The organism is Sulfitobacter sp. G21635-S1, assembly GCF_027213915.1.
Taxonomy (GTDB): Bacteria; Pseudomonadota; Alphaproteobacteria; order Rhodobacterales; family Rhodobacteraceae; genus Sulfitobacter.
On sequence record NZ_JAPWGV010000017.1, the window covers coordinates 1 to 56,001 of the forward strand.

At 64.2% G+C, this 56,001-nt stretch carries 52 protein-coding genes, 1 tRNA gene and 1 other RNA gene (1 of these 54 only partly in view); 22 read left to right on the forward strand and 32 right to left on the reverse strand.

Going from position 1 to position 56,001, the window contains the following annotated elements:
• The first annotated feature begins 485 nt into the window (after positions 1-485).
• Positions 486-2,531, forward strand: coding sequence for an NADH:flavin oxidoreductase (locus O4H53_RS16165; RefSeq protein WP_269365396.1), 2,046 nt, complete (start codon positions 486-488; stop codon positions 2,529-2,531).
• Positions 2,532-2,549: 18 nt separating this feature from the next.
• On the opposite strand, the gene O4H53_RS16170 is transcribed toward O4H53_RS16165, so the two are convergent.
• A complete protein-coding gene (locus tag O4H53_RS16170) occupies positions 2,550-3,215 on the reverse strand; it encodes a hypothetical protein (protein ID WP_269365398.1) in 666 nt (221 codons plus the stop codon).
• Between the two features lie 107 nt (positions 3,216-3,322).
• Here O4H53_RS16170 and O4H53_RS16175 point away from each other — a divergent pair, with 107 nt between their 5' ends.
• From O4H53_RS16175 to O4H53_RS16185, 3 genes are all read left to right on the forward strand, one after another.
• Positions 3,323-4,327: a hypothetical protein gene (locus O4H53_RS16175; protein ID WP_269365399.1), complete on the forward strand. Its 1,005-nt coding sequence runs from the start codon at positions 3,323-3,325 to the stop codon at positions 4,325-4,327.
• Positions 4,328-4,540: 213 nt separating this feature from the next.
• The gene (locus O4H53_RS16180; RefSeq protein ID WP_269365401.1) at positions 4,541-5,833 is read left to right on the forward strand and encodes an O-acetylhomoserine aminocarboxypropyltransferase/cysteine synthase family protein; all 1,293 of its coding nucleotides are present in this window, start codon (positions 4,541-4,543) and stop codon (positions 5,831-5,833) included.
• 155 nt (positions 5,834-5,988) lie between these two features.
• Positions 5,989-8,877 (forward strand): hypothetical protein, encoded by a 2,889-nt coding sequence (locus O4H53_RS16185; RefSeq protein ID WP_269365403.1) that lies wholly within the window; start codon positions 5,989-5,991, stop codon positions 8,875-8,877.
• A gap of 63 nt (positions 8,878-8,940) precedes the next feature.
• Here the strand turns inward: O4H53_RS16185 and hppD are convergent, their stop codons facing one another.
• Entirely contained in the window at positions 8,941-10,035 is a 1,095-nt protein-coding gene (gene hppD / locus O4H53_RS16190) for a 4-hydroxyphenylpyruvate dioxygenase (protein WP_269365404.1), read from the reverse strand.
• Positions 10,036-10,179: 144 nt separating this feature from the next.
• Between hppD and O4H53_RS16195 the strand changes: the two genes are divergently transcribed.
• Together O4H53_RS16195 and O4H53_RS16200 are read left to right on the forward strand one after the other, a co-directional pair.
• Positions 10,180-10,635, forward strand: a complete 456-nt coding sequence (locus tag O4H53_RS16195) for an Lrp/AsnC family transcriptional regulator (RefSeq protein ID WP_114273478.1) — start codon at positions 10,180-10,182, stop codon at positions 10,633-10,635.
• Positions 10,636-10,655: 20 nt separating this feature from the next.
• Entirely contained in the window at positions 10,656-12,572 is a 1,917-nt protein-coding gene (locus O4H53_RS16200) for a cation:proton antiporter domain-containing protein (RefSeq protein WP_269365406.1), read from the forward strand.
• A gap of 619 nt (positions 12,573-13,191) precedes the next feature.
• Here the strand turns inward: O4H53_RS16200 and cobT are convergent.
• Entirely contained in the window at positions 13,192-14,205 is a 1,014-nt protein-coding gene (cobT, locus tag O4H53_RS16205; RefSeq protein WP_269365408.1) for a nicotinate-nucleotide--dimethylbenzimidazole phosphoribosyltransferase, read from the reverse strand.
• Positions 14,206-14,285: 80 nt separating this feature from the next.
• Here cobT and cobS point away from each other — a divergent pair, with 80 nt between their 5' ends.
• A complete protein-coding gene (gene cobS / locus O4H53_RS16210) occupies positions 14,286-15,071 on the forward strand; it encodes an adenosylcobinamide-GDP ribazoletransferase (protein WP_269365410.1) in 786 nt (261 codons plus the stop codon).
• A gap of 57 nt (positions 15,072-15,128) precedes the next feature.
• On the opposite strand, the gene O4H53_RS16215 is transcribed toward cobS, so the two are convergent.
• From O4H53_RS16215 to O4H53_RS16235, 5 genes are all read right to left on the reverse strand, one after another.
• Positions 15,129-15,641 (reverse strand): CarD family transcriptional regulator, encoded by a 513-nt coding sequence (locus O4H53_RS16215; RefSeq protein ID WP_067289183.1) that lies wholly within the window; start codon positions 15,639-15,641, stop codon positions 15,129-15,131.
• 318 nt (positions 15,642-15,959) lie between these two features.
• Complete coding sequence (gene fdxA / locus O4H53_RS16220) at positions 15,960-16,298, reverse strand: ferredoxin FdxA (protein WP_269365413.1); 339 nt, start codon at positions 16,296-16,298, stop codon at positions 15,960-15,962.
• Between the two features lie 52 nt (positions 16,299-16,350).
• Positions 16,351-16,737 (reverse strand): RNA-binding S4 domain-containing protein, encoded by a 387-nt coding sequence (locus O4H53_RS16225; protein ID WP_269365415.1) that lies wholly within the window; start codon positions 16,735-16,737, stop codon positions 16,351-16,353.
• Positions 16,738-19,659 (reverse strand): helicase-related protein, encoded by a 2,922-nt coding sequence (locus O4H53_RS16230; protein ID WP_269365418.1) that lies wholly within the window; start codon positions 19,657-19,659, stop codon positions 16,738-16,740.
• 13 nt (positions 19,660-19,672) lie between these two features.
• On the reverse strand, positions 19,673-20,161 hold the full coding sequence (locus O4H53_RS16235) for a tetratricopeptide repeat protein (RefSeq protein ID WP_269365420.1): 489 nt from the start codon (positions 20,159-20,161) through the stop codon (positions 19,673-19,675).
• 143 nt (positions 20,162-20,304) lie between these two features.
• On the opposite strand from O4H53_RS16235, the gene O4H53_RS16240 reads away from it, so the two are divergent.
• From O4H53_RS16240 to O4H53_RS16260, 5 genes are all read left to right on the forward strand, one after another.
• The gene (locus O4H53_RS16240) at positions 20,305-20,595 is read left to right on the forward strand and encodes an SCP2 sterol-binding domain-containing protein (protein WP_269365422.1); all 291 of its coding nucleotides are present in this window, start codon (positions 20,305-20,307) and stop codon (positions 20,593-20,595) included.
• Positions 20,595-21,542 carry an alpha/beta fold hydrolase gene (locus O4H53_RS16245; RefSeq protein WP_269365423.1) on the forward strand — a complete coding sequence of 316 codons (948 nt, stop codon included), beginning with the start codon at positions 20,595-20,597 and terminating at the stop codon, positions 21,540-21,542. Before O4H53_RS16240 ends, O4H53_RS16245 begins: the two co-directional genes overlap by 1 nt.
• A 28-nt stretch (positions 21,543-21,570) precedes the next feature.
• Positions 21,571-22,584: a ligase-associated DNA damage response exonuclease gene (locus O4H53_RS16250; RefSeq protein WP_269365424.1), complete on the forward strand. Its 1,014-nt coding sequence runs from the start codon at positions 21,571-21,573 to the stop codon at positions 22,582-22,584.
• On the forward strand, positions 22,581-24,179 hold the full coding sequence (locus tag O4H53_RS16255; protein ID WP_269365425.1) for an ATP-dependent DNA ligase: 1,599 nt from the start codon (positions 22,581-22,583) through the stop codon (positions 24,177-24,179). Before O4H53_RS16250 ends, O4H53_RS16255 begins: the two co-directional genes overlap by 4 nt.
• Before the next feature lie 224 nt (positions 24,180-24,403).
• Positions 24,404-26,224, forward strand: coding sequence for a M3 family oligoendopeptidase (locus O4H53_RS16260; protein WP_269365427.1), 1,821 nt, complete (start codon positions 24,404-24,406; stop codon positions 26,222-26,224).
• Positions 26,225-26,487: 263 nt separating this feature from the next.
• On the opposite strand, the gene O4H53_RS16265 is transcribed toward O4H53_RS16260, so the two are convergent.
• Positions 26,488-26,757 carry a DksA/TraR family C4-type zinc finger protein gene (locus tag O4H53_RS16265; protein ID WP_269365429.1) on the reverse strand — a complete coding sequence of 90 codons (270 nt, stop codon included), beginning with the start codon at positions 26,755-26,757 and terminating at the stop codon, positions 26,488-26,490.
• Between the two features lie 109 nt (positions 26,758-26,866).
• On the opposite strand from O4H53_RS16265, the gene O4H53_RS16270 reads away from it, so the two are divergent.
• On the forward strand, positions 26,867-28,042 hold the full coding sequence (locus tag O4H53_RS16270; RefSeq protein WP_269365431.1) for a dipeptidase: 1,176 nt from the start codon (positions 26,867-26,869) through the stop codon (positions 28,040-28,042).
• Here O4H53_RS16270 and O4H53_RS16275 read toward each other — a convergent pair whose 3' ends face one another.
• The 3 genes from O4H53_RS16275 to O4H53_RS16285 form a co-directional block, all read right to left on the reverse strand.
• Positions 28,043-29,011: a Gfo/Idh/MocA family protein gene (locus tag O4H53_RS16275; protein ID WP_269365433.1), complete on the reverse strand. Its 969-nt coding sequence runs from the start codon at positions 29,009-29,011 to the stop codon at positions 28,043-28,045.
• Positions 29,012-29,128: 117 nt separating this feature from the next.
• Positions 29,129-30,025 (reverse strand): RNA polymerase sigma factor RpoH, encoded by an 897-nt coding sequence (gene rpoH / locus O4H53_RS16280; protein WP_269365434.1) that lies wholly within the window; start codon positions 30,023-30,025, stop codon positions 29,129-29,131.
• A 197-nt stretch (positions 30,026-30,222) separates the two neighbouring features.
• Positions 30,223-31,254, reverse strand: coding sequence for an RluA family pseudouridine synthase (locus tag O4H53_RS16285; protein ID WP_269365436.1), 1,032 nt, complete (start codon positions 31,252-31,254; stop codon positions 30,223-30,225).
• On the opposite strand from O4H53_RS16285, the gene O4H53_RS16290 reads away from it, so the two are divergent.
• A complete protein-coding gene (locus tag O4H53_RS16290; protein ID WP_269365438.1) occupies positions 31,253-31,555 on the forward strand; it encodes a DUF6476 family protein in 303 nt (100 codons plus the stop codon). The two genes, O4H53_RS16285 and O4H53_RS16290, sit on opposite strands and share 2 nt — an antisense overlap.
• A gap of 124 nt (positions 31,556-31,679) precedes the next feature.
• On the opposite strand, the gene O4H53_RS16295 is transcribed toward O4H53_RS16290, so the two are convergent.
• Both O4H53_RS16295 and O4H53_RS16300 read right to left on the reverse strand, forming a co-directional pair.
• Positions 31,680-31,756: transfer RNA gene (locus O4H53_RS16295), tRNA-His, on the reverse strand.
• A 68-nt stretch (positions 31,757-31,824) separates the two neighbouring features.
• Positions 31,825-32,307 carry a GNAT family N-acetyltransferase gene (locus tag O4H53_RS16300; protein WP_269365440.1) on the reverse strand — a complete coding sequence of 161 codons (483 nt, stop codon included), beginning with the start codon at positions 32,305-32,307 and terminating at the stop codon, positions 31,825-31,827.
• 81 nt (positions 32,308-32,388) lie between these two features.
• On the opposite strand from O4H53_RS16300, the gene O4H53_RS16305 reads away from it, so the two are divergent.
• Entirely contained in the window at positions 32,389-32,586 is a 198-nt protein-coding gene (locus O4H53_RS16305; protein WP_269365442.1) for a DUF6324 family protein, read from the forward strand.
• 17 nt (positions 32,587-32,603) lie between these two features.
• On the opposite strand, the gene O4H53_RS16310 is transcribed toward O4H53_RS16305, so the two are convergent.
• The gene (locus O4H53_RS16310; RefSeq protein WP_269365444.1) at positions 32,604-33,074 is read right to left on the reverse strand and encodes an MmcB family DNA repair protein; all 471 of its coding nucleotides are present in this window, start codon (positions 33,072-33,074) and stop codon (positions 32,604-32,606) included.
• A gap of 115 nt (positions 33,075-33,189) precedes the next feature.
• Here O4H53_RS16310 and O4H53_RS16315 point away from each other — a divergent pair, with 115 nt between their 5' ends.
• From O4H53_RS16315 to ssrS, 3 genes are all read left to right on the forward strand, one after another.
• Positions 33,190-34,497, forward strand: coding sequence for a hypothetical protein (locus O4H53_RS16315; RefSeq protein ID WP_269365445.1), 1,308 nt, complete (start codon positions 33,190-33,192; stop codon positions 34,495-34,497).
• Positions 34,494-35,249, forward strand: coding sequence for a hypothetical protein (locus tag O4H53_RS16320; protein ID WP_269365447.1), 756 nt, complete (start codon positions 34,494-34,496; stop codon positions 35,247-35,249). The genes O4H53_RS16315 and O4H53_RS16320 overlap by 4 nt, the downstream gene beginning before the upstream one ends.
• A 50-nt stretch (positions 35,250-35,299) precedes the next feature.
• A non-coding RNA gene (gene ssrS, locus O4H53_RS27195) (6S RNA) lies at positions 35,300-35,453 on the forward strand.
• A gap of 41 nt (positions 35,454-35,494) precedes the next feature.
• Here ssrS and O4H53_RS16325 read toward each other — a convergent pair.
• The 6 genes from O4H53_RS16325 to O4H53_RS16350 all read right to left on the reverse strand — a co-directional run bounded on the left by O4H53_RS16325 (position 35,495) and on the right by O4H53_RS16350 (position 39,217).
• Positions 35,495-35,632 carry a hypothetical protein gene (locus O4H53_RS16325; RefSeq protein ID WP_269365448.1) on the reverse strand — a complete coding sequence of 46 codons (138 nt, stop codon included), beginning with the start codon at positions 35,630-35,632 and terminating at the stop codon, positions 35,495-35,497.
• A 113-nt stretch (positions 35,633-35,745) separates the two neighbouring features.
• Positions 35,746-36,219 carry a transcription antitermination factor NusB gene (nusB, locus tag O4H53_RS16330; RefSeq protein ID WP_269365450.1) on the reverse strand — a complete coding sequence of 158 codons (474 nt, stop codon included), beginning with the start codon at positions 36,217-36,219 and terminating at the stop codon, positions 35,746-35,748.
• Positions 36,216-36,767 (reverse strand): 6,7-dimethyl-8-ribityllumazine synthase, encoded by a 552-nt coding sequence (locus O4H53_RS16335; protein ID WP_269365452.1) that lies wholly within the window; start codon positions 36,765-36,767, stop codon positions 36,216-36,218. The genes nusB and O4H53_RS16335 overlap by 4 nt, the downstream gene beginning before the upstream one ends.
• A gap of 3 nt (positions 36,768-36,770) precedes the next feature.
• Positions 36,771-37,895, reverse strand: coding sequence for a 3,4-dihydroxy-2-butanone-4-phosphate synthase (gene ribB, locus O4H53_RS16340; protein ID WP_269365454.1), 1,125 nt, complete (start codon positions 37,893-37,895; stop codon positions 36,771-36,773).
• Positions 37,896-38,060: 165 nt separating this feature from the next.
• Entirely contained in the window at positions 38,061-38,591 is a 531-nt protein-coding gene (locus O4H53_RS16345; RefSeq protein ID WP_240312943.1) for a hypothetical protein, read from the reverse strand.
• Positions 38,592-38,623: 32 nt separating this feature from the next.
• Entirely contained in the window at positions 38,624-39,217 is a 594-nt protein-coding gene (locus O4H53_RS16350; protein WP_269365457.1) for a riboflavin synthase, read from the reverse strand.
• A gap of 130 nt (positions 39,218-39,347) precedes the next feature.
• Between O4H53_RS16350 and O4H53_RS16355 the strand changes: the two genes are divergently transcribed.
• From O4H53_RS16355 to O4H53_RS16365, 3 genes are all read left to right on the forward strand, one after another.
• Positions 39,348-40,640 carry a capsule biosynthesis protein gene (locus O4H53_RS16355; protein ID WP_269365459.1) on the forward strand — a complete coding sequence of 431 codons (1,293 nt, stop codon included), beginning with the start codon at positions 39,348-39,350 and terminating at the stop codon, positions 40,638-40,640.
• Positions 40,641-40,755: 115 nt separating this feature from the next.
• Positions 40,756-41,886 carry a polysaccharide biosynthesis/export family protein gene (locus O4H53_RS16360; protein ID WP_269365461.1) on the forward strand — a complete coding sequence of 377 codons (1,131 nt, stop codon included), beginning with the start codon at positions 40,756-40,758 and terminating at the stop codon, positions 41,884-41,886.
• Between the two features lie 5 nt (positions 41,887-41,891).
• Entirely contained in the window at positions 41,892-43,934 is a 2,043-nt protein-coding gene (locus O4H53_RS16365; RefSeq protein WP_269365462.1) for a capsular polysaccharide biosynthesis protein, read from the forward strand.
• Between the two features lie 50 nt (positions 43,935-43,984).
• Here the strand turns inward: O4H53_RS16365 and ribD are convergent, their stop codons facing one another.
• The 6 genes from ribD to O4H53_RS16395 all read right to left on the reverse strand — a co-directional run bounded on the left by ribD (position 43,985) and on the right by O4H53_RS16395 (position 47,726).
• Complete coding sequence (ribD, locus tag O4H53_RS16370; RefSeq protein ID WP_269365582.1) at positions 43,985-45,055, reverse strand: bifunctional diaminohydroxyphosphoribosylaminopyrimidine deaminase/5-amino-6-(5-phosphoribosylamino)uracil reductase RibD; 1,071 nt, start codon at positions 45,053-45,055, stop codon at positions 43,985-43,987.
• 29 nt (positions 45,056-45,084) lie between these two features.
• Positions 45,085-45,552, reverse strand: a complete 468-nt coding sequence (gene nrdR / locus O4H53_RS16375) for a transcriptional regulator NrdR (RefSeq protein WP_067289253.1) — start codon at positions 45,550-45,552, stop codon at positions 45,085-45,087.
• A gap of 235 nt (positions 45,553-45,787) precedes the next feature.
• On the reverse strand, positions 45,788-46,210 hold the full coding sequence (locus tag O4H53_RS16380) for a secondary thiamine-phosphate synthase enzyme YjbQ (protein WP_269365584.1): 423 nt from the start codon (positions 46,208-46,210) through the stop codon (positions 45,788-45,790).
• 62 nt (positions 46,211-46,272) lie between these two features.
• The gene (locus tag O4H53_RS16385; RefSeq protein WP_269365463.1) at positions 46,273-46,719 is read right to left on the reverse strand and encodes a hypothetical protein; all 447 of its coding nucleotides are present in this window, start codon (positions 46,717-46,719) and stop codon (positions 46,273-46,275) included.
• Between the two features lie 138 nt (positions 46,720-46,857).
• Positions 46,858-47,313 (reverse strand): thiol-disulfide oxidoreductase DCC family protein, encoded by a 456-nt coding sequence (locus O4H53_RS16390; protein ID WP_269365465.1) that lies wholly within the window; start codon positions 47,311-47,313, stop codon positions 46,858-46,860.
• Complete coding sequence (locus O4H53_RS16395) at positions 47,310-47,726, reverse strand: winged helix-turn-helix transcriptional regulator (protein ID WP_269365467.1); 417 nt, start codon at positions 47,724-47,726, stop codon at positions 47,310-47,312. The genes O4H53_RS16390 and O4H53_RS16395 overlap by 4 nt, the downstream gene beginning before the upstream one ends.
• A 77-nt stretch (positions 47,727-47,803) precedes the next feature.
• Here O4H53_RS16395 and O4H53_RS16400 point away from each other — a divergent pair, with 77 nt between their 5' ends.
• Positions 47,804-48,673 (forward strand): SDR family oxidoreductase, encoded by an 870-nt coding sequence (locus O4H53_RS16400; RefSeq protein WP_269365469.1) that lies wholly within the window; start codon positions 47,804-47,806, stop codon positions 48,671-48,673.
• Positions 48,674-48,754: 81 nt separating this feature from the next.
• On the opposite strand, the gene rpoD is transcribed toward O4H53_RS16400, so the two are convergent.
• From rpoD to O4H53_RS16425, 5 genes are all read right to left on the reverse strand, one after another.
• On the reverse strand, positions 48,755-50,737 hold the full coding sequence (gene rpoD / locus O4H53_RS16405) for an RNA polymerase sigma factor RpoD (RefSeq protein WP_269365470.1): 1,983 nt from the start codon (positions 50,735-50,737) through the stop codon (positions 48,755-48,757).
• A gap of 128 nt (positions 50,738-50,865) precedes the next feature.
• Complete coding sequence (dnaG, locus tag O4H53_RS16410) at positions 50,866-52,836, reverse strand: DNA primase (RefSeq protein WP_269365472.1); 1,971 nt, start codon at positions 52,834-52,836, stop codon at positions 50,866-50,868.
• Between the two features lie 102 nt (positions 52,837-52,938).
• Positions 52,939-53,241, reverse strand: a complete 303-nt coding sequence (locus O4H53_RS16415; RefSeq protein ID WP_269365474.1) for a hypothetical protein — start codon at positions 53,239-53,241, stop codon at positions 52,939-52,941.
• A 31-nt stretch (positions 53,242-53,272) separates the two neighbouring features.
• Positions 53,273-53,815: a sarcosine oxidase subunit gamma gene (locus O4H53_RS16420; RefSeq protein ID WP_269365476.1), complete on the reverse strand. Its 543-nt coding sequence runs from the start codon at positions 53,813-53,815 to the stop codon at positions 53,273-53,275.
• A protein-coding gene (locus O4H53_RS16425; RefSeq protein WP_269365477.1) for a sarcosine oxidase subunit alpha family protein crosses the window boundary here: on the reverse strand, positions 53,808-56,001 show its 3' portion. The gene runs 740 nt beyond the window's last position; the window shows 2,194 of its 2,934 coding nt (coding positions 741-2,934); its start codon lies beyond the right edge, outside the window — the gene reads right to left on this strand; its stop codon occupies positions 53,808-53,810. The genes O4H53_RS16420 and O4H53_RS16425 overlap by 8 nt, the downstream gene beginning before the upstream one ends.

Below are 56,001 nucleotides of genomic sequence, written 5' to 3' on the forward strand. Positions count from 1 at the left end.
ATGAGGCGTCAGCCGGGCCAGCGCCTGCCCGGGGTGGGCGATGCTGACCTTGGTTCATGCCACTTTATTTCTCAACCATGTTGAATCTCATCGAGGGAACAACTAGCCTCACCAAATCGCCTACCCGAGGGGCGGGCAGGCGATGGCCCGGCGCCTTCGGCTTGTTCCGGGCCTGGGTGCCAGTGATCGACGGCAGCAATGTCCCTCACACCGGTCCCTGACCCAGACCACGCCGATGGTCCGGCTTGGCTCAGAAACGCCTGACGTTCGGGCCAAAATTGCATGACGCGGCTCGTCGACAGGATTCAGGAAATCCGGGTGCATCACGTCAATGCTGCGCGACGTTCCACACCCCGGGGTGACATGAGCAGACATGACCGCCCCGATTTGTCGGCTTTCGCATATCAATGCCGCTTTGCAGATTGACAGCGGGCAGCGCCGTCATTGACCTTTGCCGAAAATCCCTGCCCCGGAAGGCCTGCCCGATGTCCACAGATCCCCTGCTGCAACCCTTCCAGCTCAAGCACCTGACCCTGAAGAACCGGATCATGACCACCGCCCATGAACCGGCCTATGCGCAGGACGGCATGCCCCGGGACCGCTACATCGCCTATCATGAGGAACGGGCAAAGGCGGGCGTGGCAATGGCGATGACCGCCGGTTCGGCCTCCGTCGCGCGCGACAGCCCGCCGGTGTTCAACAACATCCTCGCCTACCGGGACGAGGTTGTTCCTCATACCCGCGACCTGACCGACGCCCTGCACGCCCATGGCTGTGCCGTCATGATCCAGCTCACCCACCTCGGCCGGCGCACCGTCTGGAACAAGGGTGACTGGCTGCCTTCGGTCTCCTCCACCCGCCACCGGGAGGCCGCGCACCGCGCCTTTCCCAAGCTGGTCGAGGATTGGGACATCGAACGCATCATCAACGACTTTGCCGATGCCGCCGAAAGGATGCAGGCGGGCGGCATGGACGGGATCGAACTGGAGGTCTACGGCCACCTGCTCGATCAGTTCTGGTCGCCGCTGACCAACCAGCTGACCGGACCCTATGGCGCCGATACCCTGGAAAACCGCATGCGCTTTCCCATGGATGTGCTGAGCGCCGTGCGCAAACGGGTGGGCAGGGATTTCATCGTCGGCTTCCGCTATACCGCCGATGAGGCACAAAAGGGCGGCATCGACGAAGCGGAAGGGGTCGAGATCACCAAAAGGCTTTGCGCGGACGGCCAGCTTGATTTCCTCAATGTGATCCGGGGGCGGGTCCACAGTGACCCGGCGATGGTCAATGTCATCCCGGTGCAGGGCATGCAATCTGCCCCGCATCTGGATTTCGCAGGCCGCATCAAGCAGATCGCCGACCTGCCGGTGTTCCACGCCGCCAAGATCCCGGACGTGGCGACAGCCCGCCACGCGGTGCGGGCCGGGCTGCTCGACATGGTCGGCATGACCCGCGCGCATATGGCCGACCCCCATATCGTGCAGAAGATCGTGGAAGGGCGCGAAGACGATATCCGCCCCTGTGTCGGGGCCACCTATTGTCTCGACCGCATCTATCAGGCGGGCGAGGCATTGTGCATCCACAATGCCGCCACCGGGCGCGAGCTGACCATGCCGCACCGCATCCCCCCCGCCAGCGCGCGCCGCAAGATCGTGATCGTGGGCGCAGGCCCCGCCGGGCTGGAGGCCGCGCGCGTCGCCGCCGAACGGGGCCATGATGTGACCGTCTTCGAAGCCGCCGCCCTCCCCGGCGGCCAGATCCGACTGACCGCGCAAAGCCCGCGCCGCCGCGACATGATCGGCATCATCGACTGGCGCATGGCCCAATGCATGGCGCGCGACGTCACATTCCACTTCGACACCTGGGCCGAGGCGGCAGATGTCCTGGCGCTGAACCCAGATGTGGTGATCGTCGCCACCGGCGGCCTGCCCAATACGGAGCTTTACGAAACACAAGGCGACCTGCCGGAGGTCGTCACCGCCTGGGACCTGATCGCAGGCGACGTGAAACCGGCGGGCCATGTGCTGATCTACGACGAGAGCGGGGACCACCCGGCCCTGCAGGCCGCCGAAATCGCCGCCATCGCCGGATCGAAGGTTGAGGTGATGACACCCGACCGCACCTTCTCCCCCGAGGTGATGGGGATGACGCTGACGCCCTATCTGAAGAACCTGTCGGACAAGGACGTGACCTTTACCGTCACCCGCCGCCTGCTGGATGTCATCCGCGACGGCAACCGCCTGACCGCGACCATCGGCACCGACTACAGCGATCACAGCTATCAGGCGAGCTATGATCAGGTGGTGGTCAACTATGGCACCCGCCCGCTGGACGATCTCTATTTCGACCTGCGCGCGGCCTCTCGCAATGGCGGCGAAGTCGACCACAACGCATTGATTGCAGGCCGGCCGCAGCAGATCACCCGCAATCCCGACGGCACATTCCAGCTGTTCCGGATCGGCGATGCCGTGTCATCGCGCAACACCCATGCGGCGATCTATGACGCGCTCAGGCTGATGAAGGATATCTGACCGCGCCATCACACAGGATCACGGGATCAGCACGGCGCTGCGGTCGAAACTGGCCATATCCATGCTCAGATCGTCATAGACGATCTGGATCGTGATGCTTTCAACCGCCCCTTCGCGCAAGGACAGATAGGGCAGCCCATCCTCTTCCAGGATCGCATTGGGTGTCGCATATTCCAGGTGACAGGGCGGCAAGGGCCAGTTCTGCATCGCCTCACCGTTCACGGAAATCGCAATGGCGGACAGGCCGCAGCGCCAGCTCCACAGATGGGTGATGTAAAGCAGGTCCTTGCCGCCGTATTGGCGCACAGCCACCCAATTGCCCTTTGTCGCGTTCAGGATCGGCTTGATTTCACCCGCGGTGGTGAACTTGCCGCTGGGGGTCTGCGGCTCTGCCACAAGGCCCGCGGGCACAACCGCCATGTTGAACGGGATCTGCGCGGGTGCCGGGGCTGCGGCAACAGGCGCCGTGGCAGGCGCAGGCGTGGCAGGCACCCCTTCCAGCAGGGTCCCCTGCCCGATCACGACCGATCCCTGCCCGACCGATACGCTGGCAGGTGGCGCAGCCGGTGCCACGGGGGCCGCGGGGGCCGCCGCCTCGGCCACTGCCGTTTCCCTGGGCATGGGTGCGGCCTCCCCGGCCCCATGCGCACCTGCCGCCAAAATGGCAAAAAAGAAATCCAACATCACTTCAATCCCTCACTCCCGGCCCAAATGCCGCCTTTTGCGAAATTGCATATGCCCCTATAGTCACCCCAAGAAAAAACAGGGCAGGTCACAGGGGCAATCAAAGTATGGCACGCAAACCCGTGCAATCGCAAACCTACAACATTGCGGTTGTGGGACAGGCCGGACGGCTGTCCTACGAGGCGCTGATCCTTGCCGCCTCCCTGCGCGAGATGAGCCCGGATTTCAAAGGCCGCCTGCTGGTGATGGAACCGCAACCCGGCCCGCTGTGGAAATCGGACCCCCGGATTCAGACCGCCGACATCCGCGCCGCCCTGACCGACCTCGGGGCCGAGATCATTCCCTTCGACAGCCGGTATTTCGGCAGCAGCTACCCCTATGGCAACAAGATCGAGATGCTCGGCGCCCTGCCAAAGGGTGAACCCTTTGTGTTTTTCGACACCGACACGCTGATCACCGGCGCGCTTTCGGATGTGCCTTTCGATTTTGACCGCCCCGGCGCCTCCCTGCGCCGCGAAGGCACCTGGCCGATTCCGCAGCTCTACGGGCCAGGCTACGCGGGGCTGTGGAAAAGCCTCTATGACAAGTTCGATCTGGATTTCGACAGCAGCCTCGACCTGACCCAGCCCGATGAATACTGGCAGCGCTATCTCTACTTCAACGCCGGGTTCTTCTATTACCGCTGCCCCCATGTCTTCGGCGAAAAGTTCCTGGAATACGCCCTGGCGATCCGCGACAACCCGCCGGTCGAACTCTGCGCGCAAAGCTTCGATCCCTGGCTTGACCAGATCGCCCTGCCGCTGGTCATCCATGCCCTGGGCGGCGGCAAGGACAGCCTGCCGCCGGGCCTGCTGGACGGCAGCATCACCTGCCACTACCGCCTGCTGCCCCTGCTCTACGCCCGCGAAAGCGACCATGCGATCCAGGTGCTGGAACGCGTCACCGCCCCCAACAGGCTCAAGAAGGTGCTCAAGGGCTCCGAAGCGGTCAAACGCATGGTCTACCAAAGCCGCGGCCACAAGGTCCGCGCGCTTTTCGATCAGAACGACCTGCCGCGCAAGGAACAGGCGCTCCGCAACCGGATCAAGAAAAACGGCTTCTGGATTCGCTGATCCGCTTCATTGTTCCCAAAATACACGGCACGCCGTCCCGCATCCGCGCAACGCCGGCGCGATGGGCTCAGGCCCGCCACGGGCACCTGTAATCGCATGCGGCGCAGCCGCGCCTTTTGGTCACGCCTGCGCACCGCCGTCCCCCGCGCCGCTCTCTTGTGTGGCACAGGCCAATCGCTTACCCATGTGGCAAACACCCTTGGGAGAGAGACCATGACCGACGGACCCACCTACGGCTTCGACACGCTGCAAATCCACGCGGGGGCCCGCCCGGACCCGGCCACCGGGGCGCGCCAGACGCCGATCTACCAGACCACCGCCTATGTGTTCCGCGACACCGACCACGCGGCGGCGCTGTTCAACCTGCAGGAAGTGGGCTTCATCTATTCGCGCCTGACCAACCCCACCGTCGCTGTCCTGCAGGAACGCATCGCCACCCTCGAAGGCGGCGTCGGCGCGGTCTGCTGCTCTTCGGGCCATGCGGCCCAGATCATGGCGATCTTCCCGCTGATGGGGCCGGGCAAGAACATCATCGCCTCCACCCGGCTTTACGGCGGCACCGTCACCCAGTTCAGCCAGACCATCAAACGCTTTGGCTGGTCCTGCAAATTCGTCGATTTCGATGACCTCGACGCGGTCCGCGCGGCGGTGGACGACGACACCCGCGCTATCTTTGGCGAGGCCATCGCGAACCCCGGCGGCTATATCATGGACGTCCGTGCCATTGCCGACATCGCGGATGAGGCCGGCGTGCCGCTGATCATCGACAATACCTCCGCCACGCCCTACCTCTGCCGACCCATCGAACATGGCGCGACACTGGTGGTGCATTCGACCACGAAGTATCTCACCGGCAACGGCACCGTCACCGGGGGCTGCGTGGTGGATTCAGGGAAATTCGACTGGTCCGCGAATGACAAGTTCCCCTCGCTCAGCCAGCCCGAACCCGCCTACCACGGTCTGAAATTCCACGAGACCTTCGGCGCGCTGGCCTATACTTTCCACGGCATTGCCATCGGGCTGCGCGACCTGGGCATGACGATGAACCCCCAGGCGGCACATTACACCCTGATGGGGATCGAAACCCTGTCCCTGCGCATGGACCGCCATGTAGCCAACGCCAGGAAGATCGCGGAATGGCTGGAAAAGGACGACCGGATCGACGCGGTGACCTATGCCGGCCTGAAATCCTCCCCCTATTACGAACGCGGGACCAAGCTCTGCCCGAAAGGCGCGGGCGCGCTTTTCACCATCGCGGTCAAGGGCGGCTACGAGGCCTGTGTGAAACTGGTCGAAGCGCTTGAGATCTTCAGCCATGTCGCCAACCTGGGCGATACAAGATCGCTGGTGATCCACTCGGCCTCGACCACGCACCGCCAGCTCAGCACCGAACAGCAGGTTGCCGCCGGTGCGGGCCCCAATGTGGTGCGGATCTCCGTCGGCACCGAGGACCCGGACGACCTGATTGCGGACCTTGATCAGGCGCTCAGCAAGGCGGCAGGCTGACCTGGGCGGCAGGGGCCTGAACCGGGCCCCTGCCCCCTGCCCGACACTCCCGTTGCCGGGAGTGTGGCTTTTCTTGCGCGGGACCCTGCGCTAACCTACGCTGCACCGGGAAGGTGCCCTGTAAAGCGCAGAACCACTGTGTTAAAGTTGTGACGATGAAGCCAGATTTTGCCCTTTCGCTGTCTTTTGAAGGAATTCGGCTGCTGCATCGCGCGGCCGGAGGCTGGCGTATTGTCGGCGAGGTGGCGCTGACCGCCGATGACCTGAACGCAGATCTCGCCGTCCTGCGGAAATCCGCCACCGCGCTGGAACCGGCTGGCCTGCGCAGCAAGCTGCTGCTGCCGGACGCTCAGATCAAGTATCTGACCATCGACACCCCCGGCATGTCCGAAGCGGACCGCCGCGAAGCCGCCCGCGCGGCGCTGGACGGGGCCACCCCCTATGCGGTCTCGGAACTTGCCTTTGACATCAGCCTCGACGGGCCGCGCACCCATGTGGCCGCCGTGGCCCGCGAAACCCTGGCAGAGGCTGAGGCCTTCGCCGTGGAACATCGTTTTCACCCGGTCAGCTTTGCCGCCGTACCGGGCAACAGCCCCTACCTGGGGGAACCTTTCTTTGGCCAGACAGAGGCGGCCTCGGAACTGCTGGAGGACGGCGAAACCGTGGAGGCCGATGGCATCGCCGTCGTCGTGATCGGAAATGTCACCGTGCCGGACGGCCCGGTCGCGGCCGGACCTGCGCCTGCCGCACCGGATGCCGCCGTTCAGAAACCCGACAGGGCGGCGCCGCCTGCCGCCTCCACAGCTGCGCCCGATGACACGGCAGAGGCGCCGACAGCCCCGCCGGCCCGGAAGACGCCCGAACCTTCAGAAGCCCCCCGCACCGCCCCGTCAGAGGCAGAAGCTGAACCGGTTGAGGCCACATCCTCCGAGACGCCAAAGCCTGAGGCAACTGCCGCTGAACAGCCTGCCGCACCGGACGCACCCGCCGCACCGGACGCACCCGCCGCACCGCGTGGCGACGCGACGGCCACATCCCGGAGCGCCCCGCCGCCGCCGCCATCGGAACCCGAAGCAGCAAGACCTGCAGCGGAGAAGGGTGAGGACCGCGCCGTCAAACTGCCCCCGGCCCCGGCACCAACACCTGCCGTGCCGGCCCCGCCGATCGGGGCCGCACCGGTGGTTGTCACGCCGGAGCCCGAAACAGCCAGGATTGCCCCCGCAGAAGACAAGCCGGATGCCGCCGCCTCTGACAGCCCTGCCGATCCGGCCGACGCCAGGGCAGCGCAGGATGTGCCTGTCATACCCTCCCTGCGGGCCGCGCGGGCGGAAAAGGCGACACCTGTTGCCCCCCTGCCGCCGCTGCGTGCGGAACCTGCCGGATTCGCCAGTCGGCGCGGCGGATCGGCGGCGCCCACGCTTGAAGGTGCGCGGCGCGAACCATCGCTCGGCGCGCCCACCGCCCTGCCCACCGGCGAGGATGCGGTGCTCCGGCCGGACAGTTCTTCCTTTGACACACCTGTCCCGAGGCCGGAAGTTACCGCGCCCGCCGCTGCCCCCGTGCCCGCACGCGGTGGTTTCCTGAGCCGCAGGCGCAAAGGGGCATCCGCGCCCGAAAGGCGCATCCCGGCCAGTCCGGCCCCGCAACCCGGCGGCGCAGCAGTATCCGAAGCGGAGCGGATGACCGTTTTTGGTGCCCGCAGGACCGAAGTTGGCGGCAAGCCCCGTTTCCTCGGGCTGATCCTGACGGCGGTGCTGCTGGTGTTCCTGGCCGGTGTCGCGGCCTGGGCCTCGGTCTTCCTTGACGAGGGCATGAGCCTGTCGCGGCTGTTCGGTCCGCGCCCCACGCCGGAAGTGGCCGCGGCCCCGGACACGCCGCTGCCCGAGCAACCCGCGCCCGAAACCAACGACCCGGTGCAGACCGCCGCACTGGACAGCGGCTTGACCGAGGAAGACGGTGCCGTGCTCGACGCCCTGCGCGAGCCCCTGCCCCCGGTCGAACTGGACCTCAGCGAGGCCGAGCTTGAAGCAAAATACGCGGCCACCGGGATCTGGCCCCGCGCCCCCATCGTGCCGCCGGATCCGGCAGGCGAAATCGCAATCGAAGATCTTTACCTGACCAGCATCGACCCGGTCAGCACCGCTGCGGATGCAATTGCCCTGCCCGCGCTGGACAGCCTGCTGACCGACACTGCCCTGGGCGAGGTCGCGAACCCTGCCGCTGCAGGGACCCGCTTTGCCATCGGCGCAAATGGCCTGGTGATTCCGACGTCGGCAGGAACGGTAAACCCCGAGGGCGTCACCATCTATCTGGGCAGACCCGATGTCCTGCCCCCCGATACCATCATGGCCCGCTATCAGCCCCAGACCGCGGAAACCGCAGAGGATGTGCCGGAGCTGAACGTGCTGGCCGCCTTCCGGCCCAGGACCCGGCCCGGCGGGCTGATCGAGAATGCGGAACGTGCGCAGTTCGACGGGTTGACCATTGACGAGCTGAGCCAGTACCGCCCCGCATTGCGTCCGCAATCGGTGCAGGAACAGGCGGCAGAGGCCGCCGCACCGGCGATTGCCCCCGCCGATACCACAGAAGCGGTGGCGCTGGCGCTGGAGACACCCGCACAGCCGACCGCTTTTGAGAACCCGACGAAATTTGCCGTTGCCGCATCGGCCCGGCCCGATACGCGGCCCCGCAACTTTGACCGTATCGTCAAACGTGCCGAACGCACGGCGCCGGCAGAGGAAACCCGCGTCGCCAGTGCAGGCAGCGTGGCACCGCGCACGGTCTCCCCCAGCATTCCGTCAAAGACTTCGGTTGCGAAACAGGCGACGGTCAAGAACGCCATCAACCTGCGCAAGGTCAATCTGATCGGTGTCTACGGGAAGCCCTCGAACCGCCGCGCGCTGGTCCGTCTGGGCAACGGGCGGTACAAGAAAGTTGTCGTGGGCGACCGGATCGACGGTGGCCGCGTCTCTGCCATCGGGGATGCCGAACTGCGCTATACCAAGGGTGGCCGGTCTGTCGTGCTGACCATGCCAAGAGGCTGAGAAGCTGAAAGGGGCAGCGCCCGCAGGCCCGCCCCCTCTGCTCATCATTCCGGATTGCGCCGCTCAGGAGGCTTTCAGTTCGCCGCTGTCGAGCTGTTCCTGCTCGATGCTTTCGAACAGCGCCTTGAAGTTGCCTTCCCCAAATCCGTCATCGCCCTTGCGTTCGATGAATTCGAAAAAGATCGGGCCGATCACGGTTTTCGAGAAGATCTGCAACAGGATGCGGGTTTCGCCGCCATCCACCACGCCTTCGCCGTCGATCAGGATGCCGTGTTTCTGCATCCGCTCCAGCGGTTCCTCGTGGCCGGTCACGCGGTCCTTGCTCATCTTGTAATAGGTCTCGGGCGGGCCGGGCATGAACTGCACGCCCTTCTCCGCGATGGCGTCGGTCGCATCGTAGATGTTGCGCGCGCCAACGGCGATGTGCTGAATGCCTTCGCCCTTGTATTTCTTGAGATAGGCCACGATCTGGCCTTTCTCATCGCGGTCCTCGTTGATCGGGATGCGAATCCGGCCACAGGGCGATGTCAGCGCGCGGCTGGTCAGCCCGGTGAACTTGCCCTCGATGTCGAAAAAGCGGATTTCGCGGAAGTTGAACAGATCGCCGTAGAACTTGAACCAGACGTCCATGTTGCCCTTGAACACATTGTGGGTCAGGTGATCGAGATAATAGAACCCGACACCTTCGGGCTTGGACGTGGCAATCCAGTCGTATTCCCAGTTGTAGGGCGAGGTGTCGTAGTATTGATCCACAAAGTAGAGCAGCGAGCCGCCGATCCCCATGATTGCGGGCACATCCAGCACCTTGCCGTCGCCGGTATATTCCTCGGCCCCATTGGCGAGCGCATGCGCAAGCGCCCGTTTGGCATCGACCACACGCCAGCCCATTGACGGGGCGCAGGGGCCGTGTTCGGCCACGAACCGGGCGGCAAAACTGTCGGGATCGGCGTTCAGCACATAGGTGATGTCACCCTGCTGCCAAAGCTCGATCTTCCTGGTCTTGTGGTTGGCCACATGGGTATAGCCCATGCGGGCAAAGAGATCGCGCAGTTCCTGCGGATTCTCCGATGCGAATTCGACAAATTCGAAACCGTCGGTGCCTGCGGGGTTCTCGGCGGTGATTCTGGATTTCGGTGCGTCGTGCGGGAAAGGTCCCATGAGAAGCCTCCTCAACAAATGTGGAACTGTTGGGCTCAGGATAAGTTCCGATGCCTGCCAATGCTGCGCATAATTGGGGAAGGTTCTGGTAATTTACACATAAATACCGCATGATACCTGTATTCCACGCGGGAAATGCGCATCATGTTGGATGATATCGACACAAGACTGCTCGCCGCCCTGCAGCGCGACGCCCATCTGACGGCGCAAGAGCTGGGCGAGACGCTGAACCTGTCGCCCTCGCAGGCAGGCAGGCGGCGGCAGCGGCTGGAAAGCGAAGGCTATATTCAGGGCTACACCGCCCGGCTGGATCCCGTTCGCCTGGGCCTGAACGTGCAGGGGTTTGTCCAGGTCCACCTGGGCACCCATGGTCCCGACCATTCACGCAGTTTTGCGCGACTAATGGCCAGCCGTGCCGAGATTGTGAGCGTCTGGACCATGACGGGGGATGCGGATTACCTGCTGCGTGTCTATTGTGAGGACTTACCCAGCCTGAACCGGCTGATTCACGAGGTCTTGCTGCCGCATCCGGCTGTATCCAGGGTGCACAGCCAGATCGTGATGGACCAGCTCAAACGCGATGGGCCTCTGCCCACCTGAACCCTTTTGAAAGGACCCACATGGAAGGCTTCCTGTTCCAGGCCTCGATCTATCTTGCAGCTGCGGTGATCGCGGTGCCCATCGCCGCCCGTCTGGGGCTGGGGTCGGTGCTGGGGTATCTGGCGGCAGGCATCCTGATTGGCCCGGTGCTGGGCCTTGTCGGGTCCGAGACCAAGGATCTGCAGCATTTCGCGGAATTCGGCGTGGTCATGATGCTGTTCCTCATCGGGCTGGAGCTGGAGCCGCGCGCCCTGTGGGACATGCGGCACAGGTTGCTGGGGCTGGGCGGGCTTCAGATCATCCTGACCTCGGCGGCCCTGATGGGGGTCGCGATGTCATATGGCCAGCCCTGGAACGTGTCGCTGGCAGTGGGGCTGACGCTGGCACTGTCGTCGACCGCCATCGTGTTGCAGACCCTGTCCGAGAAGAACCTGATGCAGACCGGCGGCGGGCGCAGCGTCTTTTCGGTGCTGCTGACCCAGGATATCGCGGTGATCCCGATCCTGGCGCTGCTGCCCCTGCTGGCCAGCGGCAGCATCGGTGGCATCCTGCCGGACGGGTCGATATCGCTTAACCCCGAGCAGGTGGATGCGGCCCATGGCGCCGAAGCGGGCGATCACGGCCCAGCCGCTGCAACGGCGGCCTTCGATTTTGTCCAGGGCCTGCCGGGCTGGGGCATCACGCTGGTCACCATCGGCGCGGTCCTGTCGATCATCATTGTCGGCGTGTTCTTTACCCGCCCTGTCTTTCGCTTCATCCATTCCGCCAACCTGCGCGAGATGTATACCGCGCTGGCCCTGCTGATCGTTGTCGGCATTTCCTTTCTGATGATGCTGGTGGGCCTCTCCCCCGCCCTTGGCGCCTTTCTGGCGGGTGTGGTTCTGGCCTCGTCCGAGTTCCGCCACGAGCTGGAGACCGACCTTGAACCCTTCAAGGGCCTGTTGCTGGGCCTGTTCTTTGTCACCGTGGGGGCCGGGATCAATTTTGAACTGCTGTTCAGCAAGCCGATCCTGCTGGTGGGGATGGCGGTGCTGGTGATCGTGGTCAAGGGGCTGATCCTGGGCGTGCTGGGGCGGATCTTCCGGCTCAGGGGACGGGACCAGTGGCTCTTTGCCCTCAGCCTCGCGCAGGCGGGGGAATTCGGCTTTGTGCTGGTCAGCTTTTCGGTCGCCACCGGCGTCATGCCGGGCGCGATTGCAGAGACCCTGCTGCTGGTGATCGCGCTGTCGATGCTGATCACGCCGCTGCTGTTCATCCTCTATGACCGGATCAGCCGGCGGATGGACGTCAAACACGGGCCCCTGACCCCCGATGAGATCGACGAATCCGGGCCGGTGATCATTGCGGGCATCGGACGCTTCGGCCAGATCGTAAACCGGCTGGTGCAGGCCAGCGGATTCCAGACCGTGGTACTGGACCACAACCCCGATACGATCGCGGTGATGCGCCGCTTCGGGTTCAAGGCCTTTCTGGGGGACCCCACCCGCCCCGATATCCTGCGCAAGGCGGGTCTGCGCGAGGCCAGCGTGCTTGTGGTCGCGCTGGACGACCAGAAATCGGCCTTGCAGCTGATCGCCTATGCCCGCAAGGAACGGCCCGATCTGCATATCGTCGCCCGTGCCCATGACCGCACCGACGTCTACCGCCAGTATCAGGCCGGGGCGGATGACATCGTGCGCGAGATGTTCGACAGCTCGCTGCGGGCCGGCCGCTATGTGCTGGAAAACCTCGGCCTGTCGGAATACGAGGCCGCCGAGGCGCAGCGCATGTTCTATGCCCATGACCGCAAGTCGGTGCGCGAACTGGCCGCGCTCTGGCGTCCGGACATCGACCCCTCGCAGAACAAGGCCTATGTGGCCCGCGCGAAGGAGCTGCAGAAGGACCTCGAAACCGCCTTTCTCAACCGCGTCGACCACGAAGAGAAGAAGCGCGCTTAAAAAGCGATCCGGGATATACTTGGATCACTTGTTCGCTGCCTCTCCCTTCGGTCGAATGCGAAAAGTGATGTGCGGTGTTGCAGGTTTGTCCCGATACGCTGTGGGTGTAAGCAAACCGGGCGTTGTGTCACATCCCTGGGCCAGAGCGCGGCGCTACGTCCGATGGTCGAGGCGGGGCCAAGCGGTCTTCGTGAGAATGCAGCGAAGGTCGGGATTGAGCCGCCTCCACCGCCGACATCAAGCACAAGCCGGGCCGTCGCCTGCCCGGGGTGGGCGATCCTGACGTCTGTCCATGCCACTTGATTTCTCAACCGTGGTGATACCTCTCAGAGTATCACCCAGTCTCACCAAATCGCCTACCCGTCATGCCAAAGGCATGCCGACGATCAACGGCGCACCTTCGGTGCGACGGGCGGGCAGGCGATGGCCCGGCGCCTGCGGCTTGTTCCGGGCTTTGGTTCCCTGTGATCAAGCGGCAGTTTTGTCCAGCACAGCAGACCCTCGCGCACCCCGCGTCGAAAGGCCGGTTTGGGTCAGAATTGCCTGGCACTTCATTCTAAAGCAGCGTCAGGTGAGTCTGGTCTTTCCGAAAGGGCCATCGGCGCAGGTTCCCCCCGGTTCAGCCGTCGCTGACACCTGCCTGAGCAAAGGTTGCCATCCCGCCATGGCAGGCCAGCGCCGCTTTCAGCACGGAAATCGCAAGCGTCCCGCCGGAGGCTTCGCCCAGCCGCAGGCCCAGCTGTAGCAGCGGCTCCTTGTTCAGCGCCTGCAACAGACGCGCGTGACCGCCTTCGGCACTCAGATGGCCTGCAACGGCGTGATCCAGCGCTCCAGCCCGGGTATGTTCCAGACACAGCGCCGCCGCACAGCAGATGAAACCGTCCAGGATCACCGGAATGCGCAGGCTGCGCGCCCGCGCCATCGCGCCGGCCATCCCGGCCAGCTCGCGCCCGCCCAGCCGGCGCAGGGTCTCCAACCCGTCACCCTGCCCGCCATGCAGCGCCACGCCCGCGCGCACCACTTCCGTCTTGACCGCCAGCGCCGCATCACCGACCCCGGTGCCGCGCCCGGTCCACTCCGCCGCATCGCCGCCCAGCAGCGCGAGGGCAAGTGCGGCCGCACTTGTGGTATTGGCAATGCCCATCTCGCCCACCACCAGCAGATCGGCGGTGACATCCACCGCATTCCAGCCTGCGGCAAGCGCCGCGACCAGTTCGGCCTCCGTCATCGCAGGACCTGCGGTGAAATCCGCCGTGGGCCGGTCGAGGTCCAGCGGCACCACCGTCATCGAGGCCCCCGCCACCCGCGCCAGCTGGTTGACCGCCGCGCCGCCCGCCTGAAAGTTCAGCACCATCTGGCCGGTCACTTCCGCCGGAAAGGCCGACACCCCGCGCGCCGCGACCCCGTGATTGCCCGCAAAGACAATGACCTGGGGCGCTGCAATCTCGGCCCTGTCGCCGCCGCGCCAGCCGCGATACCACAGGGCCAGATCCTCAAGACGGCCCAGCGATCCCGGCGGCTTGGTCAGCTGTCCGTTGTGATCCGCCGCTGCCGCAAGGGCCACCTGGTCAACGCCCTCAGGCGCGGCCAGAAGGTCGCGGAACGCAGAGAGACTTGCAAAAGGCTGGGTCATGGGCATGCTCGGCTTGAATGATGAATTGCCCCTGTCTATCGACAGCGCCTGAGCGCGGAAAGGGCACAAGGGGCGGAATTTTGGATAGAAGCGACATTCCCGGAGGGCGGCAGGCGTTTCAGCCCCATGACCTTGTCATCGCGCTGGGGCTGCTGACCCGCCTGCCCCTGCCTGCGCAGGCCTTTGCCGCATCGGGCAGCCGCCCGCCCGCACAGGCCGCCTGGGCCTATCCGCTGGTCGGTCTGGTGGTTGCTGTCGCGGCTGTACTTGTGGCCTGGCTGCTGGGTGGTCTTGGCCTGCCTGCCCCGGTGCAGGCGATGTTCGTGATCGCCGTCACCGTGGTGCTGACCGGCGCCATGCACGAAGATGGGCTGGCCGATTGCGCCGATGGCTTCTGGGGCGGCTGGACCCGGGAGCGGCGGCTGGAGATCATGAAGGACAGCCAGATCGGCACCTATGGGGTGATCGCCCTCGTGCTCTCGCTGGTGCTGCGCTGGCAGCTGATCACCATGCTGATCGACGCAGGGGCGCTGACAGCAGCGCTGATCCCGGCGGCAATGATATCGCGGGCTGCCATGGTCTGGACCATGGCGCGCCTGCCGCAGGCCCGGGACAAGGGCTTGTCGCGGCAAACCGGCATCCCCGCACCGCCTGCCTTGATGGGCGCAGTTGCCATCGGGTTATGCGCGGCCCTGTTCACCGCAGGATGGTTCGCAACGATCCTTGTCAGCATCCTGCTGACCTTCGCGACGGGCCTGCTGGCACGGGCCAAGATCGCGGGCCAGACCGGTGATGTGCTGGGGGCCACACAGCAGATTGTCGAAATCGGCTGCCTGCTGTCGATCAGCGCCTTTGCCCTGAGCTGAAAAGCAAAACGCCGCGCCCCTGATGGGACGCGGCGCAGTTCTTGAATTCAAATGGAATCAGGCCGCGACGCGGCTGTCCAGCACGTCGCCAACCTGCTTGGCTGCGGCGTTTTCATCGCCACCGCTGACGGCGGCCACTTCACGGGTCAGACGCTCAAGCGCCGCTTCATAAAGCTGGCGCTCGGAATAGCTCTGCTCGCGCTGGTCGTCGGTCCGGTGCAGGTCGCGCACGACCTCGGCAATCGCGATCAGATCGCCGGAGTTGATCTTTTGCTCGTATTCCTGCGCCCGGCGGGACCACATGGCGCGCTTGACCTTGGCCTTGCCCTTGAGGGTCTTCATGGCATGGGTGATCACGTCAGGCGAGGACAGCGCACGCATCCCGATCTCGGTTGCCTTGTGAGTCGGCACACGCAGGGTCATCTTGTCTTTCTCGAATGAAATCACGAAGAGCTCCAGCGAGATGCCGGCGACTTCCTGCTCCTCGATCGAGATGATCTGCCCGACGCCATGGGCGGGGTAGACAACAAACTCATTGGGGCGGAAATCAAGCTTTTTCGATTTGGTCATGTGGCGGCTCCTGAAGCGCGGGGATCTCCCGCTGTTGATTGCAGTGCTGAACCGACGGTCAAACGCGCATCCGGCTTGCGGCTGTTTCCTGCCACATCCGGCTGCGCTTGATCGTGGAATGGTGTTTTAAACCCCTGATGGCGGCATAATATTTGAACGTCCGCATCCGAAGAGATTGACCGTCATTGTCAGCGTTGCTGCATCATAGCACAAAAAAGGGGCATCCGAAAGATGACCCTTGGTAACATTGACGCGCGCCTTTAAATAACAACGGATTACGGGCATTTCTTCATGTTGCAGGTGAAGAAACTTTGCGAATCACCCGCCCTCGCCGGGTCTTTCGGAGAAATACTTCTCCAGCTTGCCGGTCTCGCCGTCGCGTTCCTCGGCTTCGGGCAGCGGATCCTTCTTGGTGATGATCACCGGCCAAAGCTCTGAATACTTTCGGTTAAACTCCACCCACTTTTCCATGTCCGGCTCCGTGTCCGGGCGGATCGCGTCGGCGGGGCATTCCGGTTCGCAGACGCCGCAGTCAATGCATTCATCGGGGTGGATGACCAGCATGTTCTCACCCTCATAGAAGCAATCCACCGGACAGACTTCGACGCAGTCGGTGTATTTACAGGCAATGCAGGCATCGTTGACGATATAGGTCATGCGGGGATCTCTGTCAGGGTCGCTGAGGGTCTGAGTAAATCAGCGCAAGGGATCATTCAAGGTGCCGGGACTTAGAAAGATCAAGCATGCGCCGGTCCTTCTTTGTCGGGCGACCTTTTCCGTCAAAGGCCGGATTTTCAGGCAGTTTGTCCTCTGATCGGGGGGCTGGCGGGGACATGTCGGTGTAAAGCCCCTGCGCCTCGGGTGCCGGGCCGCGTCTTGTTCCCAGCGCCTCCACCCGGATCACGCGCACATGATCGCCGGTGGCAAAGGTCAGCACGTCGCCTGCGCCGACCATGCTGGCCCGTTTGGTCGTCACCACCCCGTTGATCCGCACCGCGCCGTCAGAGACCCGCGCCGCAGCCAGCGAGCGGGTCTTGAAGAACCGCGCCTGCCACAGCCATTTGTCCACGCGCAGTTTCGGCGCGGGTTCTGACATCTACTTGTTGTCCTTCAGCCCCATCAGGGCTGCGGCAAAGGGGTTGTCCGGGTCGATCTGCTTTTCCTTCCTGGGGGGACGCGCCGAGAAGTTCTGTGCCTTTGCCCCCTTGTCGCCGCGCGGCGCACCCTTGCGGGGTTTGCCCTTGCCCTTGGGCCGGTCGCCCCCGGCCCCGCCGCGGCGCTGGTTGGTGTTGGCACGCGGTGCGCGACCCCAGGTGAAGGTATAGAAGACTTCGGTTTCCGGTGCCGCGATGCCTGCATCGGCGGCGGTTCCCTGCGGTGTCTCGCCTTCGGAGACCTGGGGGATCTGCTCTTCCGCCTTCGGCGTCTCGGGCCCATCCGCCGCCACCGGGGCGATGCCCTCATCAGGCATGTCGGCCACGGGTTCCGGCACATCGGCCGGCGCCTCTGCTGCGGGCTCTGCTGTGATCCCGCCTGCGGGTTCTTCCGTCGCCACATCCATCACCGGCGTGTCGGGTGCTTCGGCAGGCGCCTCCGTGACCTTGGACGCGCCATCCTTCGGCGTTGTCATATCGACCGGTTTTACCTTTTCCCGCTCGCCCTTTTCGGCCTTGTAGCCCAGACCCTGCATCAGCTCTGCAAATTGCTCCAGCGTCATGCCGGTGATCGACAGCATGTCTGCCTTGGCCTCGAAGCCGCCGCGCGAATCCTCGCCGCGCAGCATGTCGGCCAGCCGTTCCAGCATGTCGATGCGGATCGCACGCGCCCCGGCGTTGCGATACCCCGACATCGTGTCGGCCCCCTGCGGCGCATCCGCCTCGACCGGGATCGTGACCAGGCCGGGCGGGGGCGATTCAGGAAATTCGTTCAATCCCTTCGCCAGGGACCACAGCACCAGCCGCAGCCGTGTCGGCGCGGGTTTCAGCAGCAGCGGCATGAAAATGGTGAACTGGCCAAAGCGGATGCCATGTTTGCGCAGCGCGCCACGGGCATCCTGATCCAGGGCCTTCACATCTTCGGCAACCTGGGCACGGGGGAGGATGCCGAAATTCTCGACCAGCTGAAAGGCAAAGCCCTTGGCAAGACCTGCCAGCGCCTCGTCCCGCGCCAGCGACAACAGCGGCTCGAACAGCGCTGCAATCTTGCGGTCGATGAAATGCTGCAACCGGCGCTGCACTTTCTGCACAACCTCGGGTCCGGCCACGTCATCGACAAAAACCTCGACCTGCGGCTTGAGCGCATCGCTGCCCGGCACCAATTTGCCCACGGCAGAAGACCCCCACATGAGGCCGCCCTGCTCGGTAAAGTCGATTTCCGTGTCAGGAGCGTTGTAGAACCGATCCGCCCGCAGGTGAAACTGCGGTGCCAGCGCCTGAAGGGCGGCAGACTTGATGGTCTTTTCCTCCGCCCCGCCGGCACCCTTGTCGGCGCGGAAACGGAACCCGTCCAGCTTGCCTACGTATTCACCTTCAACAGTAACTTCACCGGTCTCGTTTACATCGGCCACCATGGCTTCCTTCTGTCCTAGCCGGCGCAAAAGCACGGATGTGCGCCGATCTACAAATCTCTGGGTCAGACGTTCGTGCAAGGCGTCCGACAGTCGGTCTTCTACGACACGGGTTGCCCCGCGCCAATGACTTTCGTCTCCGGTCCACCCTTTGCGTTGCGCCACATAGGTCCATGTGCGGATAAACGCCAGTCGCTTTGACAACGCATCAATGTCGCCATCGGTTCGATCTATGCGTTTGATTTGTCGCGCGAGCCAGTCATCGGGGATGCGGCCCGACTGGTGCAGATCGCAGAAAATGCGTTCCAGAAGGTCGGCATGTTCGGCATGGCTGATGCCGCGGAAGTCGGGAATGCGGCAGACATCCCAGAGCAACTTCACTGATGGCCCGTCACTGGCGCGGGCGAACACTTCGGTCACCTGCCCCAGCGCCTTGAGCGCGCGCAGATCATCCGCTTCGCGCGCGCGGACCAGGCGTTCGTCCTCGGGCTTTGCCTCCAGCGTTTCGATCAGCCGGTCGATGGAGCCGAACTGCAGCGCGTGGTTGCGCCAGTTGATCTTGTTCTGCGGGGTGAACTGGTGATCCATGATCGCCCGCGCCACCGCATCATCCAGTGCCGGGGCATCGCCGGTGGTGCCGAATGTGCCGGATTTGAACCCACGCCCGGCACGGCCCGCGATCTGTGCCAGTTCATTGGGGGCCAGCTGGCGCATCCGGCGGCCATCGAACTTGGTCAGGCTGGAGAAGGCGACATGATCCACATCCAGGTTCAGCCCCATCCCGATGGCATCGGTCGCCACCAGGAAATCGACCTCGCCGTTCTGGTACATATCGACCTGCGCGTTGCGCGTGCGGGGGGAAAGCGCGCCCATCACCACTGCCGCACCGCCCTTCTGGCGGCGGATCAGTTCGGCAATCGCATATACATTCTCAACCGAAAACCCGACAATCGCGCTGCGGGGACGCATGCGACTTATCTTTTTCTGACCTGAATAGACCAATTCTGACATGCGCTCGCGGTGCATGAACTGCACCTTGGGCACCAGCGCCGCGATGGTGCCGCGCATGGTATCCGAGCCCATGAACAGCGTCTCGTGCAGCCCGCGCATGCGCAGCAGACGGTCGGTAAAGACATGGCCCCGCTCGGGATCGGCACAAAGCTGGATCTCGTCCACGGCGGCAAAATCGGCTCCCATGCCCTCCGGCATCGCCTCGACCGTGCAGACCCAATACTGGGTGCGGGGCGGTACGATGCGTTCCTCACCGGTGACCAGCGCCACCACCGAAGGGCCGCGCAGTGCCACGATACGGTCATAAACCTCGCGCGCCAGCAGGCGCAGCGGCAGGCCGATCACCCCGGTCCGGTGCGCCAGCATCCGCTCGATGGCATAGGTCGTCTTGCCGGTATTGGTCGGGCCCAGAACGGCCACGATCCGCGCATCACTCGCCACGAGATGTCTCCGATCAGAGTTCGCGCCCGATCCCGTCGCGCTGCAGCCGTGTCAAGGCCTCGCCCGCATGAGGATGGTGGGGATAAATGGCCAGCACGCGGCGATACAGCTCAGCCGCGCGGCGCAGGTCGCCGAACTCCTGAACCATGACGGCAAAACCGAAAATTGCCTCGAAATGCTGGGGGTTCAGGGCCAGGGTCCGTTCCAGATCGCCCAGGGCGGGGCCGTAACGTTCGGCCCTGAAAAACGCCTCTGCCCGCGCGTGATAGCCTTCGGCAAAATCCGGCGCATGATCGGTCAGCGCGGTGAAATGATCAATCGCCAGAAGGTAGTCTCCTTGCTCCATCGCGTCGCGGCCCCGCTTGAGCAACAGGTCCATTGCCGCAGATCCGGACCGCCCCCAGGTGGTTTCCACCTCGCGGGCAACCCGTGGTGCCTCGCCTTCGGGCGCGGTGCGCAGTTTCTCCAGCAGTTCGGGGGGCACGGTATCTGCCACAGTCATGCCACTAAGCAACACTAGTGTGCCAAGTGCCGTAAGGTGACGTTTGAGGTTGACGCTGAACATACGCATAACAAAAGTGAATGTAACAGGCTGCCGCCGCAAATCCAGACGTGTCGGAGCCAATTTGCCAAAAAGGGCCCGAAATGAGCGATATTGTGAACCAAGCCGTTGCGATCCTGAACGAAAAGCTGAGCGCGGCTGATTTTGACGGCACCGCGAAGTTCGACATCCAGGGTGAAGGCGCGATCATGATGGACAGCACCGGCGCGCGCGCAGGGGATGAAGAAGCGGATGTGACCCTCAGCGCGGATGCCGACACCTTCCAGTCGATTCTCGAAGGGGATACAAACCCCACCGCCGCCTTCATGTCCGGCAAGCTGGCCGTTGACGGCGACATGGGCATGGCAATGAAACTGGCCTCTGTCCTGGCCTGATGCAGCTGGAACCCGCCCCCCTTTTTACGGATGTGATGCCGGGACCTGACGGCGGTCAGGCCCATTGGGCCATGACCTCCGACGGGAAGCGGATCAGGGTGGGTTCCTGGCCATTGGACCATGCGCGGGGCACCGTGCTGCTGTTCCCCGGCCGGACCGAATATATTGAAAAATATGGCGTGACCGCCCGCGAATTCGCTGCGCGCGGCCTGGCCACGATGAGCGTCGACTGGCGCGGTCAGGGGCTGGCCGACCGGCTGATCGACGACCCGCTGGTGGGCCATGTCGAGGTCTTTTCCGACTATCAGAAGGACGTGGCGGCAATGATGCGCGCGGCGCGCGAACTTGGCCTGCCCCGGCCTTACTTCCTGCTGGCCCATTCGATGGGCGGCTGCATCGGGCTGCGCGCCGTGATGGAGGGGCTGGGGGTTCAGGCCGCCGCCTTTACCGGGCCGATGTGGGGCATCTACATCAAGCCGCAGCTGCGCTTTCTCGCCGGGATCCTTGCACGCAACATGCCGCGTTTCGGGCTGGGCCACGGCCTGCCCCCCGGCACGGTCAAGGAGCCCTATGTGCTGACCGCGCCTTTCGACGACAACATGCTGACCACCGACGCGCAGATGTACGACATGATGCGCGACCAGCTGCGCGCGCATCCCGAACTCTCCCTCGGCGGCCCCAGCTACATCTGGCTGCGCGAGGCCCTGGCCGAGACCGAGCATCTGGCGGGCCGCGCTGCCCCCAGCCTGCCCGCCGTCACCTGGCTGGGCACCAACGAACGTATCGTGAATACCCCCCATGTGCATGCAAGGATGGCAAGCTGGAAGGGCGGACGGCTGGAAATGGTCGAGGGCGCCGAACACGAGATCCTGATGGGCTCCGACAGCCAGCGCAGCGCCATCATGGACGGTATGGAAAAGCTGTTTCTGGGCACGGTGACTCGCTAAGGCGCAGGTGCCAGCTATATTGGCTGGCATGGCACGCACAAAGGTTCTGACATTCACCGAAAAAGGCATCTATTGCCCCGCTGGCGATTTCTACATCGACCCCTGGCGGCCGGTGGAGCGTGCGCTGATCACCCATGGCCACGCCGACCACGCCCGCAGCGGCATGGGGTCCTATCTGGCCAACCATGCCGCCCTGCCCGTCATGCGCCATCGTCTGGGTGACATCCGCGCCGAAGGCATCGCATTTGGCGAGACCCGCCGGATCGGCGGCGCGGATGTGTCCTTTCACCCCGCCGGGCATGTGCCGGGATCCGCACAGATCAGGGTCGCCCTGGGCGGCGAGGTCTGGGTGGTCTCGGGCGATTACAAGCTGGTCGATGACGGGTTCTCCGAACCCTTCGCACCGGTCAAATGCCACCATTTCATCACCGAAAGCACCTTTGGCCTGCCGGTGTTCCGCTGGATGCCCCAGCGCGATGTCGCCGGGCAGATCAACAGCTGGTGGGCATCCTGCGCCGCCGCGGGAAAGACTGCCTTTCTCGGGGCCTATGCCCTGGGCAAGGCGCAGCGCCTGCTGTCGATGCTGGACCCTGAGATCGGCCCGATCCTGACCCATGGCGCGGTGGAGGCGACCAATGCCGTGTTGCGCGATCAGGGGCTGCGCCTGCCCGCCACCATCCATGCCACCGATGCGGTCGATCCGAAACATCATCCGGGTGCGATCGTGGTGTCACCACCCTCGGCGCTTGGCAGCAAATGGGCGCGGCGGTTCGGCCCGCAGGAAAGCGCCTTTGCCTCCGGCTGGATGGCCCTGCGCGGTGTGCGCCGCAGGCGCGCGGGCGACCGTGGCTTTGTGATTTCGGACCATGCCGATTGGTCCGGGCTGCTGTCGGCCATCACGGAAACCGGCGCTGAAAATATATATGTAACGCATGGTTACACGGATGTCTTCACCCGTTACTTGAACGAAAACGGCTGGCAGGCTCAGGTCATCCCGACACAGTTCGAAGGCGAGACTCTCGATGCCGGAGAGGCGAGATGAAGCGGTTCGCGCAGCTCTTCAACACCATCGACCAAAGCACCAAAACAAATGTGAAGGTCGCGGCACTGGCCGATTACTTTGGCGATGCGACAGATGCGGACCGCCTGTGGACAATCGCCCTGTTCTCCGGCCGCAGACCCAAACGCGCGGTCACCACCACCCGCCTGCGCGAATGGGCGGCCGAGCTGGCAGGCATCCCCCTGTGGCTGTTCGAGGACAGCTATGCCGTTGTCGGCGATCTGGCCGAAACCATCGCGCTCGTGCTGCCGCCGAACCCCTCTGACGATGACCGCTCCCTGACCCATTGGATCACCGAATTGCGCGGCCTTGCCGATGCGTCGGAACCGGAGCGCAAGGCCTTTGTCCTTGCCGCATGGGCGGCGCTTGGCGGCACCGAGCGGTTCCTGTTCAACAAGCTGATCACCGGCGGTTTCCGCGTCGGCATCAGCCAGAAACTGATGACCCGCGCCCTGGCCCGGGCCACCGGCAAGCCCGAGACAGAGCTTGCGCATCGGCTGATGGGCAACTGGCACCCCGATGACACCACCTGGCACGCGCTGATCGAGGCGGCAGATGCCTCTGCCGATGCCTCGCGCCCCTATCCCTTTTATCTTGCCTATGCGCTGGAGGAGGGACCGGAGGGGCTGGGTGCTACCGGCGCCTGGCGCGCGGAATGGAAATGGGACGGGATCCGCGGCCAGTTGATCCTGCGCGACGGCGAATATTACGTCTGGTCGCGCGGCGAAGAGCTGATGACGGACCGCTTTCCCGAACTTGCCCGCGCCATCGACCATATGCCTTCCGGCACGGTGCTCGATGGTGAATTGCTGGTCTGGTTGCCCGCTGCCGCGGCACCCGCCTCCTTCAACGCCTTGCAGGCCCGGATCGGGCGCAAGACCGTGCCAAAGAAGCTGCTGGCCGAGGCGCCCGTTGTCCTGCACGCCTACGACCTGCTGGAGTGGCAGGGCACGGACATCCGCCACCGCCCCTTTGCCGACCGCCGCGCCCTGCTGGAAGCAGCCTGCGCCACCCTGCCCGCTGATGCCCCGATCCGCCTGTCGCCGCAGATCCCCTTCCACTCATGGGACGCGCTTGCCGCACAGCGCAACGCCGCGCGGGCGGCGCAGGCCGAGGGGCTGATGCTCAAACGGGCCGACAGCCCTTACCTGGCGGGGCGCAAGAAGGGCGATTGGTGGAAATGGAAGCTGGACCCGCTGACCATCGACGCGGTGATGATCTATGCGCAATCGGGGTCGGGGCGGCGCGCCAATCTGTTCACGGACTTCACCTTTGCGGTCTGGAACGGCAATGAACTCGTGCCCTTCACCAAGGCCTATTCCGGCCTGACCGACGCGGAATTCCGCCAGATCACCGCCTGGGTCCGCAAGAACACGCTGGAACGTTTCGGCCCGGTCCGCAAGGTGACCCCGCATCATGTCTTCGAGATCGCCTTTGAAGGCATCCAGCCCAGCCCCCGCCACAAGTCAGGCGTTGCCCTGCGCTTTCCCCGGATAAAGCGCTGGCGGCAGGACAAACCCCTGCAGGAAGCGAATACGCTCGACGATCTGAACGAAATGCTGCGGCAATATGGCTAAAGCGCCCCGCCTTAACCTTGAAGCGCCGATACCCTGCCGCGCTTCGCGCTCTCGGGACATCGACGATACCGGATGTATCAGGTTAAAGGCGGGACGCTGTAGGCTCTCTTTTTGGCCTCAAATATTCCTCGGTGGGGGTTCGGGGGAGGCAGACAGCCTCCCCCGCCTTGTCCCCGCGCCTCACCCGTCTTAGGTAATGGGCAAATCAACACAAGGTCACTCACATGTTCCAGCTTCCCTTCCCCGTCCATGACGCAAACGCCACCGGCGGCAACAAGAACCTGGGCGATCTGCCGGAATGGGACCTGAGCGACCTCTATACCGGCGAGGATGCGCCGGAACTGAAACGCGATCTCGACTGGCTGGAAGGGGCCTGCGCCAGCTTTGCCGGCGATTACGAGGGCAAGCTGGCGGATCTCGACGCCGCCGGGCTGCTGGACTGCGTGTTGCGCAATGAAAGGATCAACCAGATCGCCGGGCGCATCATGTCCTTTGCCGGGCTGCGCTACTACCAGCTGACCACCGATGCGGGCCGGGCCAAATTCATGTCCGACCTGCAGGAAAAGATCACCAATTTCACCACGCCGCTGGTGTTCTTCACGCTGGAACTGAACAAGCTGCCCGACGACCACCTGGACGGGCTGCTGGCGCAGAATGCCGATCTGGCGCGCTACAAACCCGTTTTCGACCGCATCCGCGCGATGAAACCCTATCAGCTGTCGGACGAGCTGGAGCGTTTCCTGCACGACCTCGGTGTTGTCGGCGACGCCTGGGAGCGGATCTTTGACGAGACCATCGCGGGCCTGGAATTCGAGGTGATGGGCGAGACATTGGGCATCGAGGGCACGCTGAACCTGCTGACCGACCCCGACCGCGACACCCGCGAGGCGGCGGCCCGCGCGCTGGCAGAAGTGTTTGCCGACCGGATCAAGACCTTTGCCCGGGTACACAACACCCAGGCCAAGGAAAAGGAAGTCATCGACCGCTGGCGCGGCATGGAGACGGCCCAGACCGGCCGCCACCTCAGCAACCATGTGGAGCCGGAAGTGGTGGAGGCGCTGCGCAATGCCGTGGTCGATGCCTATCCGCGCCTCAGCCACCGGTACTATGAGCTGAAACGCAAATGGCTGGGTCTGGACAAGATGCAGGTCTGGGACCGCAACGCGCCCCTGCCGATGGAAGACCCCCGCATCGTCAATTGGGCGCAGGCCGAAAAGATGGTGATGGAGGCCTATAATGCCTTCGATCCGCGCATGGGCGACCTGGCCGAACCGTTCTTCCGCAAGGGCTGGATCGACGCGGGTGTGAAACCCGGCAAGGCACCCGGGGCCTTTGCGCATCCCACGGTGACCGATGTGCACCCCTATGTGATGCTGAACTATCTTGGCAAACCGCGCGACGTGATGACCCTGGCGCATGAACTGGGCCATGGCGTGCATCAGGTGCTGGCGGCGGGACAAGGCGAGATGCTGTCCTCCACCCCGCTGACACTGGCCGAAACCGCAAGCGTCTTTGGCGAGATGCTGACCTTCCGCAAGATGCTGGACGGGGCGAAATCACAGGCCGAACGCAAGGTGCTGCTGGCGGGCAAGGTCGAGGACATGATCAACACGGTTGTGCGCCAGATCGCCTTTTACGATTTCGAATGCAAGCTGCACGCCGCCCGGCGCGGCGGGGAGCTGACGCCCGATGACATCAACTCGCTGTGGATGTCGGTGCAGGCGGAAAGCCTGGGACCGGCCTTTGAATTCATGGAAGGCTATGAAACCTTCTGGGCCTATATCCCGCATTTCGTGCATTCGCCCTTCTACGTCTATGCCTATGCCTTTGGCGACGGGTTGGTGAACGCGCTTTACGCCGTCTACGCCGAGGGTGAGGAAGGTTTCGAAGAGAAATACTTCGACATGCTCAAGGCAGGCGGGTCCAAACACCACAAGGAACTGCTGGCTCCCTTCGGGCTGGATGCCTCGGACCCGGCGTTCTGGGACAAGGGCCTGTCGATGATCGAAGGGTTCATCGACGAACTGGAAGCCATGGAAGACTGATCGGGAAAAGGCGCAGAATATGCCCGGCGGGCTGCGACAGTTTTACAGGAAACAGGTCAGACGGCGCATCCTGCGGGTGCTGATCTGGGTGCGTCTGCATGTGCCGCCCGGATTGCGCCTGGTCCTTGGCATCCTGCTGATGATCGGCGGCGTGTTCAGCATCCTGCCGTTTCTGGGCCTGTGGATGCTGCCCGCCGGCTTTTACATCGCGGCGCTTGATGTCGTGCCGCTGTGGCGACGGCTGCGGGGGCGCCGCGGGTCGGTCACTTCAACTGCGAATCCTTCGAGCCGCGCCGGTTTATCCCGCCCCGCACCGCCGTGCGTGCCGCCCGTTCCTGGGCGCAATCCACACAAAGTTTGACACCCGGCAGCGCCTCGCGGCGCCGCTGGGGAATTTCTTCCTCACATTCCGCGCAATGCGTCAGGCTCTCGCCCTGCGGCACCTTCCGCGCCCTGAGCCGTGCCAGTTCGTCGTTGATCGAGGCTTCGATCTGCTCCGATACCGCGCCGTCGCGCGCCCATCCTCCGGCCATGTCCATTCCTCCGATGTCAGGCACAGAATAGCACCCCGTCGCGCCACGTCACCCCTATGCGTCGGGCCGAAGGATGTTAACCTGTCAGGAACAACAGCCGGAGGCCCCCATGCGTATCGTCAAAAGACTTCTTGTCGTCATCCTGGTGCTGGTGGCGGTGGGCCTGATCGGCTTTTTCGCCTTCGCCCCCGCCTATGTCGAGAAATCCCGCAATGCCGTTGTGCCGCATGACCCCTACCCCGTATCGGATGCCGCTCGCGCCCTGCACGACAGGCTGGTCATCGGCGACCTGCACGCGGACCCCCTGCTGTGGAACCGCGACCTGAGCCGGCGCAGCGATTACGGCCAGGTCGACATTCCCCGCCTGCTGGAAGGCAATGTGGCGGTGCAGGTCTTTACCGCCGTGACCAAATCCCCCGCCGGTCAGAATTACGAGGAGAATTCGGCGGAAGCCTTTGACAATGTGACCGCGCTGGCCATCGGTCAGCTCTGGCCGCCGCGCACCTGGAACAGCCTGCTGGAACGCGCGCTGTATCAGGCGGAAAAGCTGGAAGCGGTCGAAGTCGCGATGCCCGACCAGTTCCGCATCATCCGCACGCGCGCCGATCTGGACAATCTGCTGGCGGACCGTGCCGCAGGCCGACAGGTCGTTGGCGGCATTCTGGGGATCGAAGGGGCGCATCCGCTGGAGGGTGACATTGCCAACCTCGACAAGCTCGAAGCGGCGGGCCACCGGGTCATCGCGCTGCAACATTTCTTTGACAACGCCCTGGGCGGGTCCTTGCATGGCAAGGGCAATCAGGGGCTGACTGACTTTGGCCGCGCGGTTGTCGAACAGGTGGCGCAGCGCGGCCTCGTGCTGGACCTCGCCCATTCCAGCCCGGCGGTTGCCCGCGACGTGCTTGAAATCACCGACATCCCCCTGATCGTCAGCCACAGCGGCGTGACCGCCCATTGCGAAACGCCGCGCAACTTTCCCGATGATCTGATGCGCGAGATTGCCGCCACCGGTGGGGTGATCGGCATGGGCTATTGGGATGAGGTCACCTGCGGCGATTTCACCCCCGCCGGGGTCGCCAGGATGACGCTAACTGCCATCGACCTGCTGGGCGAGGATCATGTCGCCCTTGGGTCGGACTTTGACGGCTCGGTCACCACCGCCTTTGACACATCGGAACTGGCAGCGCTGACCCAGGCCTTTCTGGATGAAGGGCTCAGCGAGGATCAGATTGCCAAGGTCATGGGCGGCAACATGATCCGCGTGCTGCGCGCCCGGTTGAAGTGATCAGGCCTTGCCCGCCGCATAGATCATGTCGATCATCCGCTGCGTGCCCTGGCTGAACTCCAGCGAACAGGGGTACTCTGCCCCCTCCAGCACGCTGCGGCCAAAGGCCTCGACCTGCAGGACGTAGTGATTGACCGCCGGAAAGCGTTCCACGGTGATGCTGCTGGCCGAGGTTTCCAGGTGCAGTTCCGCCTGATTGAAAACGCCCGCGTTGAAGGGGCAGGACAGCCGCAGGATGCCCTTGTCACCATGCAAGACGATCTCTTGCCGCGGGGCCATGCGGGTGGAGACGATGGCGCCATAGGTGAAATCGCCAAAATCACCCGCGATCCGCGCGGTGGTATCGACGCCATGCTGGAATTCGATCCCCGCATAGGAAATTTCCCTGGGCTCCGCCCCGGTGATGAAACGCGCCGCACCGCAGGCATAGACACCGATATCGGGCAAGGCGCCACCGCCCGCATCAGGCTGGTTGCGGATGTTGCCCAGATCGTCGTTGTAATAGGAAAATGTCACGTTGACATGGCGCAAGTTCCCCAGCGCGCCCTCCTTCAGAAGGTCCCGTGCCCGCCGCATCTGCGGGTGATGTGTAATCATGAAGGCTTCGGCGCAGAACAGCCCGGTCCGGTCCCGTGCGGCAATGACAGGCTCGAAATCCGCCGCTTTCAACCCCAGCGGCTTTTCACACAACACATGTTTGCCCGCCTCCAGCGCCTTGATCGTCCATGCCACATGCAGGTGGTTCGGCAGCGGGATATAGACGGCGTCCACCTGCGCATCCGCCAGCAAGGCCTCATAGCTGTCATGCACCCGCAACCCGGGCGCAAAATCGCGAAACCCCTCCGCCTTTGCAGCCGAAGAGGTGGCGAGTGCCGAAAACTCCGCGCCCCTGGCGGCGTGAATGGCGGGGGCCATGTGCTGCCTTGCAAAATTCGACGCCCCCAGGACGCCCCAACGCAAATGGGTCATGTCTTCTCCGATCCTTGTTTCGGGGGAGCCTACCGCATTGGCCTGCCACCACAAGTTCAGACAAGAAAAAACCCCCGCAGCGGGTGCTGCGGGGGTCTGTTACTGGTCAGGCAGCGCTCAGTCGTCGGCCATCATGCCCTTTTCGCGGGCCAGGTCACGCATCCGCTTTTGCAGCTTTTCAAAGGCGCGCACCTCGATCTGGCGAATCCGCTCCCGGCTGACATCATATTGCGCCGAAAGATCCTCAAGCGTCACCGTCTCATCGCTCAACCGGCGCTGGGTCAGGATGTCCTTTTCGCGGTCGTTCAGCACTTCCAGCGCCTCGCCCAGCATTTCGCGCCGGGTTTCCAGCTCGTCCCGCTCGGCATAATCGCCTGCCTGGTCGGCGTCTTCGTCCTCCAGCCAGTCCTGCCACTGCATGGTGCCTTCGCCTTCGGAGCCGACAGTGGCATTCAGCGAGGCGTCACCGCCCGACATCCGCCGGTTCATCGAAATCACCTCGGCCTCGGTCACGCCCAGCTGGGTCGCGATGGTCTTGACGTTCTCGGGGCGCAGGTCGCCCTCCTCCAGCGCGCCAATCTTGTTCTTGGCCTTGCGCAGGTTGAAAAACAGCTTTTTCTGACCCGAGGTCGTGCCCAGCTTTACCAGCGACCAGGACCGCAGGATATATTCCTGAATCGACGCGCGGATCCACCACATCGCATAGGTGGCAAGGCGGAAGCCCTTTTCAGGGTCAAAGCGTTTCACCGCCTGCATCAGGCCCACATTCGCCTCGGAAATCACCTCAGCCTGCGGCAGGCCATAGCCGCGATAGCCCATGGCGATCTTTGCGGCCAGACGCAGGTGGCTGGTGACCATCTTATGCGCGGCTTCGGTGTCCTGTTCCTCCACCCACCGCTTGGCGAGCATGTATTCCTCTTCAGGTTCCAAAAGGGGGAACTTGCGGATTTCCTGCATATAGCGGTTCAGCCCGCCTTCAGGTGTCGGTGCCGGCAGATTTGCATAATTTGCCATCAATTGTCCCTTTCCCAGTCTCGGGGGGCCTGTTCTACAGTTATGTTTAAGGCCTTAACATCCATATGGTCAGCGCTAACAGGTGTTTCAAGTCGGCCCGCGCCGGTTTTTTCCAAACCAGCGCCGGTTTTCTTTAGATTGCCACAAGAAAGGTAAAGAAAAAGGAATCTTTCAACCCGGTCACGCGCTTGTGCGCGTCATCCCGCCGGGCGCAGCAGGTCCAGCAGATCGGCCATATCCGCAGGCAGCGGCGCTTCAAAGCGGACCGCCTCGCCCGTGACCGGATGGTCAAACCCCAGCACGGCGGCATGCAACGCCTGCCGGGCAAAACCGCGCACCGCTTCCGCGGTGCTTTCGGGCAGCGCCGCCTTGGGCAGCTTGCGCTTGCCGCCATAGGTCGGATCGCCCACCAGCGCGTGACCGGCATGGGTCATATGCACCCTGATCTGATGCGTCCGCCCGGTCTCAAGCCAGCATTCCATCAGCGCCAGCACCGGCGGGGTGCCAAAGCGTTCTACCGTGCGGGCACGGGTCACCGCATGGCGCCCGCCCTGGAACAGCACCGCCTGCCGCTGCCGGTCGGTGCGGTGGCGGGCAAGCTGGGTGGTCAGTTTCAGGATGTTCCCCGGCTCGAAGGATGCGCCCCTGACCCCGCGCAGACGCGGATCGCTGGCCTCCGGCACACCGTAGACCAGCGCCTGATAATACCGCTCTACCGTATGTTTTTCGAATTGCGCGGCCAGCCCGTGATGGGCGGCATCCGATTTGGCCACCACCAGCAAGCCGCTGGTGTCCTTGTCGATCCGGTGAACGATGCCGGGCCGTTTCATGCCCCCCACACCGGACAGATTGTCACCGCAATGGGCCATCAGCGCATTCACCAGGGTGCCTGACGGGGTGCCCGGTGCGGGATGCACCACCATGCCTGCGGGCTTGTTCACCACCACCAGATCGGCATCCTCAAAGAGGATCTCCAGCGGGATCGCCTCTGGCCGGATGTGGCTTTCCTCCGCCTCTTCCACCCCGATCTCCACCTGTGCGCCGGCCTGCACCTGGGCGCGCGGGTCGCGCAGCACCTGGCCATCCACCCGCACCGCCCCCTGTTCGATCAGCCGCGACAGCCGGGTACGCGACAGCGCCGCTTGCTCTGGCACATCGCGGGCCAGCGCCTTATCAAGGCGCGGTGGCGGGCTGTCCGCCAGGATAAAGGTGATGGTCCGGTGCGACATGAGTGATTCCGATGACGATATGACAGAACCGGCCAACCTGCGGTTCCTGCGGCGGCTGGTGACGGTGCTGACCGTGGTGATGATCTGCGGCGTTCTAGTGGTGATCGGCCTGCTTGTCACCCGCCTTGGCAACAGGGCCCCCGACCTGCCCGATCAGATCAGCCTGCCGGGCGGTGCCGCCGCCCGCGCCTTCACCCAAGGCGACCATTGGTACGCGGTGGTGACCGATCAGGATCAGATCCTGATCTTCGACCGGCTGACCGGCAAGATCACCCAGACGGTGGACATCATATCCCCCTGATTTCTTTATGCCTGAAAGACCTCCGGGGTTTGGGGCAAAGCCCCAAGCCTCTCAACCCGGTGTCCCGTTCAGGTCACAACAGACCAAAGGGTCTAACGGATCACGTCTGGCGGCGGGGGGGGGGTGGTACCACCTCCTGGTCTCGAACCAGGGACCTCTTGATCCACAATCAAGCGCTCTAACCAACTGAGCTAAGGCGGCACTGGCGCCGATTTAGCCAAGCAGGTCGGGGAATGCAAGACCCTTGGTCCCAGATTGCCGGTCCATTCCTACAGGGTGATCGACCAATCCTGCTCCACATTCTCTTTCCCGAAGGACACAACCGGTCTGCTGCTGTTCAGCGTCCAACCGTTCCTGGCATAAAGCGCGCCCGCCGCGCGGTGCGATTCATGGGTCCAGAGCTGCATGTGCCGATAGCCCGCGTCCCGGGCAAACCCCATGCAGGTTTCAAGCATCCGGCGCCCCAACCCCTTGCCACGTGCATCCGGCGTCAGCAGAAACAGCCGCAACTTCGCGGTATCTTCCTCCAGCCGCACGCAAAAAATCGAGCCGAGCCGTTGCCCCGCACGCCATGCAATCCAGCCGCGCTCGCGGGTTGGATCATGTTCGGCCAGAAAATCATCGAGGATCTGCGCAACCAGCACGCCAAAGCTCGCGTCGAAACCTTCGTCCCGCGCGTAATGGACCTCGTGCTGTTCCACCAGCCAATCCCGGTCTTCGGGGGTGAATCTGCGAATCTCGATCTCTGTCATGCGCGCAGGATGGCGCGACTGCCGCTTGCCAAGCAAGCCCTGTCAGGATAGCCCTGCATCCCATCATCGGCGGAGAAGACCATGGGAATCAATACGGAACGCGATATCGAGGCTAACCTGCAGATCGGGCCAACCGATGCGGGCATGGTACGGCTGTTCGTCGAAGGTGGCGGTGTGGAATTGCCAATGGATTTCACCCCCGAGGAAGCCGTCGAGATTGCCGAGGAAATCATGGCCGCAGCCCATCGCGCGCGCGGCAGCAAGGGCAAGAAGCGTTAACCTCTACCCCCCGGTCTCTACCCCCAATCCGGCAGCATATCCGGGTCGCGCAGCATCTGCAGCCTGCGCGCCGCGCAAAAGGCGAATTTCTGCACCATGACCTTGCGCCGTGCGGGCGCCAGCCGGGTTTCCGGCCCCATGCGGACAATTTCCGCGCCATAGGCGTCACCAATGATCAGCCCGGTCTCGTCCGGCAGCAGTTCGGTGGGGAAATCCGCATCGACGGCCCAGAAGAACCTGTCGGCCCACTCCAGATAGCCCTCCCATTTCTGGTCGGTCATGAAATCGGCGCGGGAGGATTTGCATTCCACCACCCAGACCTCGCCCTTGGGCCCCAGCGCCATCACGTCCACCCGCAACCCCCGGGCAGGCACCAGCTCCTCCACACAGGCAAAACCATGGCTCGCCATGTGCCTGCACACCCCACGCGCCAAAAGCTGGCCGGGTTGCGGGGCGGGCGGTGGCGGGGTGAGGTCGATCTGGGTCATGGCGAAAATAATGAACATTTCATGAACATTTGCAAGCCCCCGGCCCCGGCAATGGCAAAACCACCTGACACACCCTATCTTGTGCGCTGGTGGACGCAGGTGGGAGCAGCAGCACATGGACGATCAGGAACCGATGGATCAGGCACGGGCGCGCGGCGTGCGTTACGCGCGCGAGCTGGAGGGGCATCTGACCTGGCTCGACACGTTTTCCGGCACCGCCCTTGGCGTGCTGGCGGTGGCCTCGGGGATCTATACCTACCTCGGTGTATCCTCCTTGCTGGATGACAACGGGGCGATGGCCGCCTTTGCCGCGATTGCCTATTCAGTGGCTGTGTCGGTCGGGATTTTTGTCTTTTGGTCCTATATGTTACGGCTCTTTCCTGCGGTGCGCACCGCCCGCGCCCGCGTTGGCCTGCTGGGGGCGATGGGGTTGGGATCGCTTGCCATCATCGCCATGTCGAGCTGGCTGAACGCCGCCGCCCTCGCCGGGTCTGCGGCGGTGGAACAGCATCTGGCCAAGACCGTGCAGGACTATCAGGGGTCGCTGGAACGCGCCCATGAAATTGCCCTGTCGGCACAGGGGCTTGAGCGGGACGTAGCCCGCGTGCGCCAGTCCTTCGAGGATCTCAGCGAGCAGGAGGCCACCGGCAATCTCTCGGGTCTTGCAGGGCGCGGGGCGGTGTTCCGGGTGCTGCGGCAGAAATCCGCCGAACTCTCGGGGCTTGAATCGCAGATCGCAACGCAGACCCCGCTGGTGGCCACCGCTTTTGCCGAGGGCAACCAGATCCTCAGCCGGATGCGCGCGCTGACGGTCGAACCCGGCCCGGTCGAGGCGCGTTCCGTTGAATTTTCCGAACAGGCGGTGCGGCTGGCCGGTCTGATCACCCAGCTGCGCCAACTCTCCGTGGCCTCGCTTGTGGAGCGCGCGGCACAGGATCTTTCCGCCTCGGTCGTCCTGCCCGAACTCGACGGCAGCACGGCCGAGAACCGGGGCGCACAGGGGGCGACAATCACCTCCGTACTCGAAGTGCTGGCGCAGCGCGCCACCACGCTGGAACGCGCGGCACAGGCCGTTCTGGCGATGCCGCCGCCCAGTGAAACCACCTATACGCCCATCTCCAGCGCCGATGCGGTGATCCTCTATGCCCGCAACTTCGTGCCCTCCTGGGCCGGGGCCATCGCGATTGATCTCTTGCCTGCGGTGCTGGTCTTCATCCTTGCGATCACCCAGACCGCCATCCGCTCGGGCCGCGAGGGGGCAGCGATCGAGGATACGCTGACACTGGCCGAGATCCGCGCCGCCCTTGCCGCGATGCGCGATATGGAGACGGCAGGCGCCCCGGCAGCGCCATCCCGCGACCCGTCACGGGAGATCGCCGAACCGCAGGAACCCGTGCGGGTGACGCCGCTGAAATCCACATGAGCACCATCCGCCGCAACCCCGTCGCCCGGATCCTGACGGGGGTGCTGATATTCCAGCTGGGTCTGGGCCTGCTGCTGTTCTGGGGCGATCTGCGCGACGGGCTGAGCCTGCCCGGCTTTGGCCCGCGTGCGCCATCGCTGACCGAACCGATCCGGCCCGGCGACCAGACCCGCCGCTACCGCCCCGACCGCGCCCCGGCACCGGGCCGCCCGATGCCCGACACGCCCCTGCCCGACCGGCTGGTCCTGACCGCGATAGAGGCGGGCAAGACGATCCTGCTGGAAGGGACAATCAGCGAAGGCGACGGCGCGCGCATTGCCCAGCAGATCGAGGAGCTGGCGCAGCCCCCCGAAGGGGTGATCCTGAACTCCCCCGGCGGATCGGTACGCGATGCGCTGGAACTGGGGCGCAAACTGCGCGCTGCCGGCCTGAATACCGCGATGCGCGACGGCGACATCTGCTATTCCGCCTGCCCCTATGTGCTGGCTGCCGGGGTCAGCCGGGATATTCCCGAAGGCGGCTCCGTCGGCGTGCATCAGCATTACTTTGGCGAAAGCACGATCCTGCCCGCCTTTGTCGCCGTGGAAAACATCCAGCGCGGCCAGGGCGAGGTCATGGGCTATCTGCAAGAGATGGGCATCAACCCGTTGGTCATGCAGCACGCGCTGGTGACACCCCCGGACGAAATCTATGTCCTGCTGCCCGAAGAACTGCGCGCCTATGGTTTCGTGCAGGAAATCGGCGGGGATTGAGAGACGGCCCCTTGCCGACTGACCCCGCCGCCTCTATCTCAGGGGAGTGGCGGGTTCTGCCCTGTTCGTGAGACGTTACATTCCAGTGGCCTTAAGCAAATCCGAGGGAGCTGGCTCTGTCCGGGCCCTGGTCCGGTTACCTGGCGCCCACCTGTACATACAGGTCCTCGGGAATAAATACTGACCGGCAGATGTGGTCCCGTCACACAAGACCAAAGGCTGCCGCCGCACGTCCCACCCGAATTTCAGACCGTCCGAACGCCCAGTTCCTCGCGGAACAGGCGCTGGATCTCGTCGCGCGTGACCGCGCGTCTTGGCCGCTTGTCGGCATGCAGGTCGATCTTTGCGCTGCGGTTGCGGATTACGTTGATCAGTGTCGTCATCTTCTCACCCCATATTGGTGCTGCCCCACACAGCCTATGGGAGAATTGATAGGGCCAAGACCTTCAGAACTGGTAAAGTGGCGCGTCTCTTTCGAACCGCATGGTTAGCGAGATCAAAACGCCTCGGGCCGCGCCTCGCGTGCCATGTGATCCAGCACCGCGTTGACGAACTTCGGCTCCTTGCCCTCGGGGAAGAAGGCGCGCGCCACATCGACATATTCGGTGATCACCACCCGAGGCGGTATCCCGGTGTCGCGCAATTCCGCACCGGCGGCGCGGAACAGGGCCCGCAGGGTGGGATCAATCCGCGCGATCGGCCATTTGGCCACCAGCGCGCGGTCTGTCATCTGGTCGATGGCAGCCTGATAGTTCACAGCCGTTTCCAGGACTTCAGCAAAATGGCCGATGTCGCCATCCAGCATTTCGTCGCCCTCGTAAACCGCGCCAAAGCGGTGTTCCAGGAACTCCCGGCGCACGACCTCGACGGTCTGGCTGGAATGTTCCATCTGGAACAGCGCCTGCACGGCATAAAGCCGTGCCGCCGATTTCATCTTGCGCTTCTGATTGCCGGAGAGTGACGTGTTCATGCGATGTTGTTTCCGTCGGCCTCCCCCGCCATCAGCGTATCTTCGCCGCGCGGTTTGAAGCCGATGCCTTTGCTGGTTTGCGCCCACTTACGGCCGAGCGCGATCAGATGCAAGGCCGCCGCCGCCGCGCCGCCGCCCTTGTTCTGGCCGGCAGGGTCGGCGCGCACATCGGCCTGGGCCTTGTTCTCTACCGTCAGGATGCCATTGCCGATGCAAAGCCCCTGCAAACCCAGCATTTGCAACGCACGGCTGCTGTCGTTGCAGACGGTTTCGTAATGGGTCGTCTCGCCCCGGATCACGCAGCCCAGCGCCACATATCCGTCAAAGTTGCTGCGCCGGTCACTGATCCCGATGGCGGTGGGAATTTCCAGCGCGCCGGGCATTTCGACCACCTCATAGGCGGCACCCGCCGCCTCCAGCTCTGCCTTGGCGCCGTCCAGCAGCCCCTGGGCAATATCGCTGTAATAGGGCGACACGACGATCAGCACCTTGACCGGTGCATCGAATGTGGGGCGCGGCAGGACCGTATGTTGCTGCGAAGAAGCCATGTTCTACCCTTCCGTGATGGGGCGCGTGCCCACGATTTCGATGGCATAGGCATCAAGGCCCAGATACCGGGTTTCGGGGTTGTCGGTCAGCAGGACCAGCTGGTGCAATCCCAGCTCCGACAGGATCTGCGCGCCAAGCCCGGTGCGCTTGATCGTGCGGGGGCTGTCCTCGTCATCCTCGTCCAGCCGCAGCCGCGGAAAGGGGTCCCGGAACAGGATCACCGCACCGCGCCCCTCCTCGGCGATGATCTGCATCGCGCGGGGCAATTCGTCGGCGGGGCTTGGGCCAAGGCCCAGAATGTCTTCCAGCGCGTTGATCGCATGGGTCCGCACCAGCACCGGCTCCGGCGTGGTGATGTCGCCCTTGACCAGCACCACATGATCCGTGCCGGTGATCTTGTCGGCAAAGATGCGCATCTGCCAGTCGCCGCCATAGGCGGAGGTCACCTGCCGCACGTCGCGTTCCACCAGCAGGTTGTCATGCTTGTGGCGATAGGCAATCAGATCGCTGATAGTGCCGATCTTGAGGTTATGTCTGGCAGCGAATTCTACCATGTCGGGCAGCCGCGCCATGGTGCCGTCATCCTTCATGATCTCGCAGATCACGCCTGAGGGATGCAGCCCCGCAAGGCGGCTGATGTCCACCGCCGCCTCCGTATGGCCCGCGCGCACCAGCACGCCGCCATCGCGGGCGCGCAAGGGAAAGATATGGCCCGGCGTGGCGATATCCGCCTCGCCTGCCTGTTCGTCGATCGCCACGGCAACCGTGCGCGCGCGGTCGGCGGCGGAAATGCCCGTCGTGACCCCCTCGCGCGCCTCGATGCTGACGGTAAAGGCCGTCTCGTGGCGGGAGGAATTGTTGACCGCCATCATCGGCAGCCCCAGTGTCGCAACCCGCTGGGCCGTCATCGGTAGACAGATCAGCCCGCGCCCGTGGGTTGCCATGAAATTGATCGCATCCGCATCGGCATGGACCGCCGGGATCACCAGATCGCCTTCATTCTCGCGGTCCTCGTGATCGACCAGGATGAACATGCGCCCCTGACGCGCCTCCTCGATGATCTCTTCAATCGGGGAAATGGCCGAAGACAGCCCTTCTTCCACGGGTCCCGGTGTCTCGTAATTCATCGCATGTCCTCACGTCTGGCACGCTTCACATAGCCCAGCCACCGCCCCTTGACCAGAGCACGCGCCGCCGCGTCGTTATGCCGGAAATACGCCAAGCAGCCGCCTGCAAAGCGCACGGCAGCCCGCGTTCACCCCCACAGGTCCAGGGCCCGCAACCAACCGGGTTCAGGAAAAGTACCGCCCCGCCTCAAGGTAGCCTGCCGCCCGCGCTGCACCGGTCCAGTCGCGCTCCAGCGCGGTGTCCCCGATGATCAGCACCTGATCGCGCAGCAGACCCTGGGCGGTGATCACCTCGCCCAGATGCGCCCGCATCTCACCCCAGCTGTCTGTAAACTTCGGCGCCGCTGCGGTTGCATCCAGCACCGGATTGGCCGCCGCCACCAGCGTAGGGCTCAATGGGCGATGGACCAGCGCCAGCTTTTGCGCGCCTTCCAGCGCCGCCAGCTTGCCCTCGCGGCCCACCGGCATCTGCGGGGCCTCCATCCGCACCACCCTCAGGGCATTGGAGGAGAACAGCAGCCCCATGACATCACGCCCCGTCGCCTTGCGCACCGCCGCATAGGTCGGGTAATCCAGCCCCAGCGCACGGGCGCGCGCCACATGCATCTTGACCACCATCAGCGGGATCGCCTTGGGCATGGCGGCATTGCGCGCCTTTTGCCACTGGAAGGTCCTCCATTTTTGGCCGCGCTCCATGGTCGGCCCCTGGTTATGCCCGATGCCCGGCTTCATGACATTTCCCCCAGCCGCGCGACATAGCGCGCCAGGGTGTCGATCTCCAGGTTCACGCGGTCGCCCAGTGCCACATCGCCCCAGGTCGTCGCCTCTTTGGTATGAGGGATAAAGTTGATGCCGAAATCGCAGCCGTCGACCTCGTTCACGGTCACCGATGTGCCGTTCAGCGCCACCGACCCTTTGGGCGCGATAAAGCGCGCCAGCGCCTTCGGCGCGCGCAGGGTCACGCGGGTGCTGTCGCCCTCATCCGCCATCGCCACCACTTCGGCCACACCGTCCACATGGCCCGAAACGATATGCCCGCCCAGTTCATCACCCACCTTCAGGGCGCGTTCCAGGTTCACGCGTTTGCCGACGTGCCAGCCATTATGGCCGATATTGGTCTTGTCCACGGTCTCGGCGCTGATCTGGACCTCGTACCAATCCGGGCCAAGGCCCACCACCGTCAGGCAGACCCCGTCGCTGGCAATCGAGGCGCCCATGTCGATCCGGTCGGTCGCATATCCGGTCTTGATCCGCGCGCGCAGGTCGCCTTCCTGCGCCAGCGCGACAACGGTTCCGATATCGGTGATGATCCCTGTGAACATGGGCTGCTCCTTGACTATCCTGTCCACCGAGGTAACCCCACGCCAACCGGACGGCAAGAGCCGCTTGCGCCACATTTTCGCCCCCATTGCATAGCAGGACTGTGCCGACCCGAGCTGCCAGAGGATACACATGACCCACGCCGCGCCCGAAAAAAGGGTATTCCTGTTCCTGCAGGGGCCGCATGGCCCCTTCTTCAACCGCCTGGGCAAGATGCTGCGGTTGACGGGGGCAGAGGTCTGGCGCGTGGGGTTCAACGCGGGCGACCGGGCCTTCTGGTTCCATCCGCGCAGCTATATCCCCTATCGCGGCACGGCGCAGGACTGGCCCGAGACCTTCAAATCGCTGATTGCGGAAAAGCGGATCACCGACATCGTGCTTTACGGCGACACCCGCCCGATCCACGCCCAGGCCGTGGCCGAAGCCCGGGCGCGCGGCGTGACCATACATGTCTTTGAAGAAGGCTATATGCGGCCCTATTGGGTGACCTACGAACGCGGCGGCTCCAACGGCAACTCCCGCCTGATGGAGATGACGATTCCGCAGATGCAGGCGGCGCTGGCCAATTCGGACATGGAGGCGCCCCTGCCCCCCGGCCATTGGGGCGACATGCGACACCATATTTTCTATGGCGCGCTCTACCATTGGTTCGTGATGTTCCGGAATGGCGACTACCGCAATTTCCGCCCCCATCGCAGCCTGCCGGTGACCAAGGAATTCCAGCTTTACCTCAAGCGGTTGTTGCTGATGCCCGCGCTGGCGGCGGACCGTCTGATCGCCACCCTGCGCATCCGGCTGGGCGGCTTTCCCTACCACCTGGCGCTGCTGCAGCTGGAGCATGACAGCTCGTTCCAGATGCATTCCCCCTTCGACACAATGGGTGATTTTCTGGAGCTGGTGATCGACGGCTTTGCCAAGGGCGCGCCGAAACATCACCACCTGGTGGTCAAGGCCCACCCGCTGGAAGACGGCCGGGTGCCGGTGCGCCGCGACCTGAAGCGCCTTGCGCGCAAGCTGGGTGTGGCGGACCGGGTGCATTACGTGCGCGGCGGCAAACTCGCACAGCTGCTCAACGATGCGCGCAGTGCGGTGACCGTGAATTCCACCGCCGGACAGCAGGTGCTGTGGCGCGGAATTCCGCTCAAGGTCTTTGGCCGCGCGGTCTATGCCCAGCCCGAATTCGTCTCGGACCAGCCGCTGCCCGAGTTTTTTGCCCGTGCCAGCCGCCCCGACAACAAGGCCTACAAGGATTTCCGGCGCTATCTGCTTGAAACTTCGCAAATTCCCGGCGGTTTCTATGCCGCCCGCGGACGGCGGCAATTGCTGCGGCAGGTGGTCGATATGATGCTGGCCGAAGAAGATCCCTATGACGCGCTGGAACATGGAACCGCGGCCCCAAGGCAACAGTTGCGGGTCGTTACCTGACCTAAGCTGCTCACTTGTCTGGATTTTCAATTCTACCTGACGTAGCCTGCGCCCAAATACGTCGGAAAAATCGGCGAAACCCGAGGCAGATTGAACAGGTCGAGGAGACCGGGCAGTGAAAACCAGAAAATTTCGGTGGGCGCGGCCCATCGCAGTGCTTGCGGCATTGGCCGTGATCTCATCCTGCGGCTTGCCACAGGCGGGCCCGAACAAAAGACAGATTTTTTCCGGATCGGTGCAGAAGGAAGGCGATGCCTTCATCGTCTCGGTCAATGACCGTGTCACCCGCGCCACCGCCGTGGTCCCCGCACTTGGCTTCTCCGAAGAATTCAAGAACGCCTCGCAGCTGGGGTCCGACACCATCCGTCCCGGCGACGTGCTGGGCATCACCGTCTATGAAAACGTCGATGATCCGCTTCTGGGTGTCGAAGGCGCCCCGGCCACCCTGCTGGAAGAAGTGCAGGTTGATGGCGCGGGCTTCATCTTTATCCCCTATGCGGGCCGCATCAAGGCGGCGGGCAACACCCCCGACGCGATCCGCCGCATCATCACCAACCGGCTGGGCGAACAGACCCCCGATCCGCAGGTCGAGGTCCGCCGCGCGGCGGGTGACGGCTCCACCGTGTCGCTGGTCGGCGGCATCGGGGCGCAGGGCGTCTACCCGATCGAGCGGCCCACCCGCACCCTTTCGACCATGCTGGCCCGCGCAGGCGGCGTCGCGATTGAACCTGAAATTGCGCAGATCACCATCATTCGCGGTTCCAAACGCGGCAAGATCTGGTTCCAGGACCTCTATGAACATCCCGAACTCGACATCGCGCTGCGCGCGGGCGACCGTATCCTGGTCGAGGCCGATACCCGCTCCTTTACTGCGCTTGGCGCGACCGGCGGGCAGGCCCGTGTGCCCTTTGAAACGCAGAACCTCTCGGCGCTTGAGGGCATCGCCCAGGTCGGTGGCCTGAACGCCGGCCTTGCCGACCCCACCGGCGTCTTTGTCTTCCGCAACGAACCACAGGAAGTTGCAGAACAGGTGCTGGGCCGCAACGACCTGTCCGGCGTGCAGCGCATGGTCTATGTTCTGGACCTCACGCAGCCCAACGGCATGTTCATGGCCCGCGATTTCGTCATCCGCGACGGCGATACCATCTATGTGACCGAAGCTCCCTTCGCCCAGTGGAGCAAGGTGATCTCGGCCATCACCGGCACCGCCGGATCGGCAGCGAGCCTGACCTCGCTCACGGAATGATCTGAATGGCTCTCGGGCCGGAAATCCACGACACAACCGCCGCCGGTCCTGAAAAGGACCGGCGGCTTTTTGTCTACAACGGCGGTTTCCTGACCCAGCGCCGGGTGCGGCGCATCCTGCGCCTGTCGGGCTATTCGCTGCACCTTGGCCTGCCGCGCGCGGGCGATCACGTGGCGGTCTGGGGCAATTCGCCCACTGCGCACCGGGGCCTTGCGGTCGCCTCGAAACGGGGCGTGCCACTCGTCCGCGTCGAAGACGCGCTGCTGCGCTCGATCCACCCGGGCCGCACCGGCGGTGAGCCGCCGCTGGGCCTGCTGATCGACCACAAGGGGCTGCATTTCGACCCCGCCCAGCCCTCTGAGCTGGAAGACCTTCTGGCCAGCCATCCGCTGGACGATACCAATCTGCTGAACCGCGCGCGCGGCGCCATCGCCCGGATGCAGGAGGCGCATCTGACCAAATACACCGGCTTCGAACCGGAGGCCGGGGTCCCTGCCCCCGGCTATGTGCTGGTGATCGACCAGACCCGCGGCGATGCCTCGGTAACCGCCTCAAACGCCGACCGGGCCCGGTTCCTTGAGATGCTGGTCTTTGCCCAGGAAGAACACCCCGGCTGCCCGGTGGTGATCAAATGCCATCCCGAGACGACGCAAGGCCAGCGCGCCGGCTATTTCGGCCCCGAAGACACCAGTGACCGGGTGCGCCTGCTGGAGGATGCGGTCAGCCCCTGGAAGCTCTTCGAAGGGGCGGTTGGTGTCTATACCGTGTCCTCGCAGCTGGGGTTCGAGGCGATCTTTGCCGGGCATAAGCCGCGCGTCTTCGGCCAGCCGTTCTATGCGGGCTGGGGGCTGACCACGGATGAATTCCCGGTCCCGCGCCGCCAGCGCGTGCTGACCCGCGCGCAGCTTTTCGCGGCGGCGATGATCCTCTATCCAAAGTGGTATGACCCCTACCGGGACCGCCTTTGCCCGCTTGAAGACGCGATGGAGGCGCTGGCGGCGCAGACCCGCGCCTGGCGCGAAGATCACCTGGGCTGGACCGGATCAAAGATCAGCCTGTGGAAACGCAAACCCCTGCAAGGGTTCTTTGGCCGGACCAGGCCGATGATCTTTGAAGATGACCCGGCCCGTGCCCGTGCCGCCGCCCCGCGCCGCTGGCTGGTCTGGGCGGGCAAGGCCGATGTCGGCCATGGCGACGCCTGCCGGATCGAGGACGGGTTCCTGCGCTCGCGCGGGCTGGGGGCGGAACTGGTGCCGCCCCTGTCGCTGGTCTGTGACGATCTGGGCATCTATTACGATCCGTCCCGGCCCAGCCGGCTGGAAAAATGGATCGAACGCCGCGCCGATCTGCGCCCCGATCAACGCAGACGCGCGCAGGACCTGATCGCGGCAATCCGGCAGGCCGGGCTGAGTAAATACAACCTTGCCGGCAGTGCCGATCTTGGTGCCCTGCCCAGGGGGCGGCGCATCCTTGTGCCCGGACAGGTGGAGGATGACGCCTCCATCAGGACGGGTGCCGATGCGGTGCGGACAAATGCGGATCTGCTGCGTGCCGCCCGCGCCGCCCATCCGGAGGCGGTGATCCTCTACAAGCCGCACCCGGACGTGGAGGCCGGGCTGCGGACCGGCGGCGACACCGCGGCAGCCCTGGCCGATCACGTGCTGACCCGCGCCGATCCGATCGCGCTGCTGGGACAGGTCGATGAGGTCTGGACCATGACATCGCTTCTGGGCTTCGAGGCCCTGCTGCGCGACGTGCCGGTCACCACGCTGGGCGTGCCTTTTTATGCAGGCTGGGGGCTGACCCGTGATCTCGGCGATGTGCCGCCGCGCAGGCGGGCGGAACCGGGGCTGGAGGGGTTGGTCCATGCCACGCTGATTGATTATCCGCGCTACCTGGATCCGGTAACCGGCCTGCCCTGCCCGGTTGAAGTGGTGGTAGCGCGGCTGGCCTCGGGCAATGTTCCGACGCCGGGCCTGGGCAACCGTGCGCTGTCCAAACTGCAGGGGCTGTTGGCGAGCCAGAGCCATCTGTGGCGCGGGCGGTGACTGCGGGATTGGATATTTTCAGCCAAAAAGAAAGGGCGGGGGTGGTCCCCTCAGGCGCGGTGCCAGATGTGCAGGGCGTCTGCCCCGATGCGGCGGGTTTCGCCCAGGGTGTAGCGTGGTGCAGCGGCGAGCCGGGACAGGCCCATGGCGCCGATGCCCGGCAACCCCTCTGCCCCGATGATCAGCCCGGCGTTGAAACCGATGAGCTGGTCCACCAGATCCGCCTCGATCAGCGATGCGGCAAGCGCGCTGCCCCCTTCGCAGAAGATCCGCGTCAGCCCATGTGCGCCGAGCTGCCGCAGCACATCCACCGGGTCGAGCTGCCCGCCCCGTGCAGCGCAGGGCAGCAGCGTGGCCCCAAGATCGCGCCATGTGCGCGCAAGGGTCGGGTCGGCGTCCCTGCCATGGCACAGGATCAGCGGCACCTCGGCGGCGCTGCGGGCCAGTTTGCCCATCAGCGGCAGGTCAAGGCGGCGTGACACAACCACCCGGGCGGGCTGCCATGTGACCCCCAGATCGCGCACCGTGAGGCTGGGATCGTCCTTGCGGGCGGTGCCACCGCCCACCATCACCGCATCGTGGCGCGCGCGCATGGCGTGGACGGCGCGGCGTGCCTCGGGCCCGGTGATCCACTGGCTTTCCCCGGTGCCGGTGGCAATGCGGCCATCGAATGTCTGGGCCAGTTTCAATGTCACGACGGGCTGGCCCTGGCTCACACGTCTGAAAAACCCTTCATGATCCCGCCGGGCCTCGGCTTCGCAGACACCCTGCACCACCTCGATGCCCGCCGCGCGCAGCATGGCCACACCGCGCCCGTCGACACGGGCATCCTGATCCTGAACCGCGATGACAACGCGGGCCACGCCCGCCTCGATCAGCGCCCTGGCACAGGGCGGGGTCTGTCCGTGATGCGCACAGGGTTCCAGTGTCACATAGACATCCGCCCCCCTGGCGGCGGCACCGGCCTGCGCCAGCGCCTCGGTCTCTGCATGGGGTCTGCCGCCGGGCCGGGTCCAGCCGCGCCCGACGATCCGGCCTGCCGCCACGATCACGCAGCCCACCGCCGGGTTCGGCCAGACACGCCCCTGGCCGCGACGCCCCAGCGTCAGCGCATGCGCCATGAAGCGCGCGTCGATGCCCGCCTGCCCGGTCACTCTTCCTTGGGCAGGTCGGGCCGCAGCTCGGCGACGAATTTGTCGAAATCGTCTGCAGCCTGGAAGTTCTTGTAAACACTGGCAAAGCGCACATAGGCCACGGTGTCGATCCGGTTCAGCGCTTCCATCACGATCTCGCCGATCTGCTTGGAACCGATGTCGGTTTCGCCCATGCTTTCCAGCCGCCGCACGATGCCGCTGATCATCTGGTCGATCCGCTCGGGCTCTATCGGGCGTTTCTGCATCGAGATCCGGATCGAGCGTTCCAGCTTGTCGCGGTCGAAATCCTCGCGTTTGCCATTGGTCTTGATCACAACGAGGTCGCGCAGCTGCACACGCTCATAGGTGGTGAACCGCCCGCCACAGGCCGGGCAAAAACGCCTGCGCCGGATGGAAACGTGATCCTCCGCCGGGCGACTGTCCTTAACTTGGGTATCGATATTTCCGCAGAATGGGCACCGCATCGGCCATCCCCCTTTTTCTAACCTGCCTCGCTTGTGGGGCTATACGCCCTCTTGCCGAAACTTATAGGGTCTACGCGAGGTTTTGGGTAGGGGCGAAATGCGCCGCAACATGTTGTGTGTCCAGATGTGACCTGAAGCCAACGGTCGCCGATGCCGCGCCATGCAGGAAACAGGCAGGGCAAATGCAGGTCACCGGGACGAAATTTGCCGCAGGTGCCACCGGATCCGGAGGGGTTCAGCCCCTGTCGGCGCTGAAATGTGCCGCGATCCTGCGCCGGTGCGGCGCATCGCGATGTTCGAACAGATAGATCCCCTGCCAGGTCCCCAGTTGCAGCCGACCGCCTGCCACGGGAATGGACAGGTTCACCGGCAGCATCGCCGCCTTGATATGGGCGGGCATGTCATCGGGCCCCTCCATCCGGTGCCGCAGATAGCTCATGGCGGGAGCATCCGCAGGCGGCACCAGCCGCTGGTAGAAGGCCAGCAGATCGGTCTGCACATCCGGATCGGCGTTTTCCTGTATCAGAAGAGAGGCCGAGGTGTGGCAGATCAAAAGCGTCAGCAACCCGTCGCCCTGACCGGCAACCCAATGCGCGACCTTGTCGGTAAGGGGGTATAGCCCCTGGCCCGCAGTGGAAATGGTAAAACTGGTCTGCATGGTCTCGATCAGCCCCGCTTGCCCCCTGATTGAACGCAATCCTTCATCCGCCGACAATCGCCTCAGTTCAGACCGCGCAGGAAGCGGATGGTCTCGAATTCCAGCAAGAAGTCCCTGCAGAACTGGTTGGCGTGATAGACCGGCAGGCCCAGGCCGGGCGTGTCCACACGCACGGCGACAGAGCGGGACGGTTCGGTCGGCAAACTGGATGCATCGGTGGTGAAAACCACACCCACCCGCCCGCCGTGGCTTTGCGACCTGCCGCGGGGTGATTTGACGTAAAGCCTCTGGGTCGCCGCCACGCCAAGCTGGTGGATCGCGTAATCCGCCGCTGCGCACCACATGCCCCGCGCGCCCTCGCCAAGGGCTTCAATGACCTCGAATGACGTCGGTGAGATGCCATGGACCTTCAGGTGATTGACCGCTTCATAGGACGGGGCAGCCGATGCCGCCGACAGACCACCCTTCAATATCGCCACTGACACTGCGGCAAAGCTCAATCTTCGCATGTCGTATCCTTTGCTTAGCTGACCCCATCAGAAATAGGCTGAACTGGGGGCAAGTCTAATCACAGCTGTGTCACCTTTTGCGCCCCCCGGTCGCCGACCACAAGCCGGATCCGGGAATGACCCGGACAAAAGCCGACCTCAAAACCCATCCGGCGCGAAACGGGCGCGCAGCGGGGCATCCGGGATCATGCATTGATCGTAGCGGCCGAAGATGCGGAACCGGTTGCGCGCGATCAGCCGGTAGAGCGGCATCTTGATGGACCGTGGCAGGAATTTCACGCCGCCAAGCAGCCGCCAGGGCCAGCCCGATGCCCCCATCGCTGCCGCGAATGCATCAAGATGTCCATGGATCCGCCCTTCCGTCACCACGAGGTTTGTCTCAAAATCATCTGTCGGCAGCCCCAATGCCTGATAGAGCGATTGCCCCAAGGGCGATTGCGCCGTGGCAAAGGCAAAGCGCCGGGAATGATCGCGACGCAGCATGAAACGAAAGAAGCCGGAGCACAAAACACATTCGCCATCAAATACGATCAGGTCGCGCTGCTCCAGCTTGGCCTGCAATGCCGCATCAAGCTGTGAAACCCGTCCAATCATGCCTGCGCCGCATCGTAACGGGCGCGGGCCGCGTTGAGGGCGGTTTCATTGGCCTCGGCCCAGCCGATCAGCGACCGGATCGGTCCCATAAGCGAATGGCCCATCGGGGTCAGAGCGTATTGAACGGCCGGTGGCTTGGTCGGGAACACGGTCCGGTCGATGAACCCGCCGCGCTCTAGGTCGCGCAGGCTTTGGGTCAGCATCCGCCGCGAAATATCCGGCAGCATCCGCAGCAGGGTGTTGAAGCGGCGAGGCTCCTGCTCCAGCGCCAGAAGCACGAGGGTCGTCCATTTCGCTGCGATATGGTCAAGCAGGTCGCGCACCGGGCAGACCCCGTCGGGAGAGGGGTGCAGCGCGCTCAGCGACGCAGGGTCTTGCCGGGTCGCGGTTCCTTCGGTGTTACCTTGTGACATGAAGATGCCTCCTTTCGGGATGGCTTGGCGGTCTCTAAATGAGACTTACACTCGATTCGGAACGAAAGGAAAATCAAATGTCTTCGAACAGCATTCTTGTCACCGGCGCGAGCGGCCAGCTGGGCCAGCTCGTGTTTGATCATCTGCAACGTCTGGCCCCGGAGGCCACCATCGCGGGCCTTGTGCGCAAGGAAGAGGATGCCGCCGCCCTCAGGGCCCGGGGCGTTGAGCCCAGGATCGGGGATTACACCGATCCCGCCAGCCTGCGCAGCGCGATGGCGGGGGTTCACAAGGTCTTGCTGATCTCCTCCAGCGCGGTGGGTCAACGCGTCGCCCAGCATCAGAACGTGATCGACGCCGCCAGGGACGCAGATGTCGGCCTGATCGCCTATACCTCCATCCTGCGGGCTGACAGCTCGCCGATGATCCTTGCCCACGAGCACAAGGAGACCGAAGCCGCGCTGCGCAGTTCCGGCCTGCCCGTCACGCTGTTGCGCAATGGCTGGTACACGGAGAACCTGCTGGGCGCGCTGGACAGCGACCTGAAGCTGGGTCAGCATTTCGGTGCTGCCGGTGACGGCAGGTTCACGACCGCCACCCGCAACGATTACGCCGAAGCCGCCGCTGTCGCGCTGCTGAGCGACGACGCCGCCGGAAAGATCTATGAACTGGCAGGTCAGCCCGCGTTTACCCTGTCAGAATTCGCTAAGGCCTTAAGCGCGGAGGCCGGGAGCAAGGTCGCCTACGTGGACATGCCGCAGGAAGCCTTCGCCCAGGCGCTGGTCGCGGCCGGGCTGCCGGAAGGTTTCGCAGGCGTGCTGGCGGACAGCGACGCCCAGGCGGCCAAAGGCGCGCTAGAGACTGACAGCACGGACCTTGAAACCCTGATCGGGCGGCCCGCAACGCCGCTGAAGGATGCGATCAGGGCAGCACTGGCAGCCCGGTAACGCCCTGCGTCAAAACGAAAAGGACCGGCACAGCGCCGGTCCTTTGTATCTCTGACACTACCCTTTCGGGTCAATGCCTGCCTATTGGTCGAGGAACGACCGCAGCTTCCGGCTCCGGCTCGGGTGCTTGAGCTTGCGCAGCGCCTTGGCTTCGATCTGACGGATACGTTCGCGGGTCACGCTGAACTGCTGGCCGACCTCTTCCAGCGTGTGATCGGTGTTCATGCCGATGCCAAAGCGCATCCGCAGCACCCGTTCCTCGCGCGGGGTGAGCGAGGCCAGAACGCGGGTCGTGGTTTCCTTGAGGTTCTCCTGAATGGCGCTGTCGAGGGGCAGCACCGCATTCTTGTCCTCGATGAAATCGCCAAGCTGGCTGTCTTCCTCGTCGCCGATGGGCGTTTCAAGGGAGATCGGCTCCTTGGCGATCTTCATCACCTTGCGGACCTTCTCCAGCGGCATTTGCAGCTTTTCGGCCAGTTCTTCCGGTGTCGGCTCGCGGCCGATTTCATGCAGCATCTGACGGCCGGTGCGCACCAGCTTGTTGATCGTCTCGATCATGTGGACCGGGATCCGGATGGTGCGCGCCTGATCCGCGATGGATCGGGTGATCGCCTGCCGGATCCACCATGTCGCATAGGTGGAGAACTTGTAGCCGCGGCGGTATTCGAACTTGTCCACCGCCTTCATCAGGCCGATGTTGCCTTCCTGAATGAGATCAAGGAACTGCAGCCCGCGGTTGGTGTATTTCTTGGCAATCGAGATCACCAGACGCAGGTTCGCCTCTACCATTTCCTTCTTGGCCTGACGGGCTTCTTTCTCGCCCTTCTGAACCTGCTGCACGATGCGGCGGAATTCAGAGATGTCGAGACCCACATATTGACCGACCTGTGCCATGTCGGCGCGCAGCTCTTCGACCTTGTCGGCAGAGCGTTCGATGAACATCTGCCAGCCGCGACCGGATTTGTCGGCCATCCGCTCCATCCAGTTGGGATCCAGCTCGTAGCCGCGATAGGCGTCGACAAATTCCTTGCGGTTGATGCGGGCCTGGTCGGCGAGTTTGACCATGGCGGAGTCGATCTGCATGATCCGGCGGTTGATGCCGTAAAGCTGGTCGATCAGCGCCTCGATACGGTTGTTGTGCAGATGCAGCTCGTTGACCAGCAACACGATCTCGGACCGCAGTTTCTGATATTTGTCTTCCTGCTTGCTGGAGAACGATCCATCCTCGTTCAGCGTGGCAGAAATCCGGCTGTCCTGCATTTCGCTCAGCTTGGCGTAATCGTCGGCGATGATGTCCAGCGCTTCCAGGACCTGCGGTTTCAGCGCCGCTTCCATGGCCGCCAGGCTCATGTTGGCCTGTTCGTCCTCGTCATCGTCGTCATCGCTGGCAATCGGGTTGCCGTCTGCGTCCAGTTCCTGCTTGTCGTCGTCCGACTTGGAGTCCGCAGCACCCCCGGGGGCCACCACGGGCGCGGTTACCTCCTCGTCGCCCAGCTGGTTGCCGAATGTCGCCTCAAGGTCGATCACATCGCGCAGCAGGATGTCCTCGGACAGCAGCTCGTCGCGCCAGATGGTGATCGCCTGAAAGGTCAGCGGGCTTTCACACAGGCCCGCAATCATCGTGTTGCGGCCGGCCTCGATCCGCTTGGCGATGGCGATTTCGCCCTCGCGGGACAGCAGTTCGACGCTGCCCATCTCACGCAGGTACATGCGCACCGGGTCATCGGTGCGGTCCAGTTTCTCGGCGGTGCCGGAGGACAGCGCAACTTCCTTGGCGCTGTCGGTGGTGGCCAGTTCGGTGGACCCCTTGGCGTCTTCCTCCTCGGCGTCTTCATCCTCGATGACGTTGATGCCCATTTCGGAGAGCATCGACATCACATCCTCGATCTGTTCGGAAGAGACCTGATCAGGGGGCAGAACGGTGTTCAGCTGGTCATAGGTGATATAGCCCCGTTCCCGCGCCTCGGAGATCATCTTCTTGACGGCGGCCTGGCTCATATCCAGCGAATGACCGCTGTCGGAGTCGTCCCGTTTGGTATCTTCGTTGGTGTCCTTAGCGGCCATGAACGTCCTCCAGCGCGGTTGCGCGAATCAGTGTGGTGATTCGGTTGTCGCGAATCATGCGGGGTTTGCGGTGATTCTTAAACCCGTTGTACTGCTTTTTCCCCAAGAGCCTGCGAAAAGGTCACTTTTCAACTGCGGCCCTTGGGTTTTTCATAGGTAATGTTCTCAAGCAGCGCGTCCAGCGCGCTGCGTTCATCGCGGGACATGCGTGCGCCATTCTCGCCCACCTCATATTCCGCCTTGTCTTCCTGCCCCGACCTCGTGGCCTGATCCGCGCTGCGCACAGCCTCGCTCAACCGCCAGGTCAGCCCTTCGTCGGCGGTGCCTGCCATGTCTTCCTCGGCCTCGGCAATTTCCGCGCTCAGCCCCCGCGCCGCCTCCAGCTTGGCCAGTTCCTCGGCCACGGTCATGGTGGCCATCTCGGTGTTGCCCGGGTTGCGGATACAGGGGGTGATCGCGACATGGCGCTGTGCGGTCAGGTTTTCAAGGGCATCCGGCCCCAGCACGCTGGAAATTTTTTCGCGCAACACTGCCGCGCCCTGCGGCGCATGGCGCAGAATCATGTCGCGGATCACCGCATGGGTGCGGTCCTGACAGGCCATGCTTTCCAGGCCGCTTTCAAAATCCTCGGCAATCTCCGGGCAGCCCAGCACGGCGGCCAGGATCACCGCCTCGCGCAGGTGATGGGTCACATGGTTGTCGCCTCCCGCCAGCACCGAGGCCTTGGTGCTGGGCAAAGGGGCCAGCGGCGGGGCCTGCCACTTGCCGCCAGGCCGCGCCCCCCGGTTGGCAGAGCCGGTTCGCGCGCCGGGGCCCGGGCGGAACAGCTGCCAGCGCAGATCCTTGATCTCCTGGCCATAGTGGCTGCGGATCGACGGATCCCGGATCAGCTTGATCTTCTCGCGCAGGGATTTGTCCAGCGCCGCCTTGCGTTCGGGGCTGTCGAACACCCGGCCTTCGGTTTCGCGCTGCCACAGCAACCGCACCATCGGGATGGCCTGATCTATCAGCTTCTGAAAAGCCCCCGGTCCCGCCGATTTCAGCAGATCGTCCGGGTCCTGCCCCTCTGGCATCATGGCAAAGCGAAGCGACTGGCCCGCCTCAAGCAGGGGCAGCGCAAGGTCGATCAGGCGCAGCGCGGCGCGCTGGCCCGCGGTGTCGCCATCCAGCGTGATGATCGGTTCGGGGTCGATCCGCCAGAGCATCTGCAACTGGTTTTCGGTGATCGCCGTGCCCAGGGGGGCCACCGCCGCCTCGAAGCCCGCACCATGCAGGGCAATCACATCCATATAACCTTCGGCCACCAGCAGCGGTTGCCCCTTGCCCGCCGCCGTGCGCGCGTCGCGCACGTTGTAAAGGCTGCGGCCCTTGTCGAACAATTCGGTCTCGGGCGAATTGAGGTATTTGGCATTGTCGTTCGGGTCCATCGCCCGGCCACCAAAGGCAATCGCCCGCCCCCGCGCATCGCGGATCGGGAACATGATCCGCCCGCGAAAGGTGTCATAGGGTTTGCCGCCCTTGGACGAAGGCTTGGCCAGCCCCGCATCCAGGATCATCTGCTCCGACACGCCCTTGCCGGTCAGCGCGTCCCACAACCCCTGCCAGCTGTCCGGCGCAAAGCCGATTTCCCAATGGTCGAGCGCCTTTTCCTCCAGCCCCCGCCGCGCCAGATAGGCCCGCGCCTCCGCCGCCGCCCCGGTCTGCAGTTGCAGGCGGAACCAGCGCACCGCCAGTTCCATCACCTCGGCCAGATCGCTGCGCTTGTCCGCCTTCTCGGCGGCCCTGGGGTCACGTGCGGGCATCGGCATGCCCGCCTCGCGCGCAAGGATCTCCACCGCCTCCATGAAGCCGACATTCTCCGTCTCGCGCACGAATGAGATCGCATCCCCCTTGGCGTGACAGCCAAAGCAGTAATAGAATCCCTTGCGGTCATCGACATGGAAGCTGGCGGATTTTTCCTGATGGAAGGGGCAAGGCGCCCACATGTCGCCCTTGCCCTGATTGGACTTGCGCTGATCCCACATGACTTTGCGGCCGACGACCTGAGACAGGCTCGCTCGGCTGCGCAATTCGTCCAGGAATCCGGGTGGCAGGCTCATACCATATCTTACGCCCCGCGCCCGCCATCGTCCAGCGGGTGCCGCGTCAGCACATCAACAGGTTGGTGTTCCGGCAGCCCGGTCAGGCCGCCCGGTCGAGGGTCACTGTGACAGGCACATCTCTTTCCAGGCCGCAGACAGGTCCTGGGATTTCACGTCTCGCATCTTCATCTCGTAGACCCAGGGGGTCACCAGCGTGATCGCGGTGTTGTAGCGGTCCGGCCATGTCGCCTTGGCGGCCACATGCGCAGGCACCTTGCGTTCGCCGATCCGGTCGATCCGCGCCTGCTGAACGGCGGCAACCACAGCCGCCTGATGCCCGCAATCGGTTTCCTTCTTGCTGGCTGCCATTGCCGGGCCGCAAAACGCTGCAACAACCGCCGAAACCACGAAATACTTTACCATTGGGTCACTCCACTCATGTGCTGACACCGCCTTAACCGCGCGCGGCCACAGCTTCCATCGCTGTTTTCATATCATGCACCAATGTGGCTGCCATCGACCGAAAGACAAGGATCATGAAGCTGTCCGCCCCGGTTTTCGTGATCGACGCGGACATGTGGTAAAGCTGTGTGCGCAGGCTGTGCCCGCGCTTGAACGATGCTTCGCGCAGGTCCACCGGAACCAGCCGCGCCAGCACATCCACGGCGGCAGGCCCCTTCAGCTGCACCACGGCCCAGGCATCGGATTGATCCACAACGGCGCCATGATCGGCAAGTGCCGGATCGGGCACCGGACCCATCAGCAGAGCCTCGCCGCGTCCGAACCAGATGCAACGCGCGCCCTGCTTGCCGGTCGCGCGCAGGGGGCCGGGCCAGCGCAGCCCATGGGCCTTTTCCAAAGCCGCACCCAAGCCCGCCGCATCGCCCAGAGGCGCAAGAGAGGTCAGCGCCCCGGCCGCCACTTCCACCAGCTCCGCATCCCCGATGGTCAGCGGCAGCAGCCCGTCACAGGGGGTTTTCGCTGTCAGTTCAACCACGCACCCGCTCCCCTTCACGATCCAGAAACACCGGATGGCAGATCTCGACATCCGCCTCCAGCCCGCGCAGATGATCCACCATGCGGATCACCTCGCCCTCGCGGGCCATGCCGCGCCTGACGAAACCAAGCCCGATCATATGCCCCAGATCGGGCGAGAACCCGACCGAGGTGATATAGCCCTGATCGTTCTCGCGCACCGCCTCTGCGCCCGCGTCGAACAGATGCGCGCCCGCGCTGATCTGCCGGACCGCGCCCACAGGTTTCAGCCCCACAAGCTGTTCACGCGTCTCCTCCACCAGACCGGGCCGCGCCGCCAGGGTCTTGCCGATGCAATCCTTCCTGGCCGAGACCATCCGCCCCATGCCGATGTCAAAGGCGGTTGTGCGCCCGTGAATCTCGGCATGGGTGATGAAGCCCTTTTCGATCCTGAGCACGTTCAGCGCCTCCATCCCATAGGCACCGCCGCCCAGCGCCTCGGCGCGGCTGACCAGCAGGTCAAACAGGCTGGCCCCGAAGCGCGCAGGCACCGCCACCTCATAGGCATGTTCGCCCGAAAATGAGATCCGGAAGAGCCGCCCCTGCACCCCGCAGACCTCCACCGCACCGCAGGCCATGAAGGGCCAGCTTTCGCCGTCGATTTCGGCACCCAGCAGGCCATTCAGCAGCTCGCGCGACTTTGGCCCGGCCACGGCAAACTGCGCCCATTGTTCGGTGACCGAGGCAAAGGCAACCTGCCATTCGGGGTGCAGACACTGGCTCACGAAGTCCAGATGCCGCATCACCTGCCCCGCCGCTGCCGTGGTGGTGGTCATCACATAATGCGTCTCCCCCAGCCGCGCGGTGGTGCCATCGTCCATCACATGGCCATCCTCGCGCAGCATCAGACCATAGCGCACCCGCCCGACCGGCAGCGTCGAAAACATGTTGGTATAGACGAAATCCAGCAGCTTCGCCGCATCCGGCCCCTGAATGTCGATCTTGCCCAGGGTGGAGACATCGCAAACCCCCACCGCCTTGCGCACATGACCCACTTCCCGGTCACAGGATTGTCGCCAGCCGCTTTCCCCCGTCCTGGGGAAATAGCTGGGCCGATACCAAAGCCCCGCTTCGATCATCGGCGCCCCCATCGCGATTGACGCCTGGTGCGAGGTGGTGAAACGCTGCGGCGCAAACCCCTTGCCCTGCGCCCCTGCCCCCATCGCGGCAATCGCCACCGGCACATAGGGCGGGCGGAAGGTGGTGGTTCCGGTCTCCGGAATGCCCCGCCCGGTGGCATCCGCCAGGATCGCCAGCGCGGCCACGTTGGAATTCTTGCCCTGATCCGTCGCCATGCCCTGCGTCGTGTAACGCTTCATATGTTCGACCGAGCGGAAGTTCTCCACCGCCGCCTGTTTCACATCCTTGACCGAAACATCGTTCTGGAAATCGAGCCAGGCCCGCCCCTTGCCCGGCACCGCCCAAAGCGGCTCCATCGCATAGGCGTCATCCTCTGCCCGGGGCACCTCCATGGCACCCGCCTTCATGCCCAGCGCGGCGACCACTTCTGCCGCCGCATCAACCCCGGCCTGCAGGCAGGCCCGGGTCGGGAAAACACCGTTGCAGGCCCCTGCCGCAACCATCCCCGGCACCGCATCGGGCCTCGGCACAAATGCCTGAATACCGGCGTCCCACCGGGGCCGCCCGTTCATGTGGCAGGTCAGATGCACCGTGGGGTTCCAGCCCCCCGACATCGCCAGGCAATCGGTCTGGATCGCCTGTTCGCCCGAGGCGGTCCGGATGGTGATCGCCTCCAGCTCCTTGCGGCCCGCCGCATTGCAGACCTGCGCACCGGTATGGACCGGGAAATCCGCCCCCTCGACCGTCACATCGGCGCGGCTGTCGATCAGCGCCGCCACATGGACCCCCGCCGCCGCCAGATCGCGCGCAGTGCGATGGGCATCGTCGTTGTTGCCGAATACCGTCACATGTTTGCCGGGGCTCACCCCCCAGCGGTTCAGATAGGTCCGCACCGCCCCGGCTGTCATCACGCCGGGCCGGTCGTTGTTCTGGAAGGCAACCGGCCGTTCCAGCGCCCCGGCCGCCAGGATGGCGCGGCGCGCATGAATGCGCCAGAAGGTCTCCAGCGGCAGGTTCGCGCGACGCACGCCATGGTGGTTCACCCGCTCCAGCGCGCCATACATGCCG

Bases quoted from the DNA above. Each gene is read 5' to 3' on its own strand.
- O4H53_RS16255 (WP_269365425.1), top strand. From the start codon at position 22,581: ATGAAGCGGTTCGCGCAGCTCTTCAACACCATCGACCAAAGCACCAAA.
- O4H53_RS16320 (WP_269365447.1), top strand. From the start codon at position 34,494: ATGAGCACCATCCGCCGCAACCCCGTCGCCCGGATCCTGACGGGGGTG.
- O4H53_RS16180 (WP_269365401.1), top strand. From the start codon at position 4,541: ATGACCGACGGACCCACCTACGGCTTCGACACGCTGCAAATCCACGCG.
- nusB (WP_269365450.1), bottom strand. From the start codon at position 36,219: ATGAACACGTCACTCTCCGGCAATCAGAAGCGCAAGATGAAATCGGCG.
- O4H53_RS16395 (WP_269365467.1), bottom strand. From the start codon at position 47,726: ATGTCACAAGGTAACACCGAAGGAACCGCGACCCGGCAAGACCCTGCG.
- O4H53_RS16350 (WP_269365457.1), bottom strand. From the start codon at position 39,217: ATGTTCACAGGGATCATCACCGATATCGGAACCGTTGTCGCGCTGGCG.
- O4H53_RS16250 (WP_269365424.1), top strand. From the start codon at position 21,571: ATGGCACGCACAAAGGTTCTGACATTCACCGAAAAAGGCATCTATTGC.
- O4H53_RS16335 (WP_269365452.1), bottom strand. From the start codon at position 36,767: ATGGCTTCTTCGCAGCAACATACGGTCCTGCCGCGCCCCACATTCGAT.
- O4H53_RS16170 (WP_269365398.1), bottom strand. From the start codon at position 3,215: ATGTTGGATTTCTTTTTTGCCATTTTGGCGGCAGGTGCGCATGGGGCC.
- O4H53_RS16290 (WP_269365438.1), top strand. From the start codon at position 31,253: ATGAGTGATTCCGATGACGATATGACAGAACCGGCCAACCTGCGGTTC.
- O4H53_RS16185 (WP_269365403.1), top strand. From the start codon at position 5,989: ATGAAGCCAGATTTTGCCCTTTCGCTGTCTTTTGAAGGAATTCGGCTG.
- O4H53_RS16215 (WP_067289183.1), bottom strand. From the start codon at position 15,641: ATGACCAAATCGAAAAAGCTTGATTTCCGCCCCAATGAGTTTGTTGTC.
- O4H53_RS16275 (WP_269365433.1), bottom strand. From the start codon at position 29,011: ATGACCCATTTGCGTTGGGGCGTCCTGGGGGCGTCGAATTTTGCAAGG.
- ribD (WP_269365582.1), bottom strand. From the start codon at position 45,055: ATGGCGCATGCGCTGACGCTGGGGCGTCGCGGCCAGGGGCGTGTCTGG.
- O4H53_RS16265 (WP_269365429.1), bottom strand. From the start codon at position 26,757: ATGGCCGGAGGATGGGCGCGCGACGGCGCGGTATCGGAGCAGATCGAA.
- O4H53_RS16400 (WP_269365469.1), top strand. From the start codon at position 47,804: ATGTCTTCGAACAGCATTCTTGTCACCGGCGCGAGCGGCCAGCTGGGC.
- O4H53_RS16270 (WP_269365431.1), top strand. From the start codon at position 26,867: ATGCGTATCGTCAAAAGACTTCTTGTCGTCATCCTGGTGCTGGTGGCG.
- O4H53_RS16300 (WP_269365440.1), bottom strand. From the start codon at position 32,307: ATGACAGAGATCGAGATTCGCAGATTCACCCCCGAAGACCGGGATTGG.
- O4H53_RS16380 (WP_269365584.1), bottom strand. From the start codon at position 46,210: ATGCAGACCAGTTTTACCATTTCCACTGCGGGCCAGGGGCTATACCCC.
- dnaG (WP_269365472.1), bottom strand. From the start codon at position 52,836: ATGAGCCTGCCACCCGGATTCCTGGACGAATTGCGCAGCCGAGCGAGC.
- O4H53_RS16355 (WP_269365459.1), top strand. From the start codon at position 39,348: ATGACCCACGCCGCGCCCGAAAAAAGGGTATTCCTGTTCCTGCAGGGG.
- ribB (WP_269365454.1), bottom strand. From the start codon at position 37,895: ATGAATTACGAGACACCGGGACCCGTGGAAGAAGGGCTGTCTTCGGCC.
- O4H53_RS16390 (WP_269365465.1), bottom strand. From the start codon at position 47,313: ATGATTGGACGGGTTTCACAGCTTGATGCGGCATTGCAGGCCAAGCTG.
- rpoH (WP_269365434.1), bottom strand. From the start codon at position 30,025: ATGGCAAATTATGCAAATCTGCCGGCACCGACACCTGAAGGCGGGCTG.
- fdxA (WP_269365413.1), bottom strand. From the start codon at position 16,298: ATGACCTATATCGTCAACGATGCCTGCATTGCCTGTAAATACACCGAC.
- O4H53_RS16325 (WP_269365448.1), bottom strand. From the start codon at position 35,632: ATGACGACACTGATCAACGTAATCCGCAACCGCAGCGCAAAGATCGAC.
- O4H53_RS16315 (WP_269365445.1), top strand. From the start codon at position 33,190: ATGGACGATCAGGAACCGATGGATCAGGCACGGGCGCGCGGCGTGCGT.
- O4H53_RS16365 (WP_269365462.1), top strand. From the start codon at position 41,892: ATGGCTCTCGGGCCGGAAATCCACGACACAACCGCCGCCGGTCCTGAA.
- rpoD (WP_269365470.1), bottom strand. From the start codon at position 50,737: ATGGCCGCTAAGGACACCAACGAAGATACCAAACGGGACGACTCCGAC.
- O4H53_RS16245 (WP_269365423.1), top strand. From the start codon at position 20,595: ATGCAGCTGGAACCCGCCCCCCTTTTTACGGATGTGATGCCGGGACCT.
- O4H53_RS16225 (WP_269365415.1), bottom strand. From the start codon at position 16,737: ATGTCAGAACCCGCGCCGAAACTGCGCGTGGACAAATGGCTGTGGCAG.
- O4H53_RS16235 (WP_269365420.1), bottom strand. From the start codon at position 20,161: ATGACTGTGGCAGATACCGTGCCCCCCGAACTGCTGGAGAAACTGCGC.
- O4H53_RS16165 (WP_269365396.1), top strand. From the start codon at position 486: ATGTCCACAGATCCCCTGCTGCAACCCTTCCAGCTCAAGCACCTGACC.
- O4H53_RS16260 (WP_269365427.1), top strand. From the start codon at position 24,404: ATGTTCCAGCTTCCCTTCCCCGTCCATGACGCAAACGCCACCGGCGGC.
- O4H53_RS16345 (WP_240312943.1), bottom strand. From the start codon at position 38,591: ATGGAGCGCGGCCAAAAATGGAGGACCTTCCAGTGGCAAAAGGCGCGC.
- O4H53_RS16175 (WP_269365399.1), top strand. From the start codon at position 3,323: ATGGCACGCAAACCCGTGCAATCGCAAACCTACAACATTGCGGTTGTG.
- O4H53_RS16240 (WP_269365422.1), top strand. From the start codon at position 20,305: ATGAGCGATATTGTGAACCAAGCCGTTGCGATCCTGAACGAAAAGCTG.
- cobT (WP_269365408.1), bottom strand. From the start codon at position 14,205: ATGACCCAGCCTTTTGCAAGTCTCTCTGCGTTCCGCGACCTTCTGGCC.
- O4H53_RS16305 (WP_269365442.1), top strand. From the start codon at position 32,389: ATGGGAATCAATACGGAACGCGATATCGAGGCTAACCTGCAGATCGGG.
- hppD (WP_269365404.1), bottom strand. From the start codon at position 10,035: ATGGGACCTTTCCCGCACGACGCACCGAAATCCAGAATCACCGCCGAG.
- O4H53_RS16195 (WP_114273478.1), top strand. From the start codon at position 10,180: ATGTTGGATGATATCGACACAAGACTGCTCGCCGCCCTGCAGCGCGAC.
- O4H53_RS16200 (WP_269365406.1), top strand. From the start codon at position 10,656: ATGGAAGGCTTCCTGTTCCAGGCCTCGATCTATCTTGCAGCTGCGGTG.
- nrdR (WP_067289253.1), bottom strand. From the start codon at position 45,552: ATGCGGTGCCCATTCTGCGGAAATATCGATACCCAAGTTAAGGACAGT.
- O4H53_RS16385 (WP_269365463.1), bottom strand. From the start codon at position 46,719: ATGCGAAGATTGAGCTTTGCCGCAGTGTCAGTGGCGATATTGAAGGGT.
- O4H53_RS16285 (WP_269365436.1), bottom strand. From the start codon at position 31,254: ATGTCGCACCGGACCATCACCTTTATCCTGGCGGACAGCCCGCCACCG.
- O4H53_RS16310 (WP_269365444.1), bottom strand. From the start codon at position 33,074: ATGACCCAGATCGACCTCACCCCGCCACCGCCCGCCCCGCAACCCGGC.
- O4H53_RS16415 (WP_269365474.1), bottom strand. From the start codon at position 53,241: ATGGTAAAGTATTTCGTGGTTTCGGCGGTTGTTGCAGCGTTTTGCGGC.